Origin of the sequence: Methylobacterium sp. WL120, from assembly GCF_008039465.1 — a bacterium.
GTDB lineage: Bacteria > Pseudomonadota > Alphaproteobacteria > Rhizobiales > Beijerinckiaceae > Methylobacterium > Methylobacterium cerastii.
Genome location: NZ_VRUT01000012.1, coordinates 1 through 55,415 on the forward strand (window position 1 = coordinate 1; position 55,415 = coordinate 55,415).

Sequence of the window (55,415 nt, forward strand, 5' to 3'; positions counted from 1 at the left end):
CCGGCGCCTGGGCGGGGCTGGCGCTGCTCGCGGGCGGGATCGCCCACCTGTCCAGGCGCATGGCCGTCCCCGGGCTCGGCGCGGGGCTGGCGGTGGCCGTCCTCGCCTTCGTCGGCGTCGCCTACGCGGCCGGGGCGCTGGGGAGCCTGTCGCTCGCCGTCGAGTTCGCGGCGCGCGGCCCTGCCGTCTGCGGGGCCCTGGTGCGGCACCTGATGCTTTCCGGCGGCGCGGTGCTGCTGGCGGTCTGCGGCGCCGTGCTGCTGTCGCTGTGGCGGCGCGGGCAGGGCCTCGTCGCGATCCTGGTCGGCGGCATCCAGGTGGTGCCGGCGGTGGCGCTGCTCGGCGCCCTGGTCGCGCTGGCCTCGGGCCTGCTGCGGGCGGTCCCGTCCCTGCGCGAAGCCGGCTTCAGCGCCCTCGGGCCTGCTCCGGCGCTCGTCGGCATCGCCGCCTACCTGCTGCTCCCCCTGTGGCGCGGCCTCGCCCTGGCGCTCGCGGCGCCCGACCCGGCCACCCTCGACGCGGCCGAGGCCCTGGGCCTCACCCCGCGCAAGATCCTCTTCGAGGTGCGGCTGCCGATCGGCGCCGGCATCCTGATCGGGGCGCTCCGCGTCGCCTGCGTCCAGGCGATCGGGCTCGCGACGCTCGGGGCGCTCGTCGGGGCGGGCGGCCTCGGCGGCATCGTCTTCGACGGCATGGCGCAGTTCGCCCCGGACCTGATCCTGCTCGGGGCGATCCCGATCGTCGTGCTGTCTCTGGCCGTCGAGCGGGCCTTGAGCCGCGTCGAGGACCGCGTGCGGAGGACGGCATGAGCGTCCGTCGCGCCCTGCGCCCGGCCCTCGGGGCGCTCGTCGCAGGCCTGGTGCTCGCGGCCCTCAGTCACCCGGCCGTCGCCTCGGCGATCGTCGCAGGCCTCGGCGAGGCGCCGCGGCGGGCTCTGACGCCCGGCTACCTCGCGGCGCTGGCGCTCCAGCACCTGATCCTCGCGGCGACCGGCCTCGCCTTGGTCGCGACCGCCGGCATCGGCCTCGGCATCCTCGCGACCCGGCCCGGTGCGGGCTCGCTCCGCGGCGGCGTCGACACCCTCGCGGCCGCCGCCCAGGCGGTGCCGCCGGTGGTCGTCGTGGCGCTGGCCCTGCCGGTGCTCGGCTTCGGCGGCCCGCCGACCCTGCTGGCGCTGGTGTTCTACGGGATCATGCCGACGCTGCGCGGCACGGTCGGCGCCTTGGACGCGGTGCCGGCCGAGGCGCGCGAGGCCGCCACCGCGCTCGGCCTCACCGCCCGCCAGACCCTGACGCGGATCGAGCTGCCGCTGGCCGTGCCCGCGATCGTCGAGACCCTGCGCACGGCCCTCGTCCTCGCGGTGGCGGTGGCCGCGGTCGGCGCGCTGGCGGGCGCCGCGACGCTCGGCACGCCGATCGTCGCCGGCCTGCAGAACCAGAACACCGTGCCGATGCTGCAGGGCGCCGCCGCCACCGCGGCCTTGGCCTTCCTGTGCGATGCGGCGATGGTCGCGGTCGCGGGCGTGTTGCGGCGGTAGCGCGCTCGGACACGCAAGGGCTCGCGTCCGTAGGAATTTTTATGAAATCAAAGCAATAACGTCTCAACGACGCCGTCGTGGACGGCGCTTGGCTGCGTCGCGGCGGGGGGAGGGCGCGTGCGGATCACTGACGCAACGCACGCCCTCGACAACTTGGCGGATCGTGCCCTGGAACGCATGTGGATCGAACGCACCGTGACGGAGCCGGAGGTCGCCGAACCGGACCCGAAACACCCCGAACGCATCCGCGCCTATCGCTCGGTCCCGGAGCGCGACGGACGGATACTCCGCGTGGTATACGTCCCCACGGAGGGCGGGGTGCGCATCACCACCGATTTCCTCGATCGCAGCCGGAGGCTCCCACGTGAAGTCGCGGTATGACGCTGAGACCGATGCGCTCTACGTCCGCTTCGCGGATGCTCCGGTGGTCGAGAGCGAGGAAGTCCGTCCCGGCCTCATCATCGATCTCGATGCGGCCGGACGGATCGTGGCGGTCGAGATCCTCGATGCGTCCGAGCACCGTTCGACCGGTGCGGAGCTCGATCACCTCTCGGCCGCCTGACCGCTAATCCTCCTTGAACGACACCTTCGCCCCGCGCGAGACGTGGGCGGCGAGGTCGCGGGCGTTCCAGTTGGTCAGGCGGATGCAGCCGTGCGACTCGGTCTTGCCGACCTTCTCGGGCTCCGGCGTGCCGTGGATGCCGTAGGAGGGGATCGCGAGGTCGATCCAGACCAGGCCGACGGGGTTGTTCGGGCCGGGGCGGATCGAGAACTTCTTGTGGGTCTTCACGCCCTTGAAGCGATACTTCGGATCGTAGGTGTAGGACGGGTCGAAGGCGACGCCCTTCACCTTGGTCTCGCCGCTCGGCGCAGGCTTCTCCTCGCTGCCGATCGAGGCGGGGTAATAGGCCAGGAGCTTGCCCGCCTTGTCGAAGGCGCGCACGTCGCGGCTGCTCTTGTCGACCTCGACGCGGTCGACTTTCGGCTCGCGCGGCAGGTCCTTGGCCTTGGGCTTGTCGAGGCCCATCGGCTGGACGCCGGCGACCAGGATCACCGTCCCGGCCTTGTCCAGCGGCTTGTCCGGGTTGAGCTGGCTCAGGAGGTCGCGGCTCATGTGGAAGCGCTCGGCCAGCATTTCACGCGGGTTGGTGTAGCCCATCGACTCGAGGTCGGCCTGCGCCTCCATCTTGGGCGGGATCTTCTCGACGTAGGGGCCGGCCGCGTCCGCCTCGGTGATGGTGTAGTCGGTCACCACCGGGTCGCCGCCGGCGCCGGCGAGCTTGTCGAAGACGTCCTTGGTCAGCGTCTTCGTCGCGGGCAGGCCCTGCGCCACCGCGTAGGCCGAGAGCGCGCCTTGCAGGTTCTCGCCGTCACGCCCGTCGATCGCACCGGGGAAGAACCGCGCCCGGTCGAGCAGAACCTGCACCTTGATCGTCAGCGGATCGGGCTGGTCGTCCGCCTTCGACGCGGCGGATTTCTTGGTCTCGTCCTGGCTTGCACCCTTCTTGCCGTCTTTGAGGGGCTCGGCGAAGGTCGCGTCCCGGATCGCCTGCGCGCTCGGCGGCGCAGGCTCGTCCTTGCCCGACCCCTTGCCCGAACCCTGGGCCGCCGCGACGCCGGGGACGGCAAGGCAGGCCAGGGCGATGACCGCGAGGCTGGTCCGCGTCGTCAATCCGCACGTCATGGTCGAGGCTCCCGGAGCCGGTTCGCTCCACGGCGATCAAGCGTCGGCGACGGGTGGGCGTTCCGCGCCAAACGGCACGGCGGCATCAGGTTTTCGCGAACGGCCCCGCTGGCACAGCTCACTGGCACAGCCGGTGCCCGGCCGCCCGCTCGCGCTCGTCGAGATGGAAGTGGTTGGCGTGCGCCGCGTTGGAGCCGGGGCCGAGCACCGTGCGGAAGAACCCGCAGGCCCGCGACCGCGCCGCATCGAGGAAGCGGCCCTCGGCCGACCCGTCGGCCATCGCCCCGACGGCGATCGCCGGACGGCCGGCGAAGGTGAAGCTCATCACGTCGACGCCGTTGGCGAAGGCATGCTCGCTGAGCTTGGCCTCGACGTCGTGGTTCTGCCCGCGGCACTCGTAGGAGGTGCCGATCGCGATCCCCGCCAGCGGCTGCTTCAGCTCGCGCTCGGCCGCGACCTGGACCTCGGTCGTCCAGCGCGCCAGCGCCTCGGCGGCGGCGCAGGTCAGGGTCGCCGGCTGCGGCAGCGCCACGTCGGCCAGACCCGTCAGCTTCAGCGGCAGCGGCGTGCCGCATTGCCCGTTGACGATCGCCGGCAGCGGCTCGAACGCGGCGCCGAGGCGCTTCAGCCGCACACGGCAGGCGGCGTCGTCGGGCGCCGCGACCTTGAGGGCGAGCGCCGCCTCGCCCGACAACTCGGCCGGACGCTCCGGGGGAAGCGGCGGCGGGACCGGCATCTCGGGGGGCTTGTCGGCGACCTTGTCGCCGGGTTTGACCTCCGCCTGGGCGGGCGGCTCGGCGGGTTTCGGCTCCGGTGCCGAAGCCGGGGGCGTCGCCGGCGTCAGCTCGGCCGGGCGCTCCGGCGGCAGTGGCGGGTCGGTCACGGTCGCGCCCGGCGCCGTCGCGGGCTTCAGCTCCGCGGGCCGCTCGGGCGGCAGCGGCGGCGGCACGGGGACGGTCGCCTCGGGCGCCTGCGTTTGCGCCTTGATGCCCAATGCCTTGACGTCCAAGGCCTTGACGTCCTGGGCCTTGGCGTCCTGCGCCCTCGCATCCTGGGCCCTCGCATCCCGTCCCGCCGTCATGGCAAGCAGGGTCGTGCCGGCGAGCGCGAGCGCCGCGAACCGTCGAGACCGACCTGACGCCATGACCCATCCACCCCATCCGGTCGTCACCCGCGACACGATCCTGTGCGAGGGACGACCCGTCACGATCGAGCGGTTCGCGCCGCACGGCAAGGACGCCCCGGCCACGGCGACCGTGATTCTGCTCCACGACGCCGAAGGGCCAGGCTCGGACCGGCCGGTCCGGGCCGAGGCCGCGGCCATGGCGGATGCCGGCTTCGCGGTGCTGCTGCCGCACTATCTCGACCGCACCGGCGAGGCACGGGTGGGCTTTTCGGGGATCAGCCGGCATTTCGGTGCTGCGCGCGACCTTCCTGCCGCCGGAGCTCGGTACCGGTCCCCTCGCCCTGCCGCCGGCGCTGGCGCTGCACGGGGCGCGGGACGCCCTCGTCGGCCCGAGCTATCCGGAAACCCTGCGGCGGCGGATGGAAGAGGCGGGCGGGACCTGCCGCGTCCACCTCTACCCGGACCAGGGCCACGCCTTCGACCCGGCGACGGATGCCGACGCGACCGCGCGCGGCGTCGGCTTCCTGAAGCGCGCGTTCGGTCCTATCTGACGTGGACACGTATCCGACCGCCGACCTCCGGCGGCCCCAGCCGACGCGCGGCGCGAGACATCGAGACCTTCAGATGACGACAGCGCAAAATCCCGGCCTCGCCGACCTGCCGGCCGGCAACCCCTACTCCGAGGCGGCCTGGGGCACGCCGGCCGAGCTTCCGCCCTTCGAGCGCATCCGGCCCGAGCACTACCTGCCGGCCTTCGAGGCGGCGCTGGCGGCGCACGACGCCGAGATCGCGGCGATCGCAGGCGAGGCCGCGGCGCCGAGCTTTTCCAACACCGTCGCGGCGATGGAGCGGGCGGGCCTCGCCCTCGATCGGGTCGCCGGGGTGTTCTACAACCTCACCGGCAGTCACACGAACCCCGAGCTGCAGGCGATCGAGCGGACGATCGGCCCCAAGCTCTCGCGCCACGGCAGCGCGATCTACCTCAACCCCGAGTTGTGGTCGCGCATCTCCGCGGTGGACGCCGACGCCGAAGGCCTGGGCGACGAGGAGCGCCGGGTGCTGTCGCGCTACCGCACCCGCTTCCGCCGCGCGGGCGCCGACCTCGGGCCGGAGGACAAGCTGCGCGTCGCCGAGATCGCGGCGCGGATGTCGGAGCTCGGAACCCAGTTCAGCCAGAACCTCCTCGCCGACGAGAGCCGCTTCCTGCTGCCGCTGGACGCCGCCGAGGACCGCGCCGGCCTGCCCGACTTCCTGGTCGCCTCGGCCGCCGACGCCGCCAAGGAGCGCGGCGGCGCGCACAGCCACGTCGTCACCCTGTCGCGCTCGCTGATCGAGCCGTTCCTCGTATCCTCGACACGGCGCGACCTGCGCGAGCGCGCCTACGAGGCCTGGATCCGCCGCGGCGAGGGCGGCGGCGACACCGACAACCGCGGCATCATCCGCGAGATCGTACAGCTCCGCGCCGAGCGGGCGCGGCTGCTCGGCTTCGACAGCTTCGCCCACTTCAAGCTCGACGACACCATGGCGGCGACCCCGGATGCGGCGATGGACCTGCTGCGCGAGGTCTGGACCCCCGCCCTCAAGCGCGCCGGCGCCGAGCGCGACCGGCTGCAGGCGATCGTCCAGGCCGAGGGCGGCAACTTCGCGCTCCAGGCCCACGATTGGCGCCACTACGCCGAGAAGCTGCGGCGGGCCGAGCACGACCTCGACGAGAGCGAGATCAAGGCGTACCTGCCGCTCGATTCGGTGATCCATGCCGCCTTCGACACCGCCTCGCGCCTGTTCGGCCTGACCTTCGCCGAACTCCCGGACGTGCCGCGCTACCACCCGGACGTGCGCGCCTGGCGCGTCGGAAACGCCGACGGCTCGGAGGTCGGCACCTTCCTCGGCGACTACTTCGCGCGGCCGACCAAGCGCAGCGGCGCCTGGATGAGCGCCTTCCGCTCGCAGGAGCGGCTCACCGGCGACGTGAAGCCGATCATCGTCAACGTGATGAACTTCGCCAAGGCCCCGGCCGGCGAGGCGCCGCTGTTGTCCTTCGACGACGCACGCACCCTGTTCCACGAGTTCGGCCACGCCCTGCACGGGCTCCTGTCCGACGTGACCTATCCGGTGCTGGCCGGCACCGCGGTGTCGGGCGACTTCGTCGAGCTGCCCTCGCAGCTCTACGAGCATTGGCTGGAGCAGCCGGAGGTGCTGCGGACCCATGCCCGCCACCATCGCACCGGCGAGCCGATGCCGGAGGCGCTGCTGACGAAGCTGCTCGCCGCCCGCACCTTCAACCAGGGACTCGCCACCGTGGAATACACCTCCTCGGCGATCGTCGACATGACCCTGCACCTCTCGGCCGGGGGCGAGGACGGCCTCGACGTGGGCGCCTTCGAGGCCGACGCGCTGGAGCGGATCGCGATGCCGTCCGAGATCAACATGCGGCACCGCACGCCGCATTTCGCGCACATCTTCTCGGGCGACGGCTATGCCGCGGGCTACTACAGCTATCTCTGGTCCGAGGTGCTGGATGCCGACGCGTTCGACGCCTTCCGCGAGGCCGGCGACATCTTCGATCCGGCCACCGCGAAGCGCCTTCGCACCTACGTCTACGGCGCCGGCAACCTGCGCGACCCGCGCGAGGCCTACACCGCCTTCCGCGGACGCCTGCCGAGCACCGGACCGCTGCTGCGCAAGCGCGGGCTGGCGGCCTGACCTCCGGGTCGGGCAGCGGCCGCATCGCACGCCTGCGGCCCTACGGGACCGGGGGCGGAATGGGCCGACGAGGCCCGGCGGGGGCGGTAACCCTTCGGTAAACAAACGTCCTTAACCAAAGCTTTCGACAGAGATGCCGGACGCGGAGGCGAGGGCCATGACGACGAACATCGATTCGCCCGCGGAGGCCGTGAAGGCCTCGCCGGACGCGCTGCTGAAGGCTGCCGTCTCCGGTGGCAAGCCCAAGGCGGCGCCGGCCGCACCGACGGCCGCCAAGGTTGGCCGCCGCCTCGACGGGGTGGCGATGGGTCTGGCCGGGGCCGCCCTCGCGCTCGGCACGGTGCTCGGCGCCGGCACCGCGATGCTGGCGACACCCCGTTCCGAGGGCACGGGCGTCGTGCTGGCCGAGATCAACGCGGCCCTCGAAGCCAACCGGCTGGAGGCCTCGCGCCTCGCCATCGCCTCCGACCGCCTCGACAAGTCGGTCGCCGCCCTCAAGGAAGTCTCCGAGGCCGCCCGCAGCGAGGCGAAGGTCCGCGGCGGCGCGCTGACGGAGATGGTCGGCAAGACGGAAACGGCCCTGGTGGCCAAGATCGCGGCCCTGGGCGAGCGCATCGACCAGGCCGAGAAGGAGCAGGCCGCCCGCCTTGCGGCGACGACCGCGCAGGCGGACAAGCGCGCGGTGGCGGCAGCCACCGCTCCGGCGCCCGTGCCCGCTCCTCTACCGGCCGCCAAGGCGGAGCCGGTCCAGACCGGAAGCATCACCGAACCCAAGCCGAAGCCCGCGATCGTCGAGTCCTGGGCCGTGCGCGACGTATACGACGGCACCGCCATGCTGGAGGACCGCCGCCGCCGCCTCGTCGAGGTCGCGATCGGAGATTCGATCCCCGGCGTCGGCCGGGTCGAGGCCGTCGAGCGGCGCGGGCGGGAATGGGTGGTGGTGACGCGTCAGGGCCTGGTCACGCCGCAGCCCTGGTAGGGCGCGGGGAAAACCGTCAGCTCGAGGCGATCGGCGTCGGGGTGAGGGTGCCGGCGCCGACCGGGAAGCGATGCTCGATCGTCATCGGATCGGCCATGATCGCGGCGCGCTCGGCGCGCTGGCGGCCATGCGTGAGGGCGCGGGTCTGTGCGGTGCGCGTCGGGTGCAGGATGGCCGCGAGAAGGGCTTGGCCTTCGAACTGGGACCCGAGGTTCTTGGCGTCGAAGACGGGCATGACCGGCCTTGCAGAGACAGCGGAGCGTCGGCACCGACGGCCCAGAAGAACTGGACCGTGCGGGAGTAACGGGGACAAGCTGAACAAGTTCCGAACCTTTGAGGATCGAAACTCTTTTTTCATCATTGCATTGCGGCGGCCCGGCCATGGTGCGAGATCGCACGCCGACTTGCAGCAGGGAGCGATTTCCAGACTACGCACCCTGGGTAGAACGCCGTCGCAAGTCGTCGCGCGCGGTGCGCGTGCCGCGCTGCCTGCCGGAAAAGCATCCGTTGCACGCCTGCGCGATCAGCGGGTGTCCTCGCGCAGCAGCTCGGTGTTGACCGCGAACGCCGCCATCGCGCCCTCCGCGGCGGCGGCGACCGCGAACTGCACCCGGCGCGAGGCGTCGCCGGCGACGTAGAGCCCGGGCACGTTCGTCTTCTCGTATTCGCGGGTCGGCACCACGCCGGCCTCGTTCAGGGTGCAGCCGAGCTGCGTGATGAGCGTCGAGGGCAGACAGCCCGTCGGCATCAGGAACACCGCGCGGCAGGGTAGGGCGGTGCCGTCGGCGAAGGCGAGGTGCGTCGGCCCGTCGGCGTCGCCGTCGAGGCGTGCGATCGGCGCCTGGACCAGCCGGACCCCGTTGCGCGCCAGGCGGGCGCGGTCGTCGTCGGAGAGTTCGGTCGGGTGGCCGTCGGTGCACAGCGTCACGTCGCGGCTCCACGCCGTCAGCTCCAGGGCGAACCCCTTGGCGACCGGGCCGTGGGCGTAGGCGGCGATGGCGCTGTCGCGCCGCTCGTAGCCGTCGCAATAGGGGCAGGAATGGACGCCCGCGCCCCAGTAGTGCGCGAAGCCGTGGATCGCCGGCAGATCCTGGTGCAACCCGGTGGCGAGGATCAGGCGGCGGGCGGATTCGCGGCGCCCGTCGGCGAGCGTGATCGCGAACCCGTCCGCGACCGCTTCGGCCCCGATCGCCTCGCCGTCGCGAAGCTCGACGGTGTCGTAGCGGGCGAGGTCGGCGCGGGCGAGGGCCCGGAGTTCGTCGGGCGGCGTGCCGTCGCGGGTGAAGACGCCCCAGGTCAACCGGGCGGCGGCGTTGCGCGGCGTGCCCTGGTCGACGAGCAGGACCCGGCGGCGGCAGCGCCCGAGGATCAGGGCGGCGTTGAGGCCCGCCGGGCCGCCGCCCACGATGATGACGTCGTGCATGCCGCAGCACCTCCGGATGTCGCCCCCGATCCCCTCCCTGGGCTCAAGCCGCGGCATGCGCGAACGTTTCTCGGGAGCGGACACGAAAAAGGGCGCCGGGGCGCCCTTCGTCGTCGTCCGGTCGCGCGGCCCGTCAGGCGGCGGCGGACTTCACCGGGATGCCCTTCTCGGCCAGGAAGGTCTGCAGCTCGCCCGACTGGAACATCTCGCGGGTGATGTCGCAGCCGCCGACGAATTCGCCCTTCACGTAGATCTGCGGGATGGTCGGCCAATTGGAGAAGGCCTTGATGCCGTCGCGGATGCCGGCGTCGGCCAGCACGTTCACGCCCTTGAACGGCACTTCGAGGTAGTTGAGGATCTGCACGACCTGCCCCGAGAAGCCGCATTGCGGCATGGTGGGCGTGCCCTTCATGAACACGACCACGTCCTGGGACTTGATCTCGTTCTCGATGCTTGCGTTGACGTCGGTCATGGGTTTCGGTCCTTGATCTGCAAGGGTGATCTAATGATGGTCGGGGCGCGCTTTCAACACCTCGGCGAGACGTTCCAGGGCGCGGTCCATGTCGAAACCGTCCGACGACATCTCCTCGGGGGTGAAGGGCATCCGGTCCGGCAGTCCGCCGAGCAGCCGGTGGCCGAAGACGTCGAGCGAGGCGTCGGCGATCGTTTTGGCGTTCGCCCAGAGGCGCTCCCAATCGATCCTCTGGCGCAGGGAGGGACGATAGTTCCGCTGCGCCGAGGCCTGGAAGACCAGGACCTCCTTGCGCCAGGAACGGGTCGACTGCGCAGCCGGCGCGGAGGCATATTTCAGCACGTCGATCAGCATCTGGGACATCGCGCTCTCGACGCGATCGATCTCGGACCGGCCCACGCCCTCGATCTCCTCGGCGACGTTCTCCCAATCGAGGACGTTCGACAGCTCGGGGCGCGTCGCGAGGGACCGCAACGCGGCGACCTGCTGGTCGGCCCACGTCACCGTGTCGTCGTCGTAGAGGCTCGGCTGGTCCATCGGCACCACCGCTGCGGCCACTAATCCTGCGGGACGCCCGTCGTCAGCGCAAGGGCGTGGAGCACGCCCCCCATCCGCCCCTGGAGCGCGCCGTAGACCATCTGGTGCTGGGCGACGCGGGTCTTGCCCTTGAACGCCGCCGACAGCACCGTGGCGGCGTAGTGGTCGCCGTCGCCGGCGAGATCCTTGATCTCCACCTTGGCGTCGGGCAGGGCCTCGACGATCATCCGCTCGATCTCGCGCGCGTCCATCGGCATCGGTCGGTTCCTTGGTCGGGGTTCAGGCGGCGGCCGGCAGGCTCGCCATGTAGGCCGGCAGCCAGCCTTCGTGCGCCTCGCGAAGCTCGGCGACGGATATGGTCTGCCCGCCCGGCAGGGTCAAACCGTCGCCCTCGACGACGCCGACCACCGAGGCGTCGATGCCCTGCGCCGAGGCGGCGTAGAGGATGTCGGTCGCGACCTCGGCCGGCACGGCGACGAGATAGCGGGCCTGGTCCTCGCCGAAGAGGTAGGCGTGGGCCGGCATGCCCTCGGGGGCCTCCGGCAGCGTCGCGCCGAACGAGCCGGCCATCGCCATCTCGGCCAAAGCCACCGCGAGGCCGCCGTCGGAGAGGTCGTGGACGGTGTCGACCTGTCCCGAGACGATCAGCCCGCGGACGAAGTCGCCGTTGCGGCGCTCGAGCGACAGGTCGACGGGGGGCGGCGCGCCCTCCTCGCGACCCTCGATCACCGACAGGTAGATCGACTGCCCGAGCCAGCCCTCGGCCGCGCCGACCAGCACCAGCACGTCGCCCGCGCGCTTCAAGGCGATGGTGGCGTGGCGCGCCACGTCGTCGAGCACGCCGACGCCGCCGATGGTCGGGGTCGGCAGGATGCCGACGCCGTTGGTCTCGTTGTAGAGCGAGACGTTGCCGGACACGACGGGGAAGTCGAGCGCCTTGCAGGCCTCGCCGATGCCCTGGATGCAGCCGACGAGCTGGCCCATCACCTCGGGTTTTTCCGGGTTGCCGAAATTGAGATTGTCGGTGATCGCGAGCGGCCTGCCGCCGACGGCGGTGATGTTGCGCCACGCCTCGGCCACGGCCTGCCGCCCGCCCTCGACGGGGTCCGCCTCGCAATAGCGCGGCGTCACGTCAGCGGTGAGGGCCAGCCCGCGCGGGCCGTCCTCGACGCGGACGATCGCCGCGTCGCCGCCGGGCTTCTGCACGGTGTTGCCGCCGATGAAGTGGTCGTACTGCTCGTAGACCCAGCGCTTCGAGCACAGCTCGGGCGAGCCGACGAGGCGCTTCAGCGCCTCGGTCAGCGAAGCGGGCGCGGCCACGTCCGCGGCGTGGATCTCGGGCAGGTGCGTGTTGGCGATGTGGGGCCGGTCGTAGAGCGGCGCCTCGTCGCCGAGCTCCTTGATCGGCAGGTCGGCGACCACGTCGCCGTGCCACTTCACCACGAAGCGCAGGGTGTCGGTGGTCTTGCCGATCACCGCGAAGTCGAGGCCCCACTTCACGAAGATCGCCTCGGCCTCGGCCTCCATGCCGGGCTTGAGCACCATGAGCATGCGCTCCTGGCTCTCCGAGAGCATCATCTCGTAGGGGGTCATGCCCGCCTCGCGGGCCGGCACCTTCTCGATGTCGAGCTCGACGCCGAGATCCCCCTTGGCGCCCATCTCGACCGCCGAGCAGGTGAGCCCGGCCGCGCCCATGTCCTGGATCGCGATGACCGCGCCGGACTTCATCAGCTCCAGGCAGGCCTCGAGCAGGAGCTTCTCGGCGAAGGGGTCTCCGACCTGCACGGTCGGACGCTTCGATTCGGTCTCGGCGTCGAACTCGGCCGACGCCATGGTGGCGCCGTGGATGCCGTCGCGACCGGTCTTGGAGCCGAGGTAGACGATCGGGTTCCCGACGCCGGAGGCCGCCGCGTAGAAGATCGCGTCGGCCTTCGCGAGGCCCACCGCCATGGCGTTGACCAGGATGTTGCCGTCGTAGCGCGGGTGGAAGCCGACGGCGCCGCCCACCGTGGGCACGCCGAACGAGTTGCCGTAGCCGCCGATGCCGGCGACCACGCCCGAGACGAGGTGCCGGGTGCGGGGATGGTCGGGCGAGCCGAAGCGCAGGGCGTTGAGCGCCGCGATCGGGCGCGCGCCCATCGTGAACACGTCGCGCAGGATGCCGCCGACGCCGGTCGCCGCGCCCTGGTAGGGCTCGATGAAGCTCGGGTGGTTGTGGCTCTCCATCTTGAAGACGCAGGCGAGCCCGTCGCCGATGTCGATGACGCCGGCATTCTCGCCCGGGCCCTGGATCACCCAGGGGCCCGTCGTCGGCAGACCGCGCAGGTGCTTGCGCGAGGACTTGTACGAGCAGTGCTCGTTCCACATCGCCGAGACGATGCCGAGCTCGGTCAGCGTCGGGTCGCGCCCGATCAGCCCGCGGAAGCGTTGGTACTCGTCCGGCGTCAGGCCATGCTGGCGGACGAGCTCGGGCGTGATCGGGACGTCGTTGCGGAACATGCGGCGGTCTCGACGAAAATCCGGTCCCGATGAGAAGGTGCCCATCGGTGAGGTAGGCGCCGGCTCGGGGGTCGCCACGGCTCTAGAGGGTAAGCGCCCGCCCTGGCAACATTCGATCGCGCGTCCGGGCGGGACCGTACCGGGGTCGAAGCGCTCAGGCCCGGGCCGGCGCGTCCGCGTCGGCCTCGGATGCGCTTCCGGGCTTCGCCCTGCGGCGGCGGTCGATCGCCGCGTGCACCGGTTCCGCGCCCGAGACGAGGGCGACGTAGTCGAACCCCTCCGTGTCCAGGCTCGACATCAACAACTGGAAGTGCATCTGGAACAAATTGAAGCGCCGCCCCCGGATCAAGCGGTCCTCGATCAGGTCTTCGAGGCGGACGTAGCGCGTCGCCGGGCGCGTCCGGTCTGGGGAGGGCACGTCGGAGGCGGTGAGCGGATCGCGCAGGTGGATCGACAGCCAGTCCCAGGGGGCGCGCACGTCGAGCCAGCGGATGTGGTCGGCGGCGGCGAACCGCGCGAGCGCCGCCCGGAACGCCACGGCCGGCCGGTCGAGGGCGATCCAGGGAATCACGCTGCCGAGCGTCACGAACGAGACCGGGGTGTCGCGGGTGCCGAAGGCCGGGTCGGCCGTCAGGATGCGGTCGAGCACCTCGATTCCGAGGAAGCTCGAGGAGGAATGGCCGACCACCACGATCTCGTCGGCCGTCCCCTCCGCGGCGGCGATGCGCGCGGCCATCGCGTCGAGGCGGTCGGGCATCCGCGGCTCGCGTCCCGCCGCGTGGTCGTGGGTGAAGGCTGTGTCGTCGACGAGGTGGGCGCAGTAGAACGGCTTGCCGCGGGTGAGCGCCATGATGCCGGCCAGGATCGCGTAGGCCGCGACCGGCACCGCGAGCCATGACCAGGGCCGCCAGCCCGCCGGCAGCGCCGACGGCAGGAGGGCGCCGAGCGCGAGGCTCACGGCGACGAACAGCAGGAACAGGTACTGGACCCCGAAGATCACCATGGCGAAGCTGCGCGCCTCGCGGCGCAGGCGGCGCGCGTAGCCCGAGCGCCGAAGCCGCCACAGCAGGGCCGGCACCGTGCCCAGGCGCCGCCAGTTGGCGCGCGGGAAGCGGGCGCGGACGATGTCGTCCCAGCGCAGCAGGCCGTAGCGCGTGCGGGTGGCGCCGGATTGCACGGTCCAGTCGAGGCTCAGGCGGTCGGCGCTGCGCGACGGTTCGCTGACCGCGATGTCGACACCGCGGCGCGCCGCCGTCAGCCGGCTCTCGCGGCGGAAGAGGCCCCAGTAGGTCTCCGGTTGGCGCGGGTCGAAGCCGGGCAGGTAGAAGACCTGGCGCGTGGTCGTGCCCGGCCGATCGGTTGCGGGCCGCTCGACCGTGGGCAGGTCGGCCGCGGCCGTGTCGTTGGACTGGGGAATGACGACACGTTCCGGCGCTGGTGCTGGCAAGGGATTCCGGCTCCCTACACGACGGCGCGGCCCCGAGACGAGCGAAAAGACCGATTCCCGCCGCTCACGCGGCCGGGGGATGCGCCAGGAACTCGGCGATGGCCGCGACGAACCGGTCGCCGTAGGCCTCGCGCTTGCGCTCGCCGACGCCGTGGACGGTGCGCAGCGCGTAGAGGTCCACCGGCTTGCCCTTGGCCATCTCGATCAGCGTCCGGTCGGGAAACACCATGAAGGCGGCGATGTTCTCCGTGCGCGCGATCGTGGCGCGCAGGCCCCGGAGGTGCTGGAACAGGGCCTCGTCGGCGGGGCTCAGGTCGTCCGAGCCTGCGTCGCGCACGGCGCCCGCGCGGCGGCGCTCGCGCGGCTCGGCGGATTTCGGCTCCGGGTCGGGGCGGAGTTCCACGGGCTCGCGGCCGAACAGGATCGCCTCGCCCTTGTCGGTCATGGTGAGGCCGCCGTAGCCGTCGCCGTTCTCGGCCACCGCGCCGGCCGCGAAGAGCTGGCGCAGGATCGCCCGCCAGGCGGCGACCGGCTTGTCGGCGCCGACGCCGAAGGTCTTGAGCTGCTCGTGGCCGTTGCGGCGGATCGGCTCGCTCGCCTTGCCGTGGACGACGTCGCAGACGTAGGCCGCGCCGTAGCGCTGCCCGGTGCGCACGATCGCCGAGAGGATCTTCTGGGCCGAGACCGTGCCGTCGACCAGCGTGACGCCGCCGCGGCAGAGGTCGCACCGGCCGCAATGGCCGCTGGCCTCGTCGAAGTAGGCGAGCAGCGACTGCCGGCGGCAGGCCGCGCCCTCGCACAGCGAGATCATGGCCTCGAGCTTGCGCCGCTCGACGCGGCGGCGCTCGTCCGGCACCTCCTTCTCGTCGATCTGGCGGCGGCGCAGCGCCATGTCGTCGAGGCCGTAGAGGGTCAGGGTGTCGGCGGGCAGCCCGTCGCGGCCGGCCCGGCCGATCTCCTGGTAGTAGCCCTCGACGTTGCCCGGCATGTCGGCGTGGCAGACGAAGCGCACGTCCGGCTTGTTGATGCCCATCCCGAAGGCCACCGTCGCGGTCATCACGACGCCGTCCTCCTGCAGGAAGGTGTCCTGGTTGCGCATCCGCGTGCCCTGGTCGAGGCCGGCATGGTAGGCCAGCGCGTTGAAGCCGTCCTTCTTCAGGCTCTCGGCCAGCTGCTCGGTGCGCTTGCGCGACGAGCAGTAGATGATCCCGCTCTCGGAGCGGCGGTGCTTGAGGAAGCGCTCGATCTGCCGGGTCGGGTTGTCTTTGGCGGCGAAGGTCAGGCCGATGTTCGGCCGGTCGAAGGAGTGCACGAAGGTCCTGAGGTCGCGCCCTTCCGGAAACAGCCGCTCGGCGATCTCGGCCCGCGTCGCCTTGTCGGCGGTCGCCGTCAGCGCCACGGTCTGGACGTCGCCGAGCGCCTCGCGCGCCCGCGACAGGGCGCGATATTCCGGGCGGAAGTCGTGGCCCCATTGCGAGACGCAATGCGCCTCGTCGACCGCGAGCCGGCGGACGCCGGCGCCGCGCAGCGCGTCCATGCAGCCGTCCATCAGCAGCCGCTCGGGCGAGACGAAGAGCAGGCGCAGCTCGTTCGCGCGGATCATCCGCCAGGTCTCGCGCGAGACGGATTCGGCCACCGACGAGTTGAGCGTCGCGGCCGCGACCCCGAAGCCGCGCATCTGCTGCACCTGGTCGTGCATCAGCGCGATCAGCGGCGAGACCACGACGGTGAGCGAATCCTCGACCAGCGCCGGCAACTGGTAGGTCATCGACTTGCCCGAGCCCGTCGGCATCACCGCGAACACGTCCGCCCCGGACAGCACCGCCTCGATCACCTCGTCCTGGCCAGGGCGGAAGTCGTCGTAGCCGAAGGTGGTCTTGAGGGCGCGCCGCGCGTCGTGGAGTCGTGAGGTCATGCCTGTCCCAGGTGCGGCGGCCGCTTGCCGGAGGGTTGTGTATACACTAGCGTTCACGCGTCTACACGGAGGCGAGGGCGATGCCCCTAAATATCCGAAGCGAAGAAGTGAACCGGTTGGCGGAGACGCTGGCCTCGGCCGCACGCGTCAGCAAGACGGAAGCCGTGCGTATGGCGCTCGCCAACGAGTTGCAACGGCGCGATGCGTCGCTGACCGCGTTCCTAGACGGGATCAAGCTGATCCAGGATCGCATCGCGGCCCATCCGCAAACCGGGCTGGAGGCCGACAAGGCGTTCTTCGACGCGTTGAACGGCGAGCCCTGATGTTCGTCGACGCCTCGGCGATCGTCGCGATCCTCGCCGGCGAGCCCGGGAACGCGTCACTGGCGCGGGCCATCAAAGCGGCGCGCGATCCGATCACGTCCGCGCTGGCCATCTTCGAGACCGCGAGCGCGCTCGCCCGGAAGAACGCGATGACGGTCGAGGCCGCCGAGACGGAGACCTACGCCTTCCTGGCGCTGGCGGGCATCCGGATCGTCGGCCTCGGCGACGCGGAAGTGCGCGACGCGCTCGCCGCCTATGCCCGCTTCGGCAAGGGCCGGGGCCACCCGGCCCGGCTGAACATGGGCGACTGCTTCGCCTATGCCTGCGCGCGCGTCCACGACGTGCCGCTCCTCTTCGTCGGCGACGACTTCCCGCAGACCGACATCCACTCGGCGGCAGGCTGAGGCGAAGTGGCCCGAGGCGATTACCCGATCCGCATGATTTCGGCGGCCTCGCCGAGGCCGTCGAACATCGCCGGGTCGGCGCCCGTCATGAACACCTGCCCGGGCAGCGCGTCGAGCGCCTCGAACAGGCCGGCGCGGCGGCGCGGGTCGAGGTGGGCGGCGACCTCGTCGAGGAGGATCAGCGGCGCGATCCCGCTCATCGCCCGCACCAGCCGGGCGTGGGCCAGCACGAGGCCGATCAGCAGCGCCTTCTGCTCGCCGGTCGAGGCGGTCGCGGCGGGCACGTCCTTGGGGCCGTGGCGGACGACGAGATCGCTGGTCTGCGGGCCGGAGAGCGTGCGCCCGGCGGCCCGGTCGCGCGCGCGGCCGCGGGCGAGCGCAAGGCGGAAGCGGTCTTCCGCCTCCAACGCCGGCCACACCGCCACGAGGTCGTCGAGGTCGCCCTCCAGGCGCAGGGCCGCCCAGGGAAACGGCTGCGCGTCGTCGCGGGTCTCGTGGATCAGCCGGTCGAGGCGCTCGGTGGTCTCGCGCCGGGCCAGCGCCACGGCGACGCCGAGCTCGGCGACCTCGCGCTCGATCGCGTCGAGCCAGCGGCCGTCGTTCGAGCGTTCTTCCAACAGCCGGTTGCGCGAGCGCAGCGCCCGCTCCATCGCCGAGACGCGGGCGCCGTGGCCGGAATCGACGGCGAGGACGAGGCGGTCGAGGAAGCGGCGGCGGTCGCCGCCGGGCCCGCGGAACAGCCCGTCGAGGTCCGGCGTCAGCCAGACCACGCGCACGAACTCCGAGAAGGCGACGGGGGAGGGCGCGCCGGCCCCGTCGACCCGGCAGAGCCGGCTGGTGCGCCCGTCGAAGCCCGGCGGCTCGCAGCCCGTGCCGAGGCGATGCTCGGCGCCGTCGCGCGCCAGCGTCACCGAGACGGCGAACCCGCCGGGACCGTCCTTGCGCGCCATCGTGGCGAACTCGGCCCGCCGGAGCCCGCGCCCGGGGGCGAACAGCGAGACCGCCTCCAGGATGTTGGTCTTGCCCGCCCCGTTCTCGCCGACGAGCGCGACGAAGCGCGACGACAGCGGCAGGTCGAGGTCGGCGTGGTTGCGGAAGTCGCGGACGGTCAGGCGGGTGAGGCGCTGGGCATCCGCATCGAGCTCACTCATGCGACCAAGTCTGGGAGCGATCACGCGCACCGTGCAGCACGCGGTCGATCAGCACACGCTCGTCGTGCACGCGGTGGAGGATGATGTAGGCCCGGAACACGAGGATGCGGACGTCCGGTGCGATGTCGGGGGCAGGGCGCCCCTGCATCGGGTGGCGCGCCAACGATTGGCAGCGGCTTCGCAGCTCCGAGACGAAGCCGACCGCCCGTTTCGGATTGTCGGCCGCGATGAAGTCTGCGATCTCGCGAAGGTCTGCCCGAGCCTGCCGCGAAACGACGACGGATCTCAAGCGCCGGCCTTCACCCGCGTGGCCGCGTCGTCCGCGAGGCTATCGAGGAGGGCGTCGATCGGCTCGTAGTCGCCGCTCGCAACGCCCTCGTTCCAGGCCTCGCGCAGGTCCGACAGTCGCGCCTCCCGGGCGTGCAAGAGGCGCAGCCCTTCCCTAACGGCGCGATCGGCCGACGGATAACGGCCATCCGCCACCAGACCGTCCACGAAGGCGGCCTCGGCGGGATCGAGAACGATGGGCTTGGTCATGGGGCGCACCTCGGCGCAGCCAGTGTACCCGGCGGCCGTGCCGGTGGCGAGCCTCACACCCGCATCGGCATCAGCACGTAGAGCGCGGAGGCGCCCTCGCGGTCCTGGATCAGGGTCGGCGAGCCCGGGTCGGCGAGCTTGAACAGGGCGGTGTCGCCCTCGAGCTGGCCGGTGATGTCGAGGAGGTAGCGGGCGTTGAAGCCGATATCGAGGCCGGCGGCCTCGTAGTCGACGTCGAGCTCCTCGGTGGCGCTGCCCGAATCCGGGTTGTTGACCGAGAGCGAGAGGCGCCCTTCCTGCAGGCCGAGCTTCACCGCGCGGCCACGCTCCGACGAGATCGTCGAGACCCGGTCGACGGCGCGCGCGAAGGCGTCGCGCTCCACCGTGAGGCGCTTGTCGTTCCCGGCCGGGATCACGCGCTGGTAGTCGGGGAAGGTGCCGTCGATCAGCTTCGAGATCAGCGTCACGCCCGAAGCGAAGCGCAGGCGGATCTTGGCCGGCGACAGGTCGATCGCGACGCTGTCGCCGCCGTCGTCGACGAGCTTCTGAATCTCGGCGACCGCCTTCCGGGGCACGATGATGCCCGGCATGCCGGCGCTGCCCTCCGGCGCGTCGATCTCGACGCGGGCGAGCCGGTGGCCGTCGGTGGCCACCGCGCGGAGCTTCAGCCCCTCGGACTCGATGGTGTGGAGGTAGATGCCGTTGAGGTAGTAGCGCGTCTCCTCGGTGGAGATCGCGAACTGGGTCTTCTCGATCAGCCGCTTGAGGTCGGACGCCCCTATGTGGAAGCTGTGCGGCAGCTCGCCCGCGGCGAGGTCCGGGAAGTCGCCCTCGGGCAGCGCGCCGAGCGCGAAGCGCGAGCGGCCGGAGCGGATCGTCATCTGGCCGGATTCGCCGCCGGTCTCCAGCGAGACCTGCGCCCCCTCGGGCAGCTTGCGCACGATGTCGTAGATGACGTGCGCCGGCACGGTGGTGGCGCCGGGATCGCTGACGTCGGCCGGCACGGTCTCGGTCACCTCGATGTCGAGGTCGGTCGCCCGCAGCTGCAGGCCGCCGTCGGTGGCGCGCAGCAGCACGTTCGACAGGATCGGGATCGTGTTGCGCCGCTCCACGACGCGGTGCACGTGGCCGAGCGACCGTAGGAGGGCCGCACGCTCGACAGTGACTCTCATCGCAGTACTCTGAATGCTCGAAGGACCGTGCTCGAACGCCGCCGCGGCCGGCGGGTTCGGAGTTTGGCCGTTCAGCTTGGCGAAGGGGCGCCGCGAAGGCAAGGGCGCGATTCGTCCCCGCACAGGGTATGGGCGGGCGCTCGGCCCGCCCCCGTGCCGTCCTCCCCGCCGGGGGAGGAGGCGCGATCAATCCTGGAGCATGCGCTTCAGGAGCTCGACCTCGTCGCCGAGCACCGTGTCCTCGCCGATCAGCTTCTCGATCTTGCGCACGGCGTGGAGCACCGTGGTGTGGTCGCGGCCTCCGAAGCGGCGGCCGATCTCGGGGAGCGAGCGCAGCGTCAGCACCTTCGACAGGTACATCGCGATCTGGCGCGGCTTCACCACGGCGGCGGTGCGGCGCTCGCTGAGGATGTCGGAGCGCGAGACGTTGTAGCGCGAGGCGACGAGCTTCTGGATGTCCTCGATCTTGATCCGCTTGGGCTCGCGGTTCTTCACGAGGTCGCGGATCGCGGTCTCGGCGGTCTCCATGGTCACGGCGGTGCCGGTGAGCGTGGCGTGGGCCAGCAACCGGTTCACGGCGCCTTCGAGGTCGCGGCCGTTGGCCGTGATCGCGCGCGCCACGTAGGTCGCCACCGCCGGCGAGACCTCGAAGCTCGGATGCGCCACCCGCACCGCCGCGAGCCGGGCGGAGAGGATCGAGGCGCGCAGCTGCTCGTCGAGCATCCCGATCTCGACCACGAGGCCGCCGGCGAGCCGCGAGCGGACGCGCTCGTCCAGGGCCTCGAGCTCCGTCGGCGGCCGGTCGGAGGCGACGACGACCTGGCGGCCGGCATCGATCAGCGCGTTGATGGTGTGGCCGAACTCGGCCTGGATCGACTTGCCCTGGATGAACTGCACGTCGTCGAGGATCAGCAGGTCGATGCCGCGCAGGCGCTCCTTGAAGGCCAGCGCGTTCTGCGTCTTCAGGGCGTTGACGAAGCCGTACATGAAGCGGTCGGCGGTGAGGTAGATCACCCGACGGCCGGCCTCGCGGGCGGCGTGGCCGATGCCGTGCAGCAGGTGGGTCTTCCCGAGGCCGACGCCGGCATGGAAGTACAGCGGATTGTAGAGCGCGCCCTCGCCGTCGTGGCGGGCGACGCGGTCGGCGGCGGCATGCGCCAGGGAATTCGAGCGGCCGAGCAGGAAGTTCGCGAAGGTCAGGCGGGCGTCGAGCGGCGCGCCGTTCAGCTCGCCGGCGATCTCGGCGCGCATGTCGGGGGCCGGCGTCGTCGGCATCGGCGCGGGCATGCCGGCGGCGTGGAGGCGGGCCAGCGGACCGCTGGTCGGGCCGGGCTTCGGGGCGCCCGGCGCCACCGGGCGGACCGGGGCGGTGGTGCCGCGCACGCCGACCTCGATGCGGCCGACCTCTTCGACCTCGGCCTTGAAGGTGTTCAGCACCCGATCGAGGTAGTGCGATTCGATCCAGCTCTTGAGGAACCGGGTCGGCACGGTGAGGCGGGCGGTGCCGCCCACGACGCAATCCAGCTCCAGGCGGGCGAACCAGCTCGCGAACACGTCCTCGCCGAGCTCGGCCCGCAGGCGGCGCTTCACGCGACCCCAGGCCGCCGCAGCCTCCGCGACCCCGTTTGCTCCGCCGCTTCCGCCGCCGCCCGACACGCTCTCGTCGACATGCATCACTGACACTCTCCTCGCACCGAGGACGGGAGACCCGCCGACGGGGCGTACGCACGCACACTGGAACACCCCGCGAACACGGGCGGGGCGCAAAAATCGGCGGGAGTCAACCCGTCCGACGACGCTGCTGGTCGATTGGGAGAGCCTATCAACAATTACCTACGGTAGTTTTAACAGTGGGACTTGCGGGGAAAGCCTTGATCGGAGCTGCAGCGAGTCGAGCGGAGTCGAGCCGAAGACCGATACCGCTTTGATTCGCCGAACGATTCGGGGTGATGTGGGAGATGCTGTGCCTTTGCTCAGGCGCGGTGAGGTTTTGTTAAGCTACACCTGCCCCGAAGACTCCGCAACGAAATCGATTTTTGGAAATGGGTTAACGCTTCGTCATCGGGCGGGCGCGGACATGGCGCGAACATCGGCGGGGCGTTCGGGGGGTTTTGGCGGGCAATCTCGGGCGCCGATCAGACACCGTCGCCGGACATGTCGGCGCCGTCTCCGCCTCTTCCCGCTTCTACGGGCGGGACCATCGCAGAAGGCGATTTGCTCTTCGGAAACCCGTTGGCAGCACCTCCGTCGTCCCGGGGCCGCGCAGCGGGGCCCGGGATCCAGAACCGCAGGTCGCGCAGTATTTGGCGGCGTCGGTGGTTCGGATTCCGGGCTCGCCTGCGGCGCCCCGGAATGACCGCGCGGTGCCGTCTGCAATGGATCTGAGCCAGGGGCGTGGGCTGGGACGAGTTGCGCGCCCGAGCCTAAGGGGTCACGCACCTCATCCTGTCCTTCTCCCCATGGGAGGAGGAACCCGCGTCGGATCGGCGAGCCCTGTGGCCGACAGACAAGGGAGCGGACGACTCGAACGAGAACCACATCGCGGGCGCGACGCGAACACGAAAAAGCCCGGCGCGAAGGCCGGGCTTTTTCGTAACGGGTTCGGAGGGTTCGTCGGCGGCGCCGACGGCGGTCGCGCTTAGGCGGCGACGGCCAGGGCCTTCACGCGGGCGGCGAGGCGCGAGACCTTGCGCGAGGCGTTGTTCTTGTGAACGATGCCGCTCTGGGCGGCCCGCATGATCTCCGGCTCGGCGGCGCGAAGCGCGGTGAGGGCGTCGGACTGCACGCCCGAAGCGATCGCCTCCTCGACCTTGCGGACGAAGGTACGCATCCGGGAGCGGCGCGAGCGGTTGATCGCCGTGCGCTTGGCGATCTTGCGGGTCATTTTCTTGGCCGACACGGTGTTGGCCATGGGCATCCTCGTATCAAAGGGCGGGGACCTTCGAGCTCGGGGAGCCTCGGATCGGTCTGCGCTGGGTGTGGCGAATGGCGAAGCCGACGACGCGCGCAACCGCACGGGCCCTCGGCAGAGCCGGCTCTATAGCCACGGGACGCCGCGTCGTCAACGCACCTTGATGCACCGGCTTACCCGCGCCGGCTTGATCCCGCCCTGCCGGCCCCGGATGATGCCGGCCGTTCCAGGGAGGGGCCCGGCGTGGCGCACAGGGTGAGCGAGGCCGACGCGGCCCGTATCGCAAGGTTCCGTCCGGCGTCCGGCATGGAGACGCCGCGCTTTGCCGGCGTGGCGAGCTTCATGCGGCTGCCCTGCCGCGATCCGGGCGCGGCCGAGGGCGTCGAGATCGGCCTCGTCGGCATCCCGTTCGACGGGGCGACCACGAACCGGCCGGGCGCGCGCCTCGGACCGCGGGGCGTGCGCGAAGCCTCGACCGGCACGCGGGCGATCAACCATGCCAGCGGGATCGCGCCCTATGCTCTGGCGGCCTGCGCCGACCTCGGCGACGTGCCGGTGAACCCGGTCGATGCCGCCGAGACCTGCCGGCGGATCGAGGCGTTCATGCTCGGGCTCGCCGGCGCCGGCATCGTGCCGCTCTCCGTCGGCGGCGACCACCTCGTCACCTATCCGATCCTCCGGGCGCTGGGGCAGGGGCGCCCGCTCGGGCTCGTGCACATCGACGCCCACAGCGACACCGACGACCACCAGTACGGCGGCACCCGGCTCACCCACGGCACCCCGTTCCGCCGGGCGGTGGAGGACGGCGTGCTCGATCCGCGGCGCTGCGTGCAGGTCGGCATCCGCGGCAGCATGGACGCGGCGGACGAGCGCGACTGGGCCTGCGCCCAGGGCATCCGCGTCGTCACGATGGAGGAGGCAGCCGCCCGCGGGATGCCGGAGGTGGCGGCCGAGGCCCGCGCCGTCGTGGGCGCCGGCCCGACCTATCTCAGCTTCGACATCGACAGCCTCGACCCGGCCTACGCGCCGGGCACCGGCACGCCGGAGATCGGCGGCCTGACCACCCGCGAGGCCCTGGCCCTGCTGCGCAGCCTGCGCGGCCTCGACCTCGTCGGCGCCGACCTCGTGGAGGTGGCCCCGCCGCTGGACCCGTCCGGCCTCACCGCGCTCACCGGCGGCCAGCTCGCCTTCGAGATCCTGTGCCTGCTCGCCGATTCGGTGGCCGCGCGCCGGGCGGCGCGACGGGAATCCGATCAGACGACCGAGAACCGGTAGGTCGTCGTCGAGGCGAAAAGCTCACCCGGACGCAGCACGGCGGACGGGAAGCCGAGGTGGTTCGGCGCGTCGGGGAAGGCTTGCGTCTCGAAGCAGACCGCGTCGCCCGAGCGGTAGGCCCGCCCGCCCGGGCCGACCAGCGTCCCGTCGAGGTTGTTGCCGGTGTAGAGCTGCAGGCCCGGCAGCGTCGTCGCGACGTCGAGGCGGCGCCCGCTCGCCGGCTCGATGCAGGTCGCCGCCGGCCGCAGGCGCCCGTCCGCTCCGGCCAGGACGAAGCAATGGTCGTAGCCCTTGGCGATCACGAGCTGCTTGTCGCCCTCGCGGATGCGCCGGCCCAGCGGCATGCCGGCGCGGAAGTCGAACGCCGTGCCGGCCACCGGCCGCAACGCACCGGTCGGGACCTGCGTCGCGTCGGTCTCCAACACCGCGTCGGCCGCGATCGTGACGACGTGGCCCATCACGTCGCCCGCGCCTTCGCCCGCCAGGTTGAAGTAGCCGTGGTGGGTCAGGTTCAGCACGGTCGGGCGGTCGGTCTGCGCGCGGTAGTCGATCCGCAACGTCCCGTCCTCGGGCAGGCTGTAGGTCACGGTCACGTCGAGGTTGCCCGGAAAGCCCTCCTCGCCGTCGGGCGATCGGCGCGCGAGCGTGAGATGCTTGTCGTCGGCCGACTCCACCCGCCACATCCGCCTGTCGAACCCGCGCGGGCCACCATGCATCGCGTTCGGCGGCTCGTTGGTCGGCAGCGCGTAGGCGTGGCCGTCGATGGCGAAGCGCCCGTTCGCGAGACGGTTGGCGAAGCGCCCGATCAGGCCGCCGAAATGCGGGCTCTTCGTCTCGTAGCCCGCCACCGAGTCGAGCCCGAGCACGACGTTGGCCGCATGGCCCGCCCGGTCGGGCGTCTCGATCGCGGTGACGACGCCGCCGTAATCGAGCACCTGAACGCGAAGCGCGCCGCGCGCGAGGGTGAAGCGGGTCACCGTCTCGCCGTCCGCCGTCGTTCCGAAGGTCTCGCCCGCCATCCCTGGTCCCGACCGTGATCCGCCGCGCCGACCGTCGGCGACACCCTCGAAGACCGAACACCGGACCACGATCCGCCCGAACCGTCGCGGCCTGACCGCCGCGACCGCGGGGCGGCGGCGATGCGCCGGACCTCATGGGTTCCGACCCATGAAGCCCGGTGCAAGCGGAGGCATTCCGACCCGTCGTGCCATCCGGCCGCCTCCGAGGTCGACCGGACGTGGCCGGATCCGTCGCCCTCCAGGCCTGCCGGGAAGCGGACGTGGCCCCGATCAACCTCGACCGATGGGCTCGAGCGAACCCGAACCGAGTTGTTCGAGGATCCGCGTCAGCGCCACGCGGTTGTTCTTGTCGTCCGCGCTTTCGAGGGCGTCCTGCAGCACGAGCCGGATGTCGTCGGCCTCGACCCGCTCCATGTCCCAATCCGGATAGAGGCGCTCTCGTTCCTCCTCGCTCTGGCTCAGCGAAACGATATCGTAGTGGCGCTCGTCTCGATGCAAGGTCGCGATCAATTTCCGTATCTCGGCGGCCGGCCCCTCGATCCACTGGAAGAAAACGCCGCTGCCGAAGACCAGCACGCCGGTAATGCCGTGGGCAAGATTGTTGCGCTTGGCCGCTTCGACGATGCGGGTGACTTCGGCGTCGTCGACGTGTTCCGCGGCACGACTGCAATAGACGAAATGGTACAGAGGGACCAACGTCGCGTCGTCCGACTCGGCGCCGCGCGGAATGCCGTACTCATCGAACATGGGTGAGCTCGCTTCGTTGGCGGCAGGGAGACCGAGGCGTGGATGGGACGCTGGCGGCGCCCGCATCCACCGGACAGCATCGGTTCGATCAGGCTGTCGGCCATCCATCTTTCGAAGAACGCCGAGTCGTTCCCGATGCGCGTCGTTCCCGATGCGCGTTACGCGTCGTCGTATGCGGGTTCGGCGGCGAGCCGCTCGAATATTCTGAGCGCCTGCAGCGGAGTCGCCTGATCGATCGCTCCGTTGGCAACTTCGGCTTGCGACCACATCCAGGAACGGGCCGGATCGTCGCGCATCGCCCAGCCGGGGAATAAACGGTCCGTCACCGGGTGATAGGACAACCGCCGGATCTCCAGATGCCGGTCGTCCCTCAAGATCCGGGCATAGGTGGCATCCAGCACCTCGGCCGAGCCCTCCAGCAACTGCATGTAGACATCCGCCCTGCAAATGAGAGCGCCGGTGATCCCATCGCGCGCGTTGCAACGCCGCGATTGCGATAGGATGCCGTTGAGCATCGCTTGGTCGAACCCGAAAGGGCGTGAGGCATAGATGAGCTGAACGACAGACATTGCTGCTGGATCCTGTCAGGACGTCGGATTGGCAGAGCGATCTACATGCGGTCGTTCGAAAGCTCCGAGGATCCGTGGAAGCCGAGGACGTCGCCCGTCGGCGTCATGGCCTGGGCGAGCGTTCGGCGCCTGCGGACGACAGCAGCCTCTGTGCAAGCAGCACCGCGGTGGGGGCGTCGACCGCCGAGGCGTCGGCGCCGACCCGGGCGACATGTTCGGGCTGCTCAAGGAAGACGGGTCCCCCGACCATGACGCCGATCGAAGGATTGAGCGACGCCCGTCGTACCGCCTGGATCGATGCGGCGAGCTGATCCAGGCGGCTCTCGCAGCTCAGCGTGAGACCCACCACGCCGAACGATTCCGAACCGACGAGATCGGCGATCTCCTCGGGCGTGGAGGCGAGGCCGCTCGCCACGTGCCAGCCGGCCTTCCGCAGGAACTGCTCGACGATCGCCAAGCCGAAGGTGTGGAGCTCGCCGGGTGCTCCCATGAGCAGGATACGGCGCGCGCTGTCGTAGGGCGCCAGGCCTCCGTCCGAGCGGAACGTGGCCAGCAGGAACTGGAGTTGGGCGAGGCCGGCCGTGACCTCGATGAAGTCGCACAGGTCGTCGTCCCACATGCGTCCCAGCAGAGCCGCCGAAGGTGCGAGCAGGTCGAGGAACAGGTCGTCGACGCAGTAACCCTTGGCCGTCAGGGCCGTGAACGCGCTCAGGAGGGCCGCGACGTCGTGCCCGAGGATCAGATCCGTGAAGCCCGCGACCGTTTCCGTATCCAGCTTCGGCAGCACGTCCGACCGGACCTGCCGCTCGCCGCGATCGAGCAGCATCAGCCGGGGGATGATGTCCGTCTGGACGATGCGGCCGAGCGCGAGGGTTCGCTGCCGGGCCTGGTCGACGGATCTTCGCCGCGCATAATCCTCGCGGACATACGCGGCTTCCGCGATCCCCTCCGTGATCAGACCGGCCCACTCACGGTGGGGTGATCCCTGATCCAGCATTGCCTCATCCCCATGGTCCGGGGTTGGCGTCCCCGTTTGTCGTCGACCGTCGTCCGGCGAGTACGGGGTGCAACAGAGACGCAAATGCGCACGTTGTAAAGACGGCGACGGTCCCGGCGCTTGCCGCCGATGGCGGTGGTTTCGGCGGGCTGAAAAGCCTCCGCTCGCCGAGGCGGAGTTCCTCGAACGTTCCCCTGCCGCCGGCCGTGGCCCGAAGCGGACCGACCGCTCCCGACCCGGCTCGGAGGCGTCTCGCGGGTGCCCGCCGTCGGATCTTCACGGCCGGGGCGGGTCGGCTCACGGCACGGTCGCCGGCTCCACGGGATCGTCCGACAGCTGCATCCGGTGCAGGCGGGCGTAGGCGCCGCCCTGCGCGATCAGCGCCTCGTGCCGCCCGGTCTCGACGACGCGGCCGGCCTCCATCACCACGATCAGGTCGGCCTCGCGCACGGTCGAGAGCCGGTGGGCGATCACCAGCGTGGTGCGGCCCTTCATCAGCCGGGTCAGCGCGTCCTGCACCAGGCGCTCGGATTCGGAATCCAGCGCCGAGGTCGCCTCGTCGAGGAGCAGGATCGGCGCGTCCTTGAGGAAGGCGCGGGCGAGCGAGATGCGCTGGCGCTCGCCGCCCGAGAGCCGGCCGCCGGCCGGGCCGACGCGGAACTCGTAGCCCTCGGGCAGGCGCGAGACGAAGCCGTGGGCGGCGGCCGCCTCGGCGGCGGCCATGATCTCGGGCATCGTCGCGCCGGGCCGGCCGAAGCCGATGTTGGCCGCGATGGTGTCGTCGAACAGCACCACCTCCTGCGAGACCACCGCGACGGCGGCGCGCAGCGACGAAAGCGTCACCCCGCGCACGTCCTGCCCGTCGATGGCGACGGTGCCACCGGTGGCGTCGTAGAGCCGCGGCACGAGGTTCAGGAGCGAGGACTTGCCCGAACCGGAGCGGCCGACCAGCGCCGTGGTCGAGCCCGCCGGCACGACGAGGTCGATTCCCTCCAGCGCCGGCGCGTCGGCGCGGTAGCGGAACTGCAGGTTCCGGTAGGCGATCTCGCCGGGGCCGGGCTTGAGCGCCTTGGCGCCCGGCGCCTCGCGGATCGTCGGGGCCTCGTCCATCAGGGCGAAGTAGCGGGTGAGGGCGGCGGCCGCCTCCTGCAGGATCGCGTTGAGGGTGCCGAGCGCGCGGGCCGGCTGGGCGGCGAGCAGCAGGGCGGCGACGTAGCCGGTGAAGTCGCCGACCGTGCGCTCGCCCGCCATCACCCGCTGGCCGACCAGCATCAGCACCGCCGCCACGGCGAAGCCGCCGCCGACCTCGAGCAGCGGGTCGAGGCGACCGCGGGCGTTGGCGGCCTTCATCTTGAGGCGGCGGACCGAATCGAGCGCGTCCGCCGCGCGGCCCTTGAGGTAGCCCTCCATCGCGTAGGTCTTTGCGATGCGCACGCCCTGCAGGCTCTCGGAGATCAGGCTCGCGGTGGCGCCCATCTGCTCCTGGGTGGTGGTGGAGACGCGCCTGAGCTTCTTGCCGATCTTTCCGATCGGCCCGGCGACGAACGGCACGGTGACGGCGGCAACCCCCGTCAGCACCGGATCCATCCAGATCAGCGCGGCGACGAGGCCGACGAGCATCGCGACGTCGCGCAGCAGCACCGTCGAGATGCGGGTCAGAGCCTCCTTGATGAAGGCGAAGTCGGTGGTGAAGCGCTGGGTGAAGGCGGCCGGGCTCTCGCGGCCGAGCTGCGCCAGGTCGGCGTCGATCAGGTGGCCGTAGAGCGCCGCCTGCATGTCGGCCTCGACCCGGGTGACGACGCGGTTGGTCAGCACCGTCTGCCCGAACAGCGCGAAGCCGCGCACCGAGGTGACGACGATGACGATCAGCGGCCCGTAGGCGAGAGCGCCGGAATCCTTCCGGTCGAACGCGTCGAACGCACCCTTGATCAGCGCCGGGTACAGGCCGGTGGACGCGCCGACGAGCGCGATCAGCACCAGCACGACGGCCAGCGTGCCCCGGTGCGGCGACAGCCATTCGCGCCAGAGCCGGCGGAGCAGGGGGATCGTGTCGCCCTTCAGGCGCGCCATCGCGGATTCCGCAATCGTCCCGGCGAAGGGCGCCGGCCCACCGTCGCCCGAGGCGGCGGTGGCGCGGGTGTGCCGCCCTCGGCCCCGCGGATCAAGCGCCGCCTGGCCTCGGCGGGCGTCGCGGGGGCCGGCTCGTCGGTCGGGCCGCCTCCGTGCGGACCTGACCGCGTCCGTGTTTCGGTGGTCCGCCCCGCCCGGCGGCTTGGCGATGTAACACTATGACACTATCAACGCTCACGACCGGCGTGAGGAGCGTGACGACGATGAGGACCTGGACCGCAGCCTGGCGAAGCTTCGCACGCCTCTCGGCCCTGTCGCTGTGCCTGCTCGCCGGGTCGCTCCCGGCCTCCGCGGCGGAGCGCCTGCGGGCGGTGGCGACCTTTTCGATCCTCGGCGACCTCGTGCGGCAGGTCGGCGGCGACGCGGTCGCGGTGACGACGCTGGTCGGACCCGATGCCGACGCCCACGGCTACAGCCCGGCGCCGGGCGATTCGCGCACGCTGGCCGCCGCCGGCATCGTCTTCGTCAACGGCCTCGGCTTCGAAGGCTGGATCGACCGGCTGATCCGCGCCTCGGGCTCGAAGGCCCCCGTGGTCGTCGCCTCGGCCGGCGTCGCCACGATCCCCGGCCGCCACGACCATCGCCACGGCGAGGGCGGCCGCGATGCGGCGGGTGCGGACGCCGACCCGCATGCCTGGCAGAGCGTTCCCAACGCGAAGGTCTACGTCGCCAACATCCGCGACGGGCTGGCGAAGGCCGATCCCGGCCACGCCGCCGACTACGCCCGCAACGCCGAGGCCTACCTCGCCAGGCTCGACGCGCTCGACGCCGAGATCCGCGCCGCGCTCGCCCGGATTCCCGCCGACCACCGCAAGGTCATCACCACGCACGACGCCTTCGGCTACTTCAGCGCCGCCTACGGCCTGACCTTCCTGGCGCCGCAAGGGGTCTCCACCGACAGCGAGGCGAGCCCGCAGGACGTCGCCCGGATCATCCGCCAGGTCCGGCAGGACAAGGTCCCGGCGGTGTTCATCGAGACCATCGCCGACCCGCGCCTGATGCAGCAGGTCGCCCGCGAGAGCGGCGCGCGGATCGGCGACAAGGTCTATTCCGACGCGCTCCCCGGGCCGGGCGGGCCCGCCTCGACCTATCTCGACATGATGCGGAGCAACCTGCGCGCGTTCAGCGCCGCGCTTTCGCCTTCATAAGGCTCAGAGCAGGCCGAGCTGCCCGCCGCCGTCGCCGGCGCTGCGGCGCTTAGGGCCGTTCCCGACCAGCACGCCGGCGCCGGACACCATCGCCTTGAACGCGGCGACGTCGGCATAGGCCTGGACCTGGGTCCGGAAGCGCACGGGCGAGCACACGACGGGCCCGTTGCGGTCGTCGACCAGCGTCCAGAGCCACAGGCCGGTCGCATCCTCGGTGATATCGAACTGCATCGACGCCGCCCCCCGGCAGGTGCTGGATGCCATCCTGGATACGCGAGAAAAAAGCTCGACGGGTAAACGGCTTAGGCCGTTCAAGGCTTTGCCGGCAACGAACCGGCGAATCGGCCCGGTTGTCCCCGCTTTCCTCGGTTTTCACACGGAAGGCGGCCGGCACAGGCGACGAACGGCTTCGTCCTGCGGCCCGTCTAGTCGTGCGCGCGCCGCGTCAGCCAGAACGCCCAGAGGCCGAGCATGAGGCCACAGATCGGGAAGGCGAACATCAAGAGAACGTGCGGATCGCTCATCGGAGGGTCCTGAGAATCCTGCGTCCCAACCAATGTAGGGCCGCACTCGTCGTCGCGCAAAGGAGGAGGTTGGCGCCCAGGAGCGCGGCTCCGAAGTCGATGCCGGCGAGCCGCCCCGAGAAGACGGGCGCGAGGCCGCCGACGGCCAGAATCGCGATGGCGACGCCGTTCACGTAGGTCGCGGTCAGCTTGGCGCTCTCGTTGGCGACGAGCTTGGCCCGATCGCCCGCATCTCGCGGAGCCTCGGATTCAGTGGCCATCAGGCGGCATGGCGGGCAACCCGGCAGGGAGAAACGGTCCGCCGACGCCGCGGCGGCGGTCATGTCGACCCATGACAGATCGTAAACCGATGGTTAAGACGCCCGCTCTAGCTTGATCGTGAGAGTGACCGGCGCCGATCTCCGCGCGCCGGCCTTCGGGGGACCGACGTGCGTTGGGGGGCTGATCGCTGGCGCTTGTATCGGCTGGTCGGGCGCGAGGTCGCGCGGACCGCGCGCGCCGCCTCGGCGCGTCTCTCCGCGCCGCCGGACATCCTCGCCCGCGTCCGCGTCACCGGCCTGGTCATCGCGCCGCACGACCTGCGCACCTCCGACGCCACCTTCGCCGACGACATCTATGCCGGGCTGTTCGTCTTCGCCGGGCGCTCGCTGGCGGTGAGCGGCGGCTCGCCGTTCGACTACACCCCGCCCTCGCCGGAATGGGCCGACGTGCTCTACGGCTTCGGCTGGCTCAGGCACCTGCGCGCCGCCGACACCGCGCTCGCCCGCTCCAACGCCCGCGCCTTCGTGGCCGACTTCATCGCCGGGCGCGGCGACGCCGCCCTGGCGCGCCAGACGCCGGTGGCCGCGCGCCGGCTGATCTCGTTCCTCAGCCAGTCGCCGCTGGTGCTGGAAGGGGCCGACCACGCCTTCTACCAGGCCTTCCTGAAGGCGCTGGGCCGGGGCGCGCAGCAGCTCGAGCGCGACCTGCGCCGCGGGGTGCCGCCGCAATGGCGGCTGAACGCGGCGGTCGCCTTGTGCTTCGCGGGCCTGTGCTGCGAAGGCATCCAGCCGATCCTGCGGCGGGCCACCCGCGTGCTCTCGCGCGAGCTCGACCGCCAGATCATGGCCGACGGCGGCCACCGCTCGCGCGACCCGCGCTTCGCGATGGAACTGCTCCTCGACCTGCTGCCCCTGCGCCAGAGCTATCTCAGCCGCAGCGTCGAGCCGCCGGCGGCTTTGCTCGGCGCCATCGACCGGATGCTGCCGCTGCTGCGCCTGCTCCGGCACGCCGACGCCTCGCTCAGCCACTTCAACGGCATGGGCGCGACGGCCGCCGACCACCTGGCGACGCTGCTGATCTACGACGGCGCCCTGGCGCAGCCGATGATGCACGCGCCGAACTCCGGCTACGAGCGCCTGGAAGGCGGCCGCATCGTCATCGTGGCCGATGTCGGCGCGCCGCCGCCGCTGCCGTACTCGCTCAACGCCGGGGCCGGCTGCCTCTCCTTCGAGATGTCGAGCGGGCCGCAGCGGATCGTGATCAATTGCGGCCTGCCCGCGAGCGGCCCGGAGCTGCGCCGGCTCGCCCGCACCACCGCCGCCCACTCGACCGCCTGCGTCGCCGACGCGTCGTCCTGCCGCTTCCTCGGGTCGGGCGGGTGGTGGGGCGAGCGCGTCGCCGCGCGCTGGCTCGAGCGGCGGGTCGGCCCCGTGGTCCTGCGCGGCCCCGCGGCGGTGAAGGCCGAGCGCAGCGACGAGGGTCCCGCCACCGTGCTGGCCGCCCGGCACGACGGCTATGCCCGCGACCACGGCATCGTCCACGAGCGGCGCTGGCAGCTCGACGGCGCGGAGGGCCGCCTGGACGGGCAGGACGCGTTCCTGCGCCCGGCGACGAAGGCGGGCCGCGTGCGGACGCAGGACGTGGCGATCCGCTTCCACCTCCACCCGGCGATCGCCGTGCGGTCTTTGGAGGACGGGCTCGAATTGTCCTCGCCGCTGGGCGAGGTCTGGCGGTTCCACGCCACCGGCGCCGAGATCCGGCTGGAGGAGAGCGTCTACTTCGCCGGCCTCACCGGCGCGCGCCGCACCGACCAGATCGTGCTGCACCTGCCGGTCCACGACGACGTGCGCGTCGACTGGACGTTCGAGCGCCTCGCCTCCGCCCCGGGACGCGCGCCGACCGCCGCGGCCTGACCCGACCCAGCGCATCTCTTGGCAGCGATCCGAGCCGGAACGATACTCGGCCCACGGCCAGGGCTGCGACCGCCCCGTCGGATCGGAGGAAACGATGGGATTCCCCTTGGAGCAAAGCTCCGATTTTTCGACCGTTGCCGCTCGATACGATGCGACGCGCGAGATACCTGGGAACGTGCTCTCCACCTGTTACGACCGGCTCATCGAACAAAGCATGTTTCCGGCTGGCGGTAGTATCCTCGATGCTGGCTGCGGGACCGGACAGATCTCGATCCCGCTGGCGGAGCGCGGCTACGCCGTGCGCGGCATCGACATCTCGGAGGCGATGGTGGCGATCGCCCGCGCGAAGCTGCGTCCGGGCTGGAAGGCGGAATACGGGGTCGCCGACGTCCGCCGGATACCCGCCGGCGAAGGGCGCTTCGACGCCGTCGTCGTCTCCAAGCTCTTCATGCACATCGCGGATTGGCAGACGGCCTGCCGCGAACTGGTCCGCGTGCTGCGGCCGGGCGGAACGATCGTACATATCAACGAGCGCGGCCATTTCGCCAACAGTGTTCGCCGCCACTTCGCCAAGCGCGCCGACGAACTCGGCTTCGTGCGGCGGTTTCCCGGCGTGGACCCGAACTCCTATGCGCCGCTCATCGAATTCCTCGACGGGCTCGGTTTTTCCATGACCGAACCGGACATGGCCGACCTGCGATGGCGTTTTCCGATCACCTACGGCGAGGCTCTGGACGGGTTCCGGGAGCGACTCTTCGCCGAGTTCTGGGCCTTGCCGGACGACGCCTACGATCGCGTGCTGGCAGAGACCATGTCGTGGATCGATGCCCACGGCGGGCGCGACCATGTCGAGCACATGAATCCGTTCCTGATGGTCCACGTCTTCCAGGCACGCTGACGGCACCCAAGTTTCCATCGTTCCTCCGCACCTTACGCAGGGCTTAGGAACGCTGGCCCGCCACGCGCCATCCATGCTACCGCGCCCGGGAACACCCTCGAAACGACAAGACCCACGATGTCGCATGATCAGGTGCGGGTTGCCCGCGCGCTCCTTTCCGTCTCCGACAAGGCGGGGCTCGTCGACTTCGCCCGCGCCCTGAGCGCACGCGGCGTCGCCCTCGTCTCCACCGGCGGCACCCACAAGGCGCTGACCGAGGCCGGGCTGCCGGTCACCGAGGTCTCCGAGCTCACCGGCTTCCCCGAGATGATGGACGGGCGGGTGAAGACGCTGCACCCGGCGGTGCATGGCGGGCTGCTCGCCATCCGCGACAACCCCGAACATCAGGCGGCGCTCGCCGCCCACGGCATCGCCGCGATCGACCTGCTCGTGGTCGACCTCTACCCGTTCGAGGCGACGATCGCGGCCGGCCGCTCTTACGACGACTGCGTCGAGAACATCGACATCGGCGGCCCGGCGATGATCCGGGCGGCGGCCAAGAACCACGCCGACGTCGCCGTCGTCACCGACGTCGCCGACTACGCCCCGGTGCTGGACGCCTTGGCGCAGGGGAACGGGACGCTCACCCGCCCGTTCTGCCGCGCGCTCGCTCAGAAGGCCTACGCCCGCACCGCCGCCTACGACGCGGCGATCGCCAACTGGATGTCGGGGCACGTCGAGGCCGCCGGCACCGCGCCCTTCCGGAGCTTCGGCGGAGCGCTCGCGCAGGGGCTGCGCTACGGCGAGAACCCGCATCAGGCGGCGGCCTTCTACCGGGCGCCGGGGATCGCGCGGGCGGGGATCGCCACCGCACGGCAGGTGCAGGGCAAGGAGCTGTCCTACAACAACCTCAACGACACCGACGCGGCCTACGAATGCGTCGCCGAGTTCGATCCGGCGCGCGCGGCGGCGGTGGCGATCATCAAGCACGCCAACCCCTGCGGCGTGGCCGAGGGCGAAAACCTCGTCGAGGCCTATGCCCGCGCGCTCGCCTGCGACCCGACCTCGGCCTTCGGCGGCATCGTCGCGCTGAACCGGCCCCTCGACGCGCAGGCCGCGGCCGAGATCGTCAAGATCTTCACCGAAGTCATCATCGCGCCTGAGGCTTCGGAGGAGGCGATCGCGATCGTGGCCGCCAAGAAGAACCTGCGCCTGCTGCTGGCCGGCGGCCTGCCGGACCCGCGGGCCGCGGGCGACACCGTGCGCACGCTTGCCGGCGGCCTGCTGGTGCAGGGCCGCGACGCCCTGGTGATCGACGACATGGCGCTGACCGTGGTGACGAAGCGCGCCCCGAGCGAGGCGGAGCTTTCCGACCTGCGCTTCGCCTACCGCGTCGCCAAGCACGTGAAATCGAACGCCATCGTCTACGCCAAGGACGGCGCCACCGTCGGCATCGGCGCCGGGCAGATGTCGCGGGTCGATTCCTCGCGGATCGCCGCCTGGAAGGCCGCGGAGGGCGCCCAGCGCCTCGGCCGGGCGGAGAGCCTTGCGGTCGGGGCGGTGGTCGCCTCCGATGCGTTCTTCCCCTTCGCCGACGGCCTGATGGCGGCGGCCGAGGCCGGCGCCACGGCGGTGATCCAGCCCGGCGGCTCGATGCGCGACGACGACGTGATCCGCGCCGCCGACGAAGCCGGTCTGGCGATGGTGTTCACGGGGGTGCGCCACTTCCGGCACTGATCCGCCGTGCGGGCTTGCCTGAGCGACGCCCAAATCCGCCATCCTGGGGGATCGACCGGATTTGGCATGAGAAACGTGAAAGGCCCCGCCGGACAGGCGGGGCCTTTTTGCGTGACGCGACGGCGATCATGCCCCGGCGCAGCGCCGGATCAGGACTGTTCGCCGAGGATCAGCGGCGTGGTGCGGGCGCGTCCGCGTCGGCGTCGATGTCGCGATCCTTGGTCTCCGGCACCAGGAACACGCCGACGATCACGGTCGCGACCGCGATGACGATCGGGTACCAGAGGCCGTAGTAGATGTCGCCGGTCTGGGCGACCATGGCGAAGGCGGTGGCCGGGAGCAGGCCGCCGAACCAGCCGTTGCCGATGTGGTAGGGCAGCGACATCGAGGTGTAGCGGATGCGGGTCGGGAACAGCTCCACCAGCATCGCCGCGATCGGCCCGTAGACCATCGTCACGAACAGGACGAGGACGAAGAGCAGGCCGATCACGCTCGCCACCTGCGGCCGGAAGACGTCGAACGGGCTCTTCATCTTGACGATGCCGGCGTCGTCCGCCTTCGGGTAGCCCGCGGCCTGGAGCGCCGCGGTGGCGGCCTTGCCGAAGTCCGCCGCCGGGCGTCCGGCCGGGAACGGCACGGCGGTGTCGTCGATCTTGACCACGGTCGGCTGGCCGGCGGGCCCGGCTTCGGTGGCGTACTTCACCGACGACTTCGCAAGGAAGTCGCGGGCGAGGTCGCAGGGCGCCGAGAACGTGCGGGTGCCGACCGGGTTGAACAGGGTGCCGCATGCCTTCGGGTCGGCCACCACCGTGACCTTCACCCGGTCGATCGCCCGCTCCAGGGCGGGGTTGGCCACCGCGGTCAGCTCGTGGAACAGCGGGAAGAAGCTCGCCGCCGCGATGGCACAGCCAGCCAGGATGATCGGCTTGCGGCCGATCCGGTCCGAGAGGCCGCCGAAGAACACGAAGAAGCCGGTGCCGAGCAGGAGCGACCAGGCGATCAGCAGGTTCGCGGTGTAGCCGTCGACCTTCAGGATCGATTGCAGGAAGAACAGCGCGTAGAACTGGCCGGTGTACCAGACGACGCCCTGGCCGGCGACGAGGCCGAACAGGGCGATGAGCGCGATCTTCGCGTTCTTCCACCGGCCGAAGGCTTCCGTCAGCGGCGCCTTCGAGGTGGTGCCGTCCGCCTTCATCTTCTGGAAGGCAGGCGATTCGGCGAGTTGCAGGCGGATCCAGACCGAGACGCCGAGCAGCAGCACCGAGACCAGGAACGGGATGCGCCAGCCCCAGACCTTGAACGCCTCCTCGCCGGTGAACGAGCGCGTCGCCAGGATCACCAGCAGCGACAGAAACAGGCCGAGCGTCGCGGTGGTCTGGATCCAGCTGGTGTAGAAGCCGCGTCGTCCGTTCGGGGCGTGCTCGGCGACGTAGGTCGCCGCACCGCCGTACTCGCCGCCGAGCGCGAGGCCCTGCGCCAGGCGCAACACGATCAGGATGATCGGCGCCGCGATGCCGATCGTCTCGGCGTTGGGCAGGATGCCGACGACGAAGGTCGACAGGCCCATGATCAGGATGGTGACCAGGAAGGTGTACTTGCGCCCGACGAGGTCGCCCACGCGGCCGAACACCAGGGCGCCGAACGGGCGGACGATGAAGCCGGCGGCGAAGGCCAGCAACGCGAAGATGTCCCGCGTGGCCGGCGGGTAGGCGGAGAAGAACTGCGCCCCGATGATCGTGGCGAGCGCGCCGTAGAGGTAGAAGTCGTACCACTCGAACACCGTGCCGAGCGACGACGCGAAGATCACGCGCTTGTCGGCGGCTGTCATCGGGCGGGCGGCGTCTCCCGGCCGCGGGATCGTGGTTGCAGCGGCCATGGCGACGGTCCTCCCCATCCTGTCCGTCCCGGCACTCGTTTCGCGGAACCGGGCTCGACGACGACGTGCCGGCAACGCTCGGCCGTTCGCCGAGATTCGAACCCGCGAACGTTAGCGCAGGTGATGGTGCCACTGCATGGGCAGATGGTTTGGAAGGAAGATGAACATGTCGATGTGACGACTTTTCCCCCCCGGATCGCCCGTCGTCCGCGCGCCGCCGCCGGTACGAAAAAGGGGCGCGGCGGATGCCACGCCCCTTTTTCGTCGGGTCCCGTGCGTGACGCCGCGCGTCAGTGCGCGTGGGCGCCATCCGCGCCGATGCCGGTCTCCGAGCGCACGAACTGCGCCTCGAAGGCGGCCCGCTCGCGCTCGGCCCGCCGCGACTTGTCCAGCTTCGAGACGATCCAGATCGTCGCGAAGGCCAGCGGCATCGAGAACAGCGCCGGGTTGTCGTAGGGGAAGATCGCCACCGGGTTGCCGAAGGTCGTCACCCAGACCGCCTTGGACAGCACCACCATGCCGACCGCCGCGATGAGGCCGACGAGGCCGCCGACGAGGGCGCCCCAGGTCGTGGTGCCCTTCCACAGGATCGACATGGTCAGCACCGGGAAGTTGCAGCTCGCCGCCACCGAGAAGGCGAGGCCGACCATGAAGGCGACGTTCTGGTTCTCGAAGACGTAGCCGAGGTAGATCGCCACGATGCCGATGCCGACGGCGGCGAGCTTGGAGAGCCGGACCTCGGCGGCCTCGTTGACGCGCCCGCGGGCGATCACCTGGGCATAGAGGTCGTGGCTGACCGCGGAGGCGCCGGCGAGCGTCAGGCCCGCCACCACCGCGAGGATGGTCGCGAAGGCCACGGCCGAGATGAAGCCGAGGAAGTACGGGCCGCCCACGGCGTTGGCGAGGTTCACCGCCACCATGTTGGTGCCGCCGACCATGTCCTTCAGCTTGTCGAAGGCGCCGGCCGGGCCGAGCTTGAAGTAGCTCGGATCGGACATCAGCAGGGCGATGCCGCCGAAGCCGATGATGAAGGTGAGGATGTAGAAGTACCCAATCAACCCGGTCGCATAAAACACCGACTTGCGGGCCGCCTGCGCGTCCGACACCGTGAAGAAGCGCATCAGGATGTGCGGCAGGCCGGCGGTGCCAAACATCAGGCCGACGCCGAGCGAGATCGCCTCGATCGGATTCGACACGAGACCGCCCGGCGCCATGATCGCGTCACCCTTTGGATGGGTGGCGACGGCGGCGGCGAACAGGGTCTCGGGGTTGAAGCCGTACTTGTAGAGCACCGCGCCGGCCATGAAGGTCGCGCCGCCGAGCAGCAGGCAGGCCTTGATCACCTGCACCCAAGTGGTCGCCTTCATGCCGCCGAACGCCACGTAGACGATCATCAGCACGCCGACGATGATCACGGCGTAGAGGTAGGGCAGGCCGAACAAGAGCTGGATCAGCTTACCCGCGCCGACCATCTGGGCGATCAGGTAGAACGCCACCACAACCAGCGTGCCGACGGCCGAGATGATGCGGATCGAGGTCTGGTCGAGGCGGAACGACGCCACGTCGGCGAAGGTGAACTTGCCGAGGTTGCGCAGCCGCTCGGCGATGAGGAACAACACGATCGGCCAGCCGACCAGGAAGCCGGTGGAGTAGATCAAGCCGTCGAAGCCCGAGGTGTAAACTAAGCCTGAAATGCCGAGGAACGAGGCGGCGGACATGTAGTCGCCGGCGATGGCGAGCGAATTGGTACCGGCCGAGATGCCGCCGCCGGCGGCGTAGAAGTCGGCCGCCGACTTGGTGCCCTTGGCGGCCTTGTAGGTGATGCCGAGGGTGAGCAGCACGAAGAACCCGAACATGCCGATCGCCGGCCAGTTCGTCGCCGCCTTCGTGACCGCGCCGATGTCGGGGCCGGCGGCGAGGGCGGCCGTGACGGCCATGACCGCGAGCGCGCTGCCGAGGACGAGGGGATGCTTGAGACGGTTCATCGGCCGAGATCCCGCTTGAGGGCGGCGGTCAGGTCGTCGTAGCGGCCGTTGGCGCGCTGGACGTAGATGCCGGTGAGAATGAAGGCGAAGAGGATCACGAGGACCCCGAGGAGCAGCCCGAGCGAGGCGGTTCCGCTGCCGATCTTCACGGCGAGCAGGCTCTTGTCGAAGGCGATCAGGCCGATGAAGCCGAAGTAGACGGCGAGCATCAGGCCGGTGAGGATCCAGCCGAAGCGCGTGCGCTCCTCGACGAGCTGGCGGAAGATCGGGCTCTTGGCGACCTTGTCGTCGGCGGAGCCGAGCACGGTGCCGCCGAGCCGCGGCGCTGCTGGGACGGGACGGCCGCCGGGGCCGCTTGATGACGTGGACATGTACGCTCCCTCCGATGAAGGGGACCCGCGATCGGGGCCGCCTTCCGGTCGATGTGACGATGGTTTTTCATGTTGGAGGCGGACACCCGTGGGACGTCCGCCTCGGCGAGCGGGTCGGGACCCGCCCAGCGTCGAAGACCGGCCTCAGGGGGCGCGGTTCTGTCGATTCTCGATCAGGGCGTCGACCACCGCGGGCTCCGCGAGCGTCGAGGTGTCGCCGAGCGAGGAGAAGTCGTCCTCGGCGATCTTGCGCAGGATGCGGCGCATGATCTTGCCCGAGCGGGTCTTGGGCAGGCCCGGTGCGAACTGGATGAGGTCCGGCGAGGCGATCGGGCCGATGTCCTTGCGGACCCAGGTCACCAGCTCCTTGCGCAGCGCGTCGTCGCCCTCCTCGCCCTCGTTGAGGGTGACGTAGGCGTAGATGCCCTGGCCCTTGAGGTTGTGCGGGTAGCCGACGACCGCCGCCTCGGCGACCTTGGCGTGGGCGACCAGCGAGGACTCGACCTCCGCCGTGCCCATGCGGTGGCCCGAGACGTTGATCACGTCGTCGACCCGGCCGGTGATCCAGTAGTAGCCGTCTGCGTCGCGGCGGGCGCCGTCGCCGGTGAAGTACTTGCCCGGATAGGTCGAGAAGTAGGTCTGCTCGAAGCGCTCGTGGTCGCCGTAGACGGTGCGCATCTGGCCGGGCCAGGAATCGGTGATGCAGAGGTTGCCCTCGCACGGGCCGTCGAGGACCTTGCCCTCGGCATCCACCATCGCCGGCTGCACGCCGAAGAAGGGGCGCGTCGCCGAACCGGGCTTCAGCCTGGTCGCCCCGGGCAGCGGCGTGATCAGGATGCCGCCGGTCTCGGTCTGCCACCAGGTGTCGACGACGGCGCAACGCGAGTCGCCGACCACCCTGTAGTACCAGTCCCAGGCCTCGGGGTTGATCGGCTCGCCGACCGACCCGAGCACGCGCAGGCTGGCGCGCGAGGTCTTCTTCACCGGCCCCTCGCCGCCGCCCATCAGCGAGCGGATCGCGGTGGGCGCGGTGTAGAAGATGTTGACCTTGTGCTTGTCGACCACGTCCCAGAAGCGGGAGTTCGACGGATAGGTCGGGATGCCCTCGAACATCAGCGTCGTCGCACCGTTGGCGAGCGGCCCGTAGACGATGTAGCTGTGGCCGGTGACCCAGCCGACGTCGGCGGTGCACCAGTAGACCTCGCCCTCGCGGTAGTCGAAGACGTACTCGTGCGTCATCGCCGCGTAGACCAGGTAGCCGCCGGTGGTGTGCACCACGCCCTTGGGCTGTCCGGTCGAGCCCGAGGTGTAGAGGATGAAGAGCGGGTGCTCGGCCTCCACCGCCTCGGCGGGGCACTGGTCGGTCACCTGCTCGGCGGCCTCGTGGTAGTAGACGTCGCGGCCGGGCTCCATCGCCACGCTGCCGCCGGTGCGGCGCACGACGACCACGTGGTCCACCACGTCCTTGCCGAGGCGGGCGATCGCCGCGTCGACGTTGGCCTTCAGCGGCACCTTGCGGCCTCCGCGCAGGCCCTCGTCGGCGGTGATGACGATCTTCGAGTCGCAGCCCTCGATGCGCGAGGCCAGCGAATCCGGGGAGAAGCCGCCGAAGACGATCGAATGCACGGCACCGAGGCGGGCGCAGGCCAGCATCGCGTAGGCGGCCTCGGGAATCATCGGCATGTAGATGGTGACGCGATCACCCTTCTCGACGCCGCGGTTGCGCAGCACGTTGGCCATCCGGCAGACCTGCGCGTGCAGCTCGCGGTAGGTGATGTGCTTGGACTCGTTCGGGTCGTCGCCTTCCCAGATGATCGCGGTCTGGTCTCCGCGGGTCTCGAGGTGCCGGTCGACGCAGTTGTAGGCGACGTTGGTCCTGCCGTCCTCGAACCACTTGATCGAGACCTTGCCCGGCTCGAAGCTGGTGTCCTTGACCTTCGAGAACGGCGTCATCCAATCGATGCGCTTGCCATGCTCGGCCCAGAAGGCATCCGGGTCCGAGACGGAGGCCGCGTACATCTCGAGATACTTGGCGTCGTCGGCATGGGCGCCCTCGCGCCACGAATCCCGCACCTCGACGATCTTCTCGTCCATCCCGCGTCTCCCTGATTGGTGCCCGATCGTATCGCGGTGGCCCGCGCAGCCGGGTCTTCCAAAGATTATCGTCGGCTTCGGCATGACGCCAACGCCTGCCACAGCCTCGAACCCTAAAAGGTCAGGGGCAACCCAATTCCTGCTAGGGGCGCCCGCAGAGGACTGTCAAGCCGGTCCGTCGCCCGCGACGACGCCTCGTTCGACCCCTGTTCAGATGATCGAGGCGGCCCGACGTCCCGATTTCGTGCCTGATGGATGATCTGCACGGCTGAGCGTGCGGAGTCTAACGGCACTGCTACGTTTCTAGCCAGTCTTCTGACAAAGATCGGGGATTGTTTTGGCACGCCCGTCACATAACCCGCATTTTAGATCCTGGGAGAAGAATCTCCACCAGCATCCCCTCACCGCTACGGTTGGAGACGCGCACGCGGCCGTGGTTGGCCTCGATCAACGCCTTGGTGAGCGGCAAGCCGAGCCCGGTACCATGCGCCTCGCCGCCCTCGCGCGGGGCACGCCCGGCCTCGATCTCGGACGCGCGCGCGCCCGGGCCGGTGCCGCGCACCTTGAGCGCGACCCCGCCGCGCTCTCCCGGCGTCGTCGAGACGATTACCTGGCCGCCGGCCGCGGTCGCCCGGATCGCCTCGCCGATCACGGCGAGCGCCGCCTGCCGCAGCGACGGCTCGTCCGCCTCCAGCGGCGCTAGGTCCGGCGAGAAGCTGGTGCGCAGGACGATGCGCCCGCGCGCCGCCTCGGGCTGCAGGAGTTCGACGCAGCCCGAGACGAGCTCGTTCAAGGGCAGCGGCCGGACTGAGAGGGCGAGGCCGCCGGACTCGATGGTGGCGATCTCGATCAGGTCGGAGACCAGTCCGCGCACGTGGTCGCCCGCCGCCCGGATCGCGCGCAGCGGCACGCGGTAACGCTCGTCGAGCACCCCGTGCGGTTCCGCGAGGATGCCGTCGGCGAGGCCGACGATGCCCTCGACCGGCGTGCGGATCTCGCGGTCGAGGTGCCCAAGGAAGGCGGGGCGATCGAAGGCTTGGGGATCGAAGGCTTGGGGATCGACATCCGAAGTGCTCCGCGCCGCGACCTCGGACGGCGCGCGCAGTACCGCGACGCGGGCGCCCTCTCGGACCGACACCCGCAGCGTCACGGGCCGGCCGCTGGCGGCGATGCTGATTTCGGTGCCGAGGCCGGCGAGGGCGGCGCGGACCACGTCCCGCTGCGCGGCATCGAACAGGGAATCGAAGGCGGTGCCGACCACCTCGCGCGGCTCGCAGGCGAACAGGGCGGCGGCGGCGCGGTTCATCGCGACGATGCGGCCGGCCGCATCGAGGGTGACGACGCCGTCGTCGAGGGCGTTGAGGGTCGCGCGGGCGTCGGCGGCGTGGCGCTCGCGAAACGACTCGGCCAAGCGCTCGGCCGCCCGCTCGCGGGCCGGATCGGCCTCGGCGACCACGCGCAGGATGAGGCAGGTCGCCGGCGCGCCGTCCCAGGCCATCGGCCCGCGTTCCACCGCGACCGGCCGGCTGCCGCCCTGCGCCGTCTCGATGATGCGGGGGCCGTCCGACGCCGCCGGATCGCCGCCGGACGGTGCCGGAGGCAGCCCGCGGAACAGGCGACGGAGCCCGGCCGCCTGCAGGCTCGCCAGGTCGGCATGGCCCGTCAGGTCGAGCAGGCGGCGGTTGGCGGCCAGCACCGCGTCGCCGCGATGGATCAGGAGCGCGGCCGGAACGTCGTCTAGCGGCGGCGGCAACGTGTCCCGTGGTGCCGGCGGCGGCGTCTCGGCCGGCCTCGGCACAGGGAAGGGCATCACCGCCGCGCCCGCGCCACGCGAATCCGCGTCGATCGCCTCGCGAACCTCGTCGTCTCCTGCGTAGCGGGCGCCGAGGGCGCGCGCGATCTCGCGGAAGGCCGCGTGCTCGGTCACCGACAGGGCGGCATCGGTACCCTCCTGCGCCGCCACCGGGCGGTCGATGGGAAGGCTCGGCGCGACGGGTTCCGGCACCACACCGGAGAGGAGAGCGTTCGGTGCCACGCCGACGGCCTCGTGCCCCCGACCGGGGCCACGCGCGCCGGACCAGGGATCGCCAGCCGCATGGTCGTCGAGGTGTTCGGTCGCGACCGCGACCGGAGGCCATGCGGCGTTGCGGATGTCGGGGAGCACACGATCCGGCTCACCGGCGGCATTCGGGCGATCGGTATTCGCGTCGGACGGAAGATCGAAGTCCGGCACCTCGACGCTTGCGGTTTCAACCGGATCGGGATGCGTTTCTACCGGGGCGGCCGGCGGTATGGTCGCCACGGCCGGCGCGGTCACGGCGCGCACGACGCCGTACCCGCCCAGACCCGAGAACGCGTCGCCGCTGCGACCCAGGCAGGCGCCGGACAGGTCGAGGGCGAGCGTGCCGACGGTGCCGGCATCCAGAACCGCCGGCAGGGCGCGGAAGGTGTGCCGGGTCTCGACCGCGGCGAGGAACGCGTCGGCGTCGCGCAGCTGACCGGCCTCGGCGAGGTCGGCCCAGCTGCGCCCGACGAGGCGCGGCGCGAGCGCTTCGAAGGATGGCCCCGAGATCGTCGCGATGCGGTCGCCGGCGTCGCTCCGCCAGACGAATCTGTCGCCCCCCGCCGGCGCGACGGCTCGGTCGGAATCGCCGGGCGCATCCGGTGTGGCGTGTCCGGTCGGCTCGGCGGGCGCCGCTTGGCGATCCGGCGCCGGATCGGCCCGGACGGCGCGTGGGCGAATCGTGGGGAGGGGGCCGAGGGCGACGAGGAGCAGGGCGGGCGCGGCCTCGACGGTGCCGCCCGCGATCAGGCACGAGGTCGGCGGCGCGATCCGACGTGGATCGAGGCGCAAGCGCACGAGCCGCGGCCGGGCAATGCCGCCGACGGTGCGGATCTGGCCGGCGAGGCCGGGGCTCAGGCGGCCCGCCTCATCCGCCACCGCGTCGCGGAACGGCACGGCGGCCGGCGAGGCGTGCAGGATCTCGGTCGCCGCCCCGTCGAGGACGAGGAAGGCGCGCGCCGAATCAGCCAGCGGCGCGGCCAGGACGGGATCGCCCGCCCAGGCCTCCAGTGCGGCCTGGAGGCCCGCGCGCGTGCTGTCGCCAACGTTCACCGAATAGTCCCCATCGGCCGCGCCCCGGCCCGTTTCGTGACGGAAAATATGATTGCCCCAGGCTTATTGTAGGCGGAGCGGCTCCGGACGCTGGACCTTTCGCGCGTCCGTCACACGTTTACCTCGCATCAACGTTAATGCTGCTCCGGCGGGTGGCGTACGATGATACATGTGTTATTGTGCAGCGCACAATGATGCGTCCACAGGCAACGTGAGAGGAGACAAGCGATGAGCAATCCCCCGACCTACGAAGTCCCGACCGAGATGCGCGACTTCGCCGAGAAGAGCGTCGACCAGGCCCGCAAGGCCTTCGACAGCTTCATCGGCGCCGCACGCCGCACCGCGGAGACCGTCACCGGCTCCACAGAGGTTACCCGCACCAGCGTCAAGGACGTGTCCTCCCGCGGCTTCGAGTATGCCGAGCAGAACGTCAACGCCGCCTTCGACCTCGCGCAGAAGCTCGTCCGCTCGAAGGACGTGCAGGAGGCGATGCAGCACCAGGCCGAGTTCGTGCGCAGCCAGTTCGCCGCGATCCAGGCGCAGGCCAAGGATTTCGGCGGCCTCGCCCAGAACGCGATGCAGCAGGGTGCCGAGCGCGCCAAGTCCGCGATGCAGGAAGGTGCCGATAACGCCCGCAAGGCGATGGAGCAGGGCGCCGACGCTGCCAAGCAGGCCGCGCACGACGCGCAGGACGCCGCCAACAAGGCGACCCACTAAGCCCGCCGCCAGGCTCGCCCCTCGGGGGCGGGCCACCCGCGCCCGCTCCCGGCCCGTTCCCGATCAATCGGGGGCGGGCCGTCTCGTTTTCGCCCCGATTGCGCGAGCATGCCTGCATCGCGCCCGGACCGGGCACTAGACCCTCCGCCCACAGGGATGCCATGCGACAGATCACACGCCTCGGCCTCGCCGCCCTCCTCTCGACCTGCGCCGTGCAGGCGGCCGACGCGCAGTATTACGACGCGCCGAGGCGCGGGTATTACGAGGAGCGCCCGGCCTACGACGAACGTCCCGTCTACCCGCGGCGCAGCGAGCGCCCGGGCCCGGCCCGCCCGGTCGGCCTGAACTGCGATGCGGTCCAGCAGGGCCTCTCCGGGCCGCAGCCCTATTCCTGCCCGCTGCCGGGCCCGCGCCCGCTCGGCGCGCGATGCTTCTGCGACATGCCGATCGCCTCCTTCAGCCAGCCGCAGACCGCGGTCGGCCGCGTGGTGCCCTGAACCTGCGATCCGGCGACACGCCCGGGACGGGGCCTCGATGCGCACACGATGGCTCGCGGGCGTCGGCCTGGCGCTCGGGCTCGGCATCGCCGGCGCGTCCGCGCAGGGACTCGGCACGGAAGCGATCCGAATCCCGATGGACGCCGCCGGACCGGAGAGCCTCGACGCCCTGGTGATGACGCCCGGCACCCCGGGCCGGCATCCCCTGGCGCTTATCAGCCACGGCTCGCCGCGCTCGGCCGCCGACCGGCCGGGCATGAGCCCGCGGGGCATGCTCTCGCAGATGACCGCCTACGCGCGCCGCGGCTTCGTCGCGGCCGCCGTGATGCGGGGCGGCTACGGCACCTCGTCCGGCGGCTGGGCCGAAGGCTTCGGCCCCTGCGACGACGCCGACTACCTCAAGGCCGGTCGCGCCGGCGCGGCGGACCTTTGGGCGGCGATCGCGTCGCTGGCGCGGCGCCCCAACGTCGATCCGGCGCGCATCCTGGCGGTCGGGCGCTCGGCCGGCGGTTTCGCCACGGTCGCGCTCACCGAATCACCGCCGCCGGGCCTCGTCGCGGCGATCAGCTTTGCCGGCGGTCGCGGCTCGCAGCAGGCGGACCGGGTCTGCAGCGAAAGCGTGCTGATCGACACAGTCCGCACCTTCGGGTCGCGTAGCCAGGTGCCGATGTTGTGGGTCTACGCCGAGTACGACCGCTTCTTCCGGCCCGATCTCGCTGCACGCCTGGTCGCTGCCTTCCGCGAGGGCGGCGGAACGGCGCGCTTCGTCGCCGCGCCCGCCTACGGCTCGGACGGGCACGGCCTGTTCTCGCAAGGGGGGCAACCGATCTGGGAACCGATCGTCGACGCCTTCCTCGCGGCGCACGGCCTTCCCACCGCGGAGGACGCACCCGCACGCGACGGGGCAGCCCTCGAACCGCCGCCGCGGGTCGGCGTCGGCGGATCCAAGGATTTCGAAACCTATCGCGCGGCGGCCTCGCACAAGGCCTTCGCCGTCAGCGCCGGCGGCGCCTACGCGTGGCGGACCGCGCAGGGCACGAAGGCGGCGGCGATCGAGGCGGCGCTGCAACGCTGCGAATTGTCGGCCGGCGGCAAGCCGTGCCGCCTCTACGCGGTCGACGACGCCTACACGGCGGAATGAAGAAGGCCGCGCCACCCTTTCGGATGGCGCGGCCCAGTCGGATCTCGAAGTCGTATCGCGCAGGCTCAGTTCGGCAAATCAGTTCAGGACGACGACCTTGGCGCCGACCTTCACGCGCTCGTAGAGGTCGGTGACGTCGTCGTTGGTCATCCGGATGCAGCCCGAGGACACGGCCTGACCGATCGTGTCCGGCTCGTTGGAGCCGTGGATGCGGTACTCGGTGTTGCCGATGTACATGGCGCGCGCACCGAGCGGGTTCTCGATGCCGCCGGCCATGTAGCGCGGCAGGTCGGGGCGACGGGCGATCATCGCGGCTGGGGGCGTCCACGACGGCCACTCCTTCTTGGCGGTCACGGTCTTGGTGCCCGACCAAGTGAAGCCGGGACGGCCGACGCCGACCCCGTAGCGGATCGCCTCGCCGTTCGGCATCACGAAGTACAGGCGACGCTCGGCGGTGGAGACGACGACGGTGCCTGGGGCGTAGTTGCCGTCGAACGCCACGATCTCGCGGGGGATCGGCTGGACCTGGGCCTGCGGCGCGGCCTGGACACCCTGGCCGTAGCCCGGCTCGTAGACGGGACGATGGCCGTAATAGTCACGGCTCTGCGTGCCCTGGTAACCGTAGGACTGGTCCTGCTCGTATCCGGCATCGGTGCCGAAGGGATCGTAGGTCGATGCGGCCATGGCCGGCACGCTGGCAACAATCGAAAGTCCGAGGAAGGCGGCGAGAGCGGTGGCTGAGGTCTTCATGATGTGGCCTACCTGTGCAGTAACCTTTGCCATTACAAGCGTGAGCATAGGCAGAGGGTTCCACGGCTCGGCCAAGATTTCAGCGGTGCGGGAATACGTAAGCGGCCAAGACGTGCCCGGCGGGGCGCGCTCACGCCATCTCGTCGGTGTGCACGTCGAAGCGGGCGAGGTGCACGTAGCCGAAGTTGGTGGTGATCGCGACGTCGGTGGCGTCGCGCCCGCGGGCCATGACGATGCGGCCGATGCGCGGTGCGTTGTGGCGGGCGTCGAACGTGTACCAGACCCCGCCCTGCGGCCCGTCGAGGTAGACCTCGAACCAGGCGGAGAAGTCCATCGGCGCCGGGTCCTTCGGCACGCCGATGTCGCCGAGATAGCCGGTGCAGTAGCGCGCCGGGATGTTCATGCAGCGGCAGAAGGTGACGGCCAAGTGCGCGAAGTCGCGGCACACGCCCTCGCGCTGCATGAAGCCGTCATGGGCGCTACGGGTGGCGTCGGCGCGCATGTAGTCGAAGCGGATGCGCTCGTGGGTGTAATCGACGATCGCCTGGACCCGGGCCCAGCCCTCCGGCGTCGCGCCGAACAGCGACCAAGCGGTCTGCGAGAGCTTGTCAGTGTCGCAGTAGCGCGAGCCGAGGAGGTAGACGAGGACCTCGTCCGGCAGGTCCTGCACCGCGAACTGCCGCGCATCCGGCGCATATGCGTCCGGCAGGCCGGAATCCCGCACCGTAAAGTCGGCCGAGATCGTCAGCGGGCCGGTCGGCGTGACGATGCGATGGCAGAGGTTGCCGAAGCCGTCCTCGTATTGATGGCACGGGACCGGAGGATCGAAACTGATCGCCTGCGGCGTCACCAGGTCCGGCAGGCGCGACGGGTGGATGCTGAGCATCAGGATCATCGGGGTCGGCTGCGCCGAGTCGAAGGCGATATCGAAACCGGTCCTGATCTTCATCGCGCCACCTGCCAACCTTTCTCACCGAAGCGCGCGCCGGGCGTGTCCGCCCCGGCGAGCCGGGATGCCTAATGCGCCGGGACGAGGTCCGGTGCCGATGTCTCAGTTACGGCGACGTCGACGCGCATGCCGAGGTCGTCGCTCGTCAGACCGAAATACGAGCCGTGCAGCGGCACCGCCTGCCGCGGGTCGCGGGCGATGGCGACGCGGATCAGGTCGCGGTTGCCGACGATGCCGTTGGTCGGATCGAACTCGATCCAGCCGGCGCCGGGCAGGTAGACGCCGACCCAGGCATGGGTCGAGCCGCCGCCGACGTGGCGGTCACGGTCGTTGCGCGGATTGTAGAGGTAGCCGGAGACGAAGCGGGCCGCCATGCCGAGGGAGCGCACGCCCTCCATCATCAGTACCGCGAAGTCGCGGCACGAGCCGCGCTTGAGGCGGAGCGTCGTCACCGGGTCCTGCACGCCCTTCTCGCTGCGGGCGAGGTAGGTGAAGTTGCGGCGGATGCCGCGGGTCATGTCGGCGAGCAGGTCCTGCGTCGGGATGCGGCCGTCGGCCGGGATGAAGCTGCGCGCCCAGGCATCGACCATGTGGTGGGTGTCTGGCCATTGTCGCTCGATCGAGCGCGACAGGTCCGGCATATCCTCGACGCCGTAGCAGAAGGGATAGTGGGTCGCGTGCGGCGCCAGCGGGAATACGGGCGCGTGCTCTGGGGTGTGGTCGAGGGTGATGCCGCAAGTGAACCGGAGCGTGTCGCTACGCGTGTCGAAGCTCGCGATCGCGACGCAGTTGCCGAACACGTCGAACATCCACCGCACACTCGCCGGCAGCGGGTCGATGTCCAGGGTGGCCTCGATCAGGCGCTGGTCGTAGCTGTCCCGCGGGCGGAACATGATCCGGTGCTCGCCGAACGAGACCGGACGGCGGTAGCGGTACACGGTGACGTGCCGGACGGATAGGATCGGCAAGGACGTAACACTCCGCGGATGCGCCGGTGCGACGGCCGTGCTGCAAGTATCACGCCTCGGCGCCCGTCCCGACTCGGCATCACGGAGGAAACACTTCCGTCGAGGAAACGCTTGGCGTCAGCGGATCGGCGGCGCCGACCCGCCCACGGCACGCTCGGCTTCCACCAGCACGTCGAAGGCGCGCCAGGGCTTCTGAATGAAGACAGCCTCCACCGGAATCTCGGGGCGGCCGACGCAATGCCCGGAGGTGACGACCAGCCGCGCCCGCGGCCACAGCGTCGCGACCGCATGCGCCAGCTGGAGCCCGTCCATCTCACCGGCGAGGCGCACGTCGGCGAAGACCAGGGCGACGTCGCCGCCGCGCGCCTGCAGAACCGCGAGCGCCGCCTCGGCGCTGTCGCAGCCGACCACTGCGAGCTCGGTCTCCTCGAGCAGGGCCTCGGCGAGGACGCGCACTTCCCGGTTGTCCTCGACCACCAGCGCGATGCGCTGCAGCTGTGCGACCGGTGCCGCGGCAGGCTCGCCGGCCTCGGACTGCCGGACCTTGCGCACCAGGGCGGCCAGATGCTCCGGCACGCCCTCGGCGACCAGGCTGTCGTAGAACGAGGCCAGGGTCTCCCCGATCCGGTCGAGGGGGATGTCGGGGCTCAAGGTGTCGATGGGCCGGTGGCGCAGCGGATTGGTCAAGAACTTCCCCCGAAGTCTTCGCGTCGCGCCCCGCGGATGCGGAGGCTCTTGAAGCAAGAAGTCGGGAACGCGCCGTCAGTTGCGCCGGCTCCACGATTCAGGCGGTCGTTCGATCCGGGCGGACCGCGAAAAATCAGCGGGCCGTCGCGTCGGCGTCGGCGTAGGCCATCACGCCCGACACGGCGCGGACGTCGCGGTAGCGCGCGCCGCGGGCGCTCATCATCGCCTCGAACTTCTCGTGGACCTGGGCGACCGACAAGCTCGCGGCCTTGCGGCGACGGCTGCGCTCGGAGGCGAAGAAGATCGAGCGGTTGGCACGCGCCGGCCCGGGAAGCAGCTGGGCGGCGGCGGCACCGGGCTTGTCGACGACCTTGGCAAGGAACGATTCGGCGTCGTCCGGCCCGAGGAAGTGGGCGAGGTAGACCTCGCCGAGCGACAGCTCGCGCCCGATCCGCAGGGAGATCCGCGCGGCGTCGCGCTTCAGCATCTCGCCGGCGAGCAGCGCCGAGAGGTAGGGGTCGCGGCGCAATTCGAGAATCCGGGTGCGCTCGGCGGCATCCGCCACCGTCGGCCGGTCGTTGGCGTCGGGGACGATCACCGACGCCTCCTTCTCCATCCCGTACTTGGCGCCGAAGTCGCGCACGCAGCCGAGCCAGGTCCGCTCGATGAACTGGTACAGACCGGTGGCCGAAGAGGTCTTCGCCTGCACGGCGGTGATGAAGCTCGATTCCTTGTCGGCCACCGCCATCAGCAGCACCGGATCGGTCTGCACGGCCTGGGCGGCGCGCACGATCGTCTGAACGATGTGGCGGCGGATCTTCATCGGCCCGAACTCAAGCACGTCGTTCGGGTCGCCGCCGGCGCTCTCCGAGAGCAGGAAGTCGTAGGAGACGCGGTCGACCGCGTTGGAGCCGAGCTCGGTGTCCAGGTCGTGGACCGCGGCGAAGGCCGAGGAGGCGCGCAGCACCACCGGCGCCTCGGCGACGACGGGCGGCAGCGCGCTCACCTGGATGCGCGGGCGGGGCATCGGGATCTCGGTGGCGGCCTGGGCCGAGGACACCGCGTTCTCGAGGCCGATCTTGCCGAGCTCGACGCCCGAGCCGATCAGCAGGGCGCTCAGCGCGCCGGCGAACAGCGACATCGAGAGGACGGAGCGGGCGAGCGCCGGGCGGCTGCCGTGGCCGCGGCCGACCGGGGCGGAGAGGGTGATGCAGTCGGCGGCGCCTGCGCCGAAACGGCCCGCGGGCGCCACCTTGGAGACGCCGGCGGTGCTGGACGTGATGGCCTTGCGAGACGTTCCGACGGTGCGGCCCAGCATGTGCGACTCAAAATCCCAATTTCGCGCCGACGGCGGCGCCACCCCCTGATCTGGCTTGACAGATGTGGCGACAACACGGCCGCGGTTGGGTCATTCCGGTGGCGCCGCCGGTTTTGCGCGCCCAGGCATCCGCTACCCTCTCGCGAGCCCTTCGCGCGGACCCAAGTTGCGAACCCATGATCGGAAACTGTGACTTGTGATCGGAACCCGTGACTTGGAGCCCGTCCCTCCGTATGAGGGCGCATCCGCGACGAACGGCCAGGGACGGCCGGGCGTCGCCGCGCGAAAAAGCCCGGCCCAGCACAGAGTTATCCGATGAGCGGCGTCAACGAGATCCGGTCGGCCTTCCTCGACTACTTCGCGGGTGCGGGGCACACGATCGTGCCCTCGTCCTCGCTCGTGCCGAAGAACGACCCGACCCTGATGTTCACCAACGCCGGGATGGTGCAGTTCAAGAACGTCTTCACCGGCGTCGAGAAGCGCCCCTACAGCCAGGCGACGACGGCGCAGAAATGCGTCCGCGCCGGCGGCAAGCACAACGACCTCGACAACGTCGGCTACACCGCGCGTCACCACACCTTCTTCGAGATGCTCGGCAACTTCTCGTTCGGCGACTACTTCAAGCCGCGAGCGATCGAGCTGGCCTGGAACCTGATCACCAAGGAGTTCGGCCTGAAGCCGGACCGGCTCCTGGTCACCGTCTACGCCGACGACGACGAGGCGGCGACGCTGTGGCGCAAGATCGCCGGGTTCTCCGACGACCGGATCATCCGCATCGGCACCTCGGACAACTTCTGGCAGATGGGCGACACCGGTCCCTGCGGGCCGTGCTCGGAGATCTTCATCGACCAGGGTCCGGGGCTCGCCGGCGGCCCACCCGGCTCGCCCGACGAAGACGGCGACCGCTTCCTCGAGTTCTGGAACCTCGTGTTCATGCAGTACGAGCAGGTCGAGCCGGGCAACCGGCTGGTCCTGCCGCGTCCGTCGATCGACACCGGCATGGGCCTCGAGCGCATGGCCGCGATCCTACAGGGCGTGACCTCGAACTACGAGACCGACCTCTTCCGCGCGCTGATCGACGCCGTGTCGCACGCGGTCGGCCGGCCGCCGGAGGCCTCCAACGTCGCCTCCTACCGCGTCATCGCCGACCACCTGCGCGCCGGCAGCTTCCTGATCGGGGACGGCGTGCTGCCGGGCAACGAGGGCCGCGGCTACGTGCTGCGCCGCATCCTGCGCCGCGCCATGCGCCACCTCGAGCTGCTCGGCTCGCGCGAGCCCGTGATGTTCCGCCTGGTGCCGACGCTGGTGCGCGAGATGGGGCAGGCCTACCCCGAGCTGGTGCGGGCCGAGAGCCTGATCTCCGAGACCCTGCGCCTCGAGGAGACCCGCTTCCGCCGCACCCTGGAGCGCGGCCTCGCGATCCTCGACGCCGAGACCCGCGACCTCGCCGCCGGCCAGAACCTCGCCGGCGAGACCGCCTTCACCCTCTACGATACCTACGGCTTCCCCCTCGACCTGACGCAGGACGCACTGAAGGCCCGCGGCATCGGCGTCGACACCGACGCCTTCGCCGTCGCGATGCAGCGCCAGAAGCAGGCGGCGCGCGCGGCGTGGTCGGGCTCGGGCGAGGCCGCCACCGAGACCGTGTGGTTCTCCGTGCGCGACCGAACCGGCGCCACCGAGTTCCTGGGCTACGAGGCGGAGGCCGCCGAGGGCGTCGTGACGGCGCTGCTGCGCGACGGCGCCGAGGTCGAGGCCCTGCAGGCCGGCGAGAGCGGGCTGCTCGTGGCCAACCAGACGCCGTTCTACGCCGAATCGGGCGGCCAGGTCGGCGACACCGGCACGCTCGCGGCGCCGGGGCTGAAGGCGCGGGTCACCAACACCGAGAAGAAGCTCGGCGATCTCTTCGTCCACCACGTCACCGTGGACGAAGGCACGCTAAGCGTCGGCCAGGCCGTCGAGCTGAAGGTCGACCACGCCCGCCGGGCCGCGATCCGCGCCAACCACTCCGCTACCCACCTCCTGCACGAAGCCTTGCGCCAGGTGCTCGGCGACCACGTCGCGCAGAAGGGCTCGCTCGTCTCGTCCGAGCGCCTACGCTTCGACATCTCCCACCCGAAGCCGATCGAGGCAGCCGAACTCGCCCGCGTCGAGGATATCGCCAACGCGGTGCTGCTGCAGAACGCGCCGGTGGTGACCAAGCTGATGGCGGTGGACGAGGCGATCGAATCCGGCGCCCGCGCGCTGTTTGGCGAGAAGTACGGCGACGAGGTCCGCGTCGTCTCCATGGGCCGGCCGGTGGACGAGGCCGGGCGGGAGGTCGAGGGCGGGCGCCTACAGAGCTTCTCGATCGAGCTCTGCGGCGGCACGCACGCCGCCCGCACCGGCGACATCGGCACCATCACGATCCTCGCCGAGAGCGCGGTCGGCGCCGGCATCCGCCGCATCGAGGCGATGACGGCCGACGCCGCCCGCCGACACCGCAGCGAGGAGAGCCGCACCCTCGGGGCGCTCGCCTCCCAGCTCAAGGCGCCGGTGGCGGAGGTGTCCGACCGGCTCACAGGGCTGCTGGAGGATCGCCGCCGGCTGGAGCGCGAGGTCTCGGACCTGCGCAAGAAGCTGGCGATGGGCGGCAGCGCCGGAGGCGGCGACGAGGCCACGGAGGTGGCCGGCGTCAAGCTGATGGCGCGCGCCATCGAGGGCGTCGAGATGCGCGACCTCAAGAGCCTGGCCGATGCCGGCAAGCAGAAGCTCGGCTCCGGCATCGTCGCCATCGTCGGCGTCGGCGCCGACGGCAAGGCCGGTCTCGTGGTCGGCGTCACCGCCGATCTCACCGAGCGCTACGACGCCGTCGCCCTGGTGCGGGCCGGCGCCGGCCATCTCGGCGGCAAGGGCGGCGGCGGCCGGCGCGACATGGCCCAGGCCGGCGG

51 protein-coding genes are annotated in these 55,415 nt (G+C 71.0%); 18 read left to right on the forward strand and 33 right to left on the reverse strand.

The genetic code is table 11. The annotated features are described in order from the left end of the window. From FV229_RS27225 to FV229_RS04175, 4 genes are all read left to right on the forward strand, one after another. On the forward strand, positions 1–809 hold an 809-nt coding region (locus tag FV229_RS27225), incomplete at its 5' end, for an ABC transporter permease subunit (RefSeq protein ID WP_187275049.1). After that, entirely contained in the window at positions 806–1,537 is a 732-nt protein-coding gene (locus FV229_RS04165) for an ABC transporter permease subunit (RefSeq protein WP_147750742.1), read from the forward strand. The genes FV229_RS27225 and FV229_RS04165, both read left to right, overlap by 4 nt. A 117-nt stretch (positions 1,538–1,654) precedes the next feature. Next, positions 1,655–1,918 carry a DUF4258 domain-containing protein gene (locus tag FV229_RS04170; RefSeq protein ID WP_147750743.1) on the forward strand — a complete coding sequence of 88 codons (264 nt, stop codon included), beginning with the start codon at positions 1,655–1,657 and terminating at the stop codon, positions 1,916–1,918. After that, positions 1,902–2,099, forward strand: a complete 198-nt coding sequence (locus tag FV229_RS04175; protein WP_147750744.1) for a DUF2283 domain-containing protein — start codon at positions 1,902–1,904, stop codon at positions 2,097–2,099. Before FV229_RS04170 ends, FV229_RS04175 begins: the two co-directional genes overlap by 17 nt. Before the next feature lie 3 nt (positions 2,100–2,102). On the opposite strand, the gene FV229_RS04180 is transcribed toward FV229_RS04175, so the two are convergent. Next, positions 2,103–3,221, reverse strand: a complete 1,119-nt coding sequence (locus tag FV229_RS04180) for a L,D-transpeptidase (protein WP_147750745.1) — start codon at positions 3,219–3,221, stop codon at positions 2,103–2,105. Between the two features lie 118 nt (positions 3,222–3,339). Then, positions 3,340–4,365: an extensin family protein gene (locus FV229_RS04185; RefSeq protein WP_246688046.1), complete on the reverse strand. Its 1,026-nt coding sequence runs from the start codon at positions 4,363–4,365 to the stop codon at positions 3,340–3,342. Between the two features lie 272 nt (positions 4,366–4,637). Here FV229_RS04185 and FV229_RS04190 point away from each other — a divergent pair, with 272 nt between their 5' ends. The 3 genes from FV229_RS04190 (at position 4,638) to FV229_RS04200 (ending at position 8,029) form a co-directional block, all read left to right on the forward strand. Further along, a complete protein-coding gene (locus FV229_RS04190) occupies positions 4,638–4,898 on the forward strand; it encodes a prolyl oligopeptidase family serine peptidase (protein ID WP_187275050.1) in 261 nt (86 codons plus the stop codon). A gap of 73 nt (positions 4,899–4,971) precedes the next feature. Next, a complete protein-coding gene (locus tag FV229_RS04195; RefSeq protein WP_147750747.1) occupies positions 4,972–7,050 on the forward strand; it encodes a M3 family metallopeptidase in 2,079 nt (692 codons plus the stop codon). 157 nt (positions 7,051–7,207) lie between these two features. After that, positions 7,208–8,029, forward strand: a complete 822-nt coding sequence (locus FV229_RS04200; protein ID WP_147750748.1) for a hypothetical protein — start codon at positions 7,208–7,210, stop codon at positions 8,027–8,029. Between the two features lie 16 nt (positions 8,030–8,045). On the opposite strand, the gene FV229_RS04205 is transcribed toward FV229_RS04200, so the two are convergent. From FV229_RS04205 to recQ, 8 genes are all read right to left on the reverse strand, one after another. Further along, positions 8,046–8,264 carry a hypothetical protein gene (locus FV229_RS04205; protein ID WP_147750749.1) on the reverse strand — a complete coding sequence of 73 codons (219 nt, stop codon included), beginning with the start codon at positions 8,262–8,264 and terminating at the stop codon, positions 8,046–8,048. A 288-nt stretch (positions 8,265–8,552) separates the two neighbouring features. Next, positions 8,553–9,452, reverse strand: a complete 900-nt coding sequence (locus tag FV229_RS04210; RefSeq protein ID WP_147750750.1) for an NAD(P)/FAD-dependent oxidoreductase — start codon at positions 9,450–9,452, stop codon at positions 8,553–8,555. Between the two features lie 133 nt (positions 9,453–9,585). Then, on the reverse strand, positions 9,586–9,924 hold the full coding sequence (gene grxD / locus FV229_RS04215) for a Grx4 family monothiol glutaredoxin (protein ID WP_147750751.1): 339 nt from the start codon (positions 9,922–9,924) through the stop codon (positions 9,586–9,588). Between the two features lie 30 nt (positions 9,925–9,954). Next, positions 9,955–10,461 carry a DUF29 domain-containing protein gene (locus FV229_RS04220; protein WP_147750752.1) on the reverse strand — a complete coding sequence of 169 codons (507 nt, stop codon included), beginning with the start codon at positions 10,459–10,461 and terminating at the stop codon, positions 9,955–9,957. Between the two features lie 20 nt (positions 10,462–10,481). Continuing rightward, positions 10,482–10,718 carry a BolA family transcriptional regulator gene (locus tag FV229_RS04225; protein ID WP_147727612.1) on the reverse strand — a complete coding sequence of 79 codons (237 nt, stop codon included), beginning with the start codon at positions 10,716–10,718 and terminating at the stop codon, positions 10,482–10,484. Between the two features lie 22 nt (positions 10,719–10,740). Beyond that, positions 10,741–12,960 (reverse strand): phosphoribosylformylglycinamidine synthase subunit PurL, encoded by a 2,220-nt coding sequence (purL, locus tag FV229_RS04230; RefSeq protein ID WP_147750753.1) that lies wholly within the window; start codon positions 12,958–12,960, stop codon positions 10,741–10,743. A 154-nt stretch (positions 12,961–13,114) separates the two neighbouring features. Beyond that, a complete protein-coding gene (locus FV229_RS04235; RefSeq protein ID WP_147750787.1) occupies positions 13,115–14,344 on the reverse strand; it encodes a hydrolase in 1,230 nt (409 codons plus the stop codon). Between the two features lie 127 nt (positions 14,345–14,471). Next, positions 14,472–16,322, reverse strand: coding sequence for a DNA helicase RecQ (gene recQ / locus FV229_RS04240; RefSeq protein WP_147750754.1), 1,851 nt, complete (start codon positions 16,320–16,322; stop codon positions 14,472–14,474). Between the two features lie 80 nt (positions 16,323–16,402). Between recQ and FV229_RS04245 the strand changes: the two genes are divergently transcribed. After that, a complete protein-coding gene (locus FV229_RS04245) occupies positions 16,403–16,645 on the forward strand; it encodes a type II toxin-antitoxin system VapB family antitoxin (RefSeq protein ID WP_147750755.1) in 243 nt (80 codons plus the stop codon). Further along, the gene (locus FV229_RS04250) at positions 16,645–17,049 is read left to right on the forward strand and encodes a type II toxin-antitoxin system VapC family toxin (protein WP_147750756.1); all 405 of its coding nucleotides are present in this window, start codon (positions 16,645–16,647) and stop codon (positions 17,047–17,049) included. Before FV229_RS04245 ends, FV229_RS04250 begins: the two co-directional genes overlap by 1 nt. Before the next feature lie 20 nt (positions 17,050–17,069). Here FV229_RS04250 and recF read toward each other — a convergent pair whose 3' ends face one another. The 6 genes from recF to rpsT form a co-directional block, all read right to left on the reverse strand. Next, positions 17,070–18,200, reverse strand: coding sequence for a DNA replication/repair protein RecF (gene recF / locus FV229_RS04255; protein ID WP_147750757.1), 1,131 nt, complete (start codon positions 18,198–18,200; stop codon positions 17,070–17,072). Beyond that, positions 18,193–18,489 carry a type II toxin-antitoxin system RelE/ParE family toxin gene (locus FV229_RS04260; RefSeq protein ID WP_147750758.1) on the reverse strand — a complete coding sequence of 99 codons (297 nt, stop codon included), beginning with the start codon at positions 18,487–18,489 and terminating at the stop codon, positions 18,193–18,195. Before FV229_RS04260 ends, recF begins: the two co-directional genes overlap by 8 nt. After that, positions 18,486–18,737 carry a type II toxin-antitoxin system ParD family antitoxin gene (locus tag FV229_RS04265; RefSeq protein WP_147750759.1) on the reverse strand — a complete coding sequence of 84 codons (252 nt, stop codon included), beginning with the start codon at positions 18,735–18,737 and terminating at the stop codon, positions 18,486–18,488. Before FV229_RS04265 ends, FV229_RS04260 begins: the two co-directional genes overlap by 4 nt. A gap of 53 nt (positions 18,738–18,790) precedes the next feature. Beyond that, positions 18,791–19,909 carry a DNA polymerase III subunit beta gene (gene dnaN / locus FV229_RS04270; protein WP_147750760.1) on the reverse strand — a complete coding sequence of 373 codons (1,119 nt, stop codon included), beginning with the start codon at positions 19,907–19,909 and terminating at the stop codon, positions 18,791–18,793. A 186-nt stretch (positions 19,910–20,095) separates the two neighbouring features. Beyond that, positions 20,096–21,583 (reverse strand): chromosomal replication initiator protein DnaA, encoded by a 1,488-nt coding sequence (gene dnaA, locus FV229_RS04275; protein WP_147750761.1) that lies wholly within the window; start codon positions 21,581–21,583, stop codon positions 20,096–20,098. A 964-nt stretch (positions 21,584–22,547) separates the two neighbouring features. Beyond that, entirely contained in the window at positions 22,548–22,820 is a 273-nt protein-coding gene (rpsT, locus tag FV229_RS04280; RefSeq protein WP_147750762.1) for a 30S ribosomal protein S20, read from the reverse strand. 306 nt (positions 22,821–23,126) lie between these two features. Between rpsT and speB the strand changes: the two genes are divergently transcribed. After that, positions 23,127–24,095: an agmatinase gene (speB, locus tag FV229_RS04285; RefSeq protein WP_147750788.1), complete on the forward strand. Its 969-nt coding sequence runs from the start codon at positions 23,127–23,129 to the stop codon at positions 24,093–24,095. Here speB and FV229_RS04290 read toward each other — a convergent pair. The 5 genes from FV229_RS04290 to FV229_RS04310 all read right to left on the reverse strand — a co-directional run bounded on the left by FV229_RS04290 (position 24,074) and on the right by FV229_RS04310 (position 29,497). Beyond that, a complete protein-coding gene (locus tag FV229_RS04290) occupies positions 24,074–25,114 on the reverse strand; it encodes an aldose epimerase family protein (protein WP_147750763.1) in 1,041 nt (346 codons plus the stop codon). The genes speB and FV229_RS04290 overlap by 22 nt on opposite strands. Positions 25,115–25,384: 270 nt before the next feature. Continuing rightward, entirely contained in the window at positions 25,385–25,861 is a 477-nt protein-coding gene (locus FV229_RS04295) for a BLUF domain-containing protein (RefSeq protein ID WP_147750764.1), read from the reverse strand. 158 nt (positions 25,862–26,019) lie between these two features. After that, positions 26,020–26,430 carry a BLUF domain-containing protein gene (locus FV229_RS04300; RefSeq protein ID WP_147750765.1) on the reverse strand — a complete coding sequence of 137 codons (411 nt, stop codon included), beginning with the start codon at positions 26,428–26,430 and terminating at the stop codon, positions 26,020–26,022. Between the two features lie 103 nt (positions 26,431–26,533). After that, the gene (locus tag FV229_RS04305) at positions 26,534–27,427 is read right to left on the reverse strand and encodes a cobalamin B12-binding domain-containing protein (protein WP_147750766.1); all 894 of its coding nucleotides are present in this window, start codon (positions 27,425–27,427) and stop codon (positions 26,534–26,536) included. A gap of 297 nt (positions 27,428–27,724) precedes the next feature. Further along, the gene (locus tag FV229_RS04310) at positions 27,725–29,497 is read right to left on the reverse strand and encodes an ABC transporter ATP-binding protein (RefSeq protein ID WP_147750767.1); all 1,773 of its coding nucleotides are present in this window, start codon (positions 29,495–29,497) and stop codon (positions 27,725–27,727) included. Between the two features lie 263 nt (positions 29,498–29,760). Between FV229_RS04310 and FV229_RS04315 the strand changes: the two genes are divergently transcribed. Continuing rightward, the gene (locus FV229_RS04315) at positions 29,761–30,705 is read left to right on the forward strand and encodes a metal ABC transporter substrate-binding protein (protein WP_147750768.1); all 945 of its coding nucleotides are present in this window, start codon (positions 29,761–29,763) and stop codon (positions 30,703–30,705) included. A gap of 3 nt (positions 30,706–30,708) precedes the next feature. On the opposite strand, the gene FV229_RS04320 is transcribed toward FV229_RS04315, so the two are convergent. Both FV229_RS04320 and FV229_RS04325 read right to left on the reverse strand, forming a co-directional pair. Further along, a complete protein-coding gene (locus tag FV229_RS04320) occupies positions 30,709–30,936 on the reverse strand; it encodes a hypothetical protein (RefSeq protein WP_147750769.1) in 228 nt (75 codons plus the stop codon). 289 nt (positions 30,937–31,225) lie between these two features. Further along, entirely contained in the window at positions 31,226–31,552 is a 327-nt protein-coding gene (locus FV229_RS04325) for an amino acid transporter protein (RefSeq protein WP_246688047.1), read from the reverse strand. A gap of 105 nt (positions 31,553–31,657) precedes the next feature. Between FV229_RS04325 and FV229_RS04330 the strand changes: the two genes are divergently transcribed. From FV229_RS04330 to purH, 3 genes are all read left to right on the forward strand, one after another. After that, entirely contained in the window at positions 31,658–33,403 is a 1,746-nt protein-coding gene (locus FV229_RS04330) for a heparinase II/III family protein (RefSeq protein WP_147750770.1), read from the forward strand. A 94-nt stretch (positions 33,404–33,497) separates the two neighbouring features. Further along, positions 33,498–34,301 (forward strand): class I SAM-dependent methyltransferase, encoded by an 804-nt coding sequence (locus tag FV229_RS04335; protein WP_147750771.1) that lies wholly within the window; start codon positions 33,498–33,500, stop codon positions 34,299–34,301. A 117-nt stretch (positions 34,302–34,418) separates the two neighbouring features. Continuing rightward, a complete protein-coding gene (gene purH / locus FV229_RS04340; RefSeq protein ID WP_147750772.1) occupies positions 34,419–36,017 on the forward strand; it encodes a bifunctional phosphoribosylaminoimidazolecarboxamide formyltransferase/IMP cyclohydrolase in 1,599 nt (532 codons plus the stop codon). Between the two features lie 169 nt (positions 36,018–36,186). On the opposite strand, the gene FV229_RS04345 is transcribed toward purH, so the two are convergent. From FV229_RS04345 to FV229_RS04365, 5 genes are all read right to left on the reverse strand, one after another. Next, positions 36,187–37,893, reverse strand: a complete 1,707-nt coding sequence (locus FV229_RS04345; protein WP_147750773.1) for an MFS transporter — start codon at positions 37,891–37,893, stop codon at positions 36,187–36,189. A 290-nt stretch (positions 37,894–38,183) separates the two neighbouring features. Beyond that, positions 38,184–39,878, reverse strand: a complete 1,695-nt coding sequence (locus FV229_RS04350; protein WP_147750774.1) for a cation acetate symporter — start codon at positions 39,876–39,878, stop codon at positions 38,184–38,186. Then, entirely contained in the window at positions 39,875–40,249 is a 375-nt protein-coding gene (locus FV229_RS04355; RefSeq protein WP_147750775.1) for a DUF485 domain-containing protein, read from the reverse strand. The genes FV229_RS04350 and FV229_RS04355 overlap by 4 nt, the downstream gene beginning before the upstream one ends. A 144-nt stretch (positions 40,250–40,393) precedes the next feature. Next, positions 40,394–42,343, reverse strand: a complete 1,950-nt coding sequence (gene acs, locus FV229_RS04360) for an acetate--CoA ligase (RefSeq protein ID WP_147750776.1) — start codon at positions 42,341–42,343, stop codon at positions 40,394–40,396. A gap of 349 nt (positions 42,344–42,692) precedes the next feature. Further along, entirely contained in the window at positions 42,693–45,458 is a 2,766-nt protein-coding gene (locus FV229_RS04365) for an ATP-binding protein (protein ID WP_147750777.1), read from the reverse strand. A gap of 228 nt (positions 45,459–45,686) precedes the next feature. Here FV229_RS04365 and FV229_RS04370 point away from each other — a divergent pair, with 228 nt between their 5' ends. The 3 genes from FV229_RS04370 (at position 45,687) to FV229_RS04380 (ending at position 47,813) form a co-directional block, all read left to right on the forward strand. Further along, complete coding sequence (locus FV229_RS04370) at positions 45,687–46,175, forward strand: phasin (RefSeq protein WP_147750778.1); 489 nt, start codon at positions 45,687–45,689, stop codon at positions 46,173–46,175. Positions 46,176–46,336: 161 nt separating this feature from the next. Beyond that, entirely contained in the window at positions 46,337–46,672 is a 336-nt protein-coding gene (locus FV229_RS04375) for a hypothetical protein (RefSeq protein WP_147750779.1), read from the forward strand. A gap of 37 nt (positions 46,673–46,709) precedes the next feature. After that, a complete protein-coding gene (locus tag FV229_RS04380; RefSeq protein WP_147750780.1) occupies positions 46,710–47,813 on the forward strand; it encodes a prolyl oligopeptidase family serine peptidase in 1,104 nt (367 codons plus the stop codon). Between the two features lie 78 nt (positions 47,814–47,891). Here FV229_RS04380 and FV229_RS04385 read toward each other — a convergent pair whose 3' ends face one another. From FV229_RS04385 to FV229_RS04405, 5 genes are all read right to left on the reverse strand, one after another. Then, positions 47,892–48,563: a L,D-transpeptidase gene (locus FV229_RS04385; protein ID WP_147750781.1), complete on the reverse strand. Its 672-nt coding sequence runs from the start codon at positions 48,561–48,563 to the stop codon at positions 47,892–47,894. A 130-nt stretch (positions 48,564–48,693) separates the two neighbouring features. Then, a complete protein-coding gene (locus FV229_RS04390) occupies positions 48,694–49,512 on the reverse strand; it encodes a transglutaminase family protein (RefSeq protein ID WP_147750782.1) in 819 nt (272 codons plus the stop codon). A 68-nt stretch (positions 49,513–49,580) separates the two neighbouring features. Beyond that, positions 49,581–50,480 (reverse strand): transglutaminase family protein, encoded by a 900-nt coding sequence (locus FV229_RS04395; protein WP_147750783.1) that lies wholly within the window; start codon positions 50,478–50,480, stop codon positions 49,581–49,583. Between the two features lie 117 nt (positions 50,481–50,597). Further along, complete coding sequence (locus FV229_RS04400; protein ID WP_147750790.1) at positions 50,598–51,119, reverse strand: response regulator; 522 nt, start codon at positions 51,117–51,119, stop codon at positions 50,598–50,600. Between the two features lie 181 nt (positions 51,120–51,300). Further along, a complete protein-coding gene (locus FV229_RS04405; RefSeq protein WP_147750784.1) occupies positions 51,301–52,485 on the reverse strand; it encodes a transglycosylase SLT domain-containing protein in 1,185 nt (394 codons plus the stop codon). Between the two features lie 315 nt (positions 52,486–52,800). On the opposite strand from FV229_RS04405, the gene alaS reads away from it, so the two are divergent. After that, positions 52,801–55,415: alanine--tRNA ligase (gene alaS, locus FV229_RS04410; RefSeq protein ID WP_147750785.1), on the forward strand; the 2,615-nt coding region annotated here is incomplete at its 3' end.

What these genes read in the sequence shown, in the direction of transcription:
- FV229_RS04195 (WP_147750747.1), top strand. Translation starts at nt 4,972, where the DNA reads ATGACGACAGCGCAAAATCCCGGCCTCGCCGACCTGCCGGCCGGCAAC.
- FV229_RS04265 (WP_147750759.1), bottom strand. Translation starts at nt 18,737, where the DNA reads ATGACCAAGCCCATCGTTCTCGATCCCGCCGAGGCCGCCTTCGTGGAC.
- FV229_RS04355 (WP_147750775.1), bottom strand. Translation starts at nt 40,249, where the DNA reads ATGTCCACGTCATCAAGCGGCCCCGGCGGCCGTCCCGTCCCAGCAGCG.
- FV229_RS04380 (WP_147750780.1), top strand. Translation starts at nt 46,710, where the DNA reads ATGCGCACACGATGGCTCGCGGGCGTCGGCCTGGCGCTCGGGCTCGGC.
- FV229_RS04200 (WP_147750748.1), top strand. Translation starts at nt 7,208, where the DNA reads ATGACGACGAACATCGATTCGCCCGCGGAGGCCGTGAAGGCCTCGCCG.
- FV229_RS04250 (WP_147750756.1), top strand. Translation starts at nt 16,645, where the DNA reads ATGTTCGTCGACGCCTCGGCGATCGTCGCGATCCTCGCCGGCGAGCCC.
- rpsT (WP_147750762.1), bottom strand. Translation starts at nt 22,820, where the DNA reads ATGGCCAACACCGTGTCGGCCAAGAAAATGACCCGCAAGATCGCCAAG.
- FV229_RS04345 (WP_147750773.1), bottom strand. Translation starts at nt 37,893, where the DNA reads ATGGCCGCTGCAACCACGATCCCGCGGCCGGGAGACGCCGCCCGCCCG.
- purH (WP_147750772.1), top strand. Translation starts at nt 34,419, where the DNA reads ATGTCGCATGATCAGGTGCGGGTTGCCCGCGCGCTCCTTTCCGTCTCC.
- FV229_RS04350 (WP_147750774.1), bottom strand. Translation starts at nt 39,878, where the DNA reads ATGAACCGTCTCAAGCATCCCCTCGTCCTCGGCAGCGCGCTCGCGGTC.
- dnaN (WP_147750760.1), bottom strand. Translation starts at nt 19,909, where the DNA reads ATGAGAGTCACTGTCGAGCGTGCGGCCCTCCTACGGTCGCTCGGCCAC.
- FV229_RS04405 (WP_147750784.1), bottom strand. Translation starts at nt 52,485, where the DNA reads ATGCTGGGCCGCACCGTCGGAACGTCTCGCAAGGCCATCACGTCCAGC.
- FV229_RS04375 (WP_147750779.1), top strand. Translation starts at nt 46,337, where the DNA reads ATGCGACAGATCACACGCCTCGGCCTCGCCGCCCTCCTCTCGACCTGC.
- FV229_RS04225 (WP_147727612.1), bottom strand. Translation starts at nt 10,718, where the DNA reads ATGCCGATGGACGCGCGCGAGATCGAGCGGATGATCGTCGAGGCCCTG.
- FV229_RS04335 (WP_147750771.1), top strand. Translation starts at nt 33,498, where the DNA reads ATGGGATTCCCCTTGGAGCAAAGCTCCGATTTTTCGACCGTTGCCGCT.
- FV229_RS04290 (WP_147750763.1), bottom strand. Translation starts at nt 25,114, where the DNA reads ATGGCGGGCGAGACCTTCGGAACGACGGCGGACGGCGAGACGGTGACC.
- FV229_RS04210 (WP_147750750.1), bottom strand. Translation starts at nt 9,452, where the DNA reads ATGCACGACGTCATCATCGTGGGCGGCGGCCCGGCGGGCCTCAACGCC.
- FV229_RS04300 (WP_147750765.1), bottom strand. Translation starts at nt 26,430, where the DNA reads ATGTCTGTCGTTCAGCTCATCTATGCCTCACGCCCTTTCGGGTTCGAC.
- FV229_RS04315 (WP_147750768.1), top strand. Translation starts at nt 29,761, where the DNA reads ATGAGGACCTGGACCGCAGCCTGGCGAAGCTTCGCACGCCTCTCGGCC.
- dnaA (WP_147750761.1), bottom strand. Translation starts at nt 21,583, where the DNA reads ATGCATGTCGACGAGAGCGTGTCGGGCGGCGGCGGAAGCGGCGGAGCA.
- recQ (WP_147750754.1), bottom strand. Translation starts at nt 16,322, where the DNA reads ATGACCTCACGACTCCACGACGCGCGGCGCGCCCTCAAGACCACCTTC.
- FV229_RS04185 (WP_246688046.1), bottom strand. Translation starts at nt 4,365, where the DNA reads ATGGCGTCAGGTCGGTCTCGACGGTTCGCGGCGCTCGCGCTCGCCGGC.
- FV229_RS04180 (WP_147750745.1), bottom strand. Translation starts at nt 3,221, where the DNA reads ATGACGTGCGGATTGACGACGCGGACCAGCCTCGCGGTCATCGCCCTG.
- FV229_RS04370 (WP_147750778.1), top strand. Translation starts at nt 45,687, where the DNA reads ATGAGCAATCCCCCGACCTACGAAGTCCCGACCGAGATGCGCGACTTC.
- FV229_RS04310 (WP_147750767.1), bottom strand. Translation starts at nt 29,497, where the DNA reads ATGGCGCGCCTGAAGGGCGACACGATCCCCCTGCTCCGCCGGCTCTGG.
- FV229_RS04220 (WP_147750752.1), bottom strand. Translation starts at nt 10,461, where the DNA reads ATGGACCAGCCGAGCCTCTACGACGACGACACGGTGACGTGGGCCGAC.
- FV229_RS04295 (WP_147750764.1), bottom strand. Translation starts at nt 25,861, where the DNA reads ATGTTCGATGAGTACGGCATTCCGCGCGGCGCCGAGTCGGACGACGCG.
- speB (WP_147750788.1), top strand. Translation starts at nt 23,127, where the DNA reads ATGGAGACGCCGCGCTTTGCCGGCGTGGCGAGCTTCATGCGGCTGCCC.
- FV229_RS04305 (WP_147750766.1), bottom strand. Translation starts at nt 27,427, where the DNA reads ATGCTGGATCAGGGATCACCCCACCGTGAGTGGGCCGGTCTGATCACG.
- FV229_RS04165 (WP_147750742.1), top strand. Translation starts at nt 806, where the DNA reads ATGAGCGTCCGTCGCGCCCTGCGCCCGGCCCTCGGGGCGCTCGTCGCA.
- FV229_RS04205 (WP_147750749.1), bottom strand. Translation starts at nt 8,264, where the DNA reads ATGCCCGTCTTCGACGCCAAGAACCTCGGGTCCCAGTTCGAAGGCCAA.
- FV229_RS04325 (WP_246688047.1), bottom strand. Translation starts at nt 31,552, where the DNA reads ATGACCGCCGCCGCGGCGTCGGCGGACCGTTTCTCCCTGCCGGGTTGC.
- FV229_RS04245 (WP_147750755.1), top strand. Translation starts at nt 16,403, where the DNA reads ATGCCCCTAAATATCCGAAGCGAAGAAGTGAACCGGTTGGCGGAGACG.
- grxD (WP_147750751.1), bottom strand. Translation starts at nt 9,924, where the DNA reads ATGACCGACGTCAACGCAAGCATCGAGAACGAGATCAAGTCCCAGGAC.
- purL (WP_147750753.1), bottom strand. Translation starts at nt 12,960, where the DNA reads ATGTTCCGCAACGACGTCCCGATCACGCCCGAGCTCGTCCGCCAGCAT.
- FV229_RS04390 (WP_147750782.1), bottom strand. Translation starts at nt 49,512, where the DNA reads ATGAAGATCAGGACCGGTTTCGATATCGCCTTCGACTCGGCGCAGCCG.
- FV229_RS04385 (WP_147750781.1), bottom strand. Translation starts at nt 48,563, where the DNA reads ATGAAGACCTCAGCCACCGCTCTCGCCGCCTTCCTCGGACTTTCGATT.
- recF (WP_147750757.1), bottom strand. Translation starts at nt 18,200, where the DNA reads ATGAGTGAGCTCGATGCGGATGCCCAGCGCCTCACCCGCCTGACCGTC.
- acs (WP_147750776.1), bottom strand. Translation starts at nt 42,343, where the DNA reads ATGGACGAGAAGATCGTCGAGGTGCGGGATTCGTGGCGCGAGGGCGCC.
- FV229_RS04320 (WP_147750769.1), bottom strand. Translation starts at nt 30,936, where the DNA reads ATGCAGTTCGATATCACCGAGGATGCGACCGGCCTGTGGCTCTGGACG.